This is a genomic window from Sorangium sp. So ce119, from assembly GCF_051524405.1.
GTDB lineage: Bacteria > Myxococcota_A > Polyangia > Polyangiales > Polyangiaceae > Sorangium > Sorangium cellulosum_G.
In genome coordinates this window covers 10,019,893-10,077,563 of record NZ_CP150310.1, presented here as the reverse complement: position 1 = coordinate 10,077,563, position 57,671 = coordinate 10,019,893, and the positions used below count along the sequence as shown (strand labels likewise).

The following is a 57,671-nucleotide window of genomic DNA, read 5'->3' as shown; positions in this document are numbered from 1 at the left end:
CGTAGCGGCCGAGGAGCTGCTCGCCGATCATCACCTCGTCGCGGCCGAAGACCGGCGACCGCCCGGCGACGAAGGCGACGTCGCGGCGGGCGAGCAGCGCCGCGTCGGTGACGCCGCGGAGCTGCACGTTGCCGCGGCCGCCGGCCGTGCGCGCCATCGTGGCCACGAGGACGACCTCGTTGGACACGAGCGGCGCGTCGGCGCCGCGGAGCAGGCCCGGCTCGGTGGCGACGACGTTGGCGTCGGCCTCATCCATCGAGCTGCTGAACTCGTTGTCCGCGCTCTTGCGGATCACGATCACCGCGTCCTCCCGCCCGGCGCTCTTCATGGCCGTCTGGATGCCGTCGGCGAGCATCAGCGTTGCCGCTACCACGAACGCGACGAACCCGACGCCCAGGGCCGCAGCGGCGGTCGTGCCCCTCCGGACGACCAGGCTCCGTAGACTGTATCGAACAGGAATCATCGTTCGTCTCCTTCAGGCTCGGTCAGATCACGCGCCGCAGCGCTTCGGTGACGCGCAGCCGCGAGACGGCGAGCGCAGGGAGGGCCGCGGCAGCGCAGGCGACGAGCATCGACGCGAACAGCGCCGTGAACGCGACCCGCGGCTCGATGGAGAAGTAGGGGAGGATGCCGTCGATGTTCTTCTCGATCCAGCCCCCGAGCCCCCGCTGCACGACAGGATAGGCCAGCCCGACGCCGAGGCCGCCGCCGAGGCCGCCCACGAGCACCGCCTCGCCGAGGACGAGCAGCGCGAGGCGGCCCGGCATGAAGCCGATGGCCCGGAGCGCGCCGTACTCCGACGTCCGCTCCCGCACCGCCATCGCGATCGTGTTGCCGACGAGCAGCGCCATGATCACGAGCAGGCCGAGGCACGCTGCGTTCATGGCGCGCATCATCGCGTCCATCCCCTCGCCGAACGACGCCTGGAACGCCGACTCGTCCTGCGTGAAGGTGTGATCCCCGTGGCTCTGGAAGTGGGTGTCGATCTCGTCGACCACCTCGCTCGTGCGCTCCGGATCGCGGGCCTGGGAGATGGTCCAGCCCACCTTGTCCTTGTGCCACGCGTCCGCGGACTCATTGAGATAGTCCCAGCGGAGATAGAAGTTCGACCGGTTCACCGATCTGCCGGTGGTGCGATAGACGCCGACGATCTCGAAGTCCCACGAGGGGCGCTCCGGATAGAAGCCGGTCTCCAGGTGCACGCGCTGGCCGACGGTCCAGCCCATCTTCGCCGCCAGGACGTCGCCGACGATCGCGGCCGACCGCTTCTCCTCCCAGGCGGCGAGCGCCTCGGGCGGCAGCTTGATCTCCGGGTAGAGCGGGAAGAAGCTCGCTCCGTCGATCGCGAACGTCGCGAAGAAGTCGTTCTCGTGCATCGGGTCGCGGCCGCCGAACCAGTTCACGTATGTCGCGCTGCGCACGCCAGGGAGCTCGCGCAGCTCGTCGACGTAGCGTCGCGGCAGGAGTAGCGCGAAGGAGGTGTTGTGGTGCGTGACCAGGTGGTCCTTGCTGCTGTGCGCCGCCACGCTCGACCACGAGGTCTGGACCGTCTGCAGGAGCACGAACGTGAGCGCCGCGAGCGCCGTCGCCGCGATGGTGAGGACCACCCGCGCGCGGTTGCGACCGACGTTGCGCCACGCGAGCCGCGTGAGGCTCATTGGAGGGCTCCTTTCTGCAGGGTTCGGATGGCGTGCGCCCGGTTCGCCGCGAGCGGGTCGTGCGTCACCATCACGATCGTCTTCTTCAGCTCCTCGTTGAGCGCCTGGAGCAGGTCGAGGATCTCGTCCGCGCTCTTGCGATCGAGATCGCCCGTCGGCTCGTCCGCGACCAGGATGGCCGGGTCGTTCACGATCGCCCGGGCGATGGCGACGCGTTGCTCCTGGCCGCCGGAGAGCTGCCGCGGCAGGTGACGGGCTCGCTCGGCGAGCCCCACGACCCGGAGCGCCGTCTCGGCGCGCTGGCGCCGCTCGCGCGCGGGCACGTCGGTGAGCACGAGCGGCAGCTCGACGTTCTCCACCGCCGTGAGGACCGGGATCAGGTTGTAGGCCTGGAAGACGAAGCCGATCGTGCTGGCGCGGAACCGGGTGAGCTCCGACTCCCGCATCTGGTCGAGCCGGTGCGAGGCCACGGTCACGCTGCCGCTCGTGGGCTTGTCCAGCCCCGCGATCAGGTTGAGCAGCGTCGATTTCCCGGAGCCCGAAGGGCCCATGATCGCGATGTACGCCCCGCTGGGAACGTCGAGATCGAGCTTCTCGAGGATCGTGACGTCCCCCTGACCGCGCTTGTAACGCTTCTCCACGCCTCGCAGCGCGATCGATCGGCTGGTCGTGACGGCCGCGGCCTCGATCTCGCGCGCCACGGCGCGCCCTGCCCATGTCTCGCTGTGCATCATTGTCCACCTCGTTCCACCCGATCTCCGTCCTCCAGAGAGGGCGGCGGGCTCTTGATCACGTGCGCGCCTGCCTCGGGTCCCGCGGCGAGCTCGACCGAGCTACCACGCGAAGGCCCTTTGACGACCGGGACCTGGCGCGCGCGGTCCCCTTCCACCACGAACACGACATCTCGCTCGCCGCGGCGGACCACCGCCTCGGCGGGCACCGACTTCGATGGAGGCGCGGCGGCGACCTCCTTGCCCTGTCCAGCGCAGGTGACGCGCCCGGCCATGTCCGCGAGCAGGTCAGCCGGCGCGTCCTCCAGCTTCACCTTCACCGTCCCGGTCGCCTTGGACCGGTTCATCCTGGACGCGACCTCGGCGACGACGCCGCGGTGGTGCCGCCGCGGATACACGTCCAGCGTGACCGTGCACGCCGCGCCCGGGGTCACGAGCCCGACGCGCGCCTCGGGCACGTCCGCCTCGAAGCGCAGCGAGTCGAGGTCGACGATCTCCGCGATGGGCGCGTCCGGGCTCGCCATGTCGCCGGGCTGCGCCGGCTTGCCGACCACCACGCCGCGCATCGGCGCGAGGAGGCGCGCGTCGCGGACCCGTAGACGGCCGAGCGCGACCGCCTCCGCGACGACATCGCGCTCGGCGGCCAGCGCGGCGACCTCCTGCTCGAGCGTCTTCTTGTGGGCGAGGTCGTCCTCGTGCGGCGCCGCCGGCAGGGCGCCGCGGAGGACGAGCTGCTCGTTGCGCGCGAGGCGCTGCTCCACCTCGCCGAGCGCCGCGCGCGCCGCGCCGACGCGCGCGCTCGCGGCGCGGAGCTTCGACGCCTCGAGCGACAGCTCCCGCCTCGGCTCCTCCTCGTCGAGCACGAAGAGCACCTGTCCCGGCTCGACGCGGGCGCCTTCCTGGATGTGCGTCTGCAGGATCTTCGCCGCTCGCTTGGGCGCGATCCGCGAGACCACCTGCGGCACGAGGTAGCCGGTCGCGGTCAGCTCGGCGCCCTGGCTGCCGGCCGGCGACTCCGACAGGACGCGCGCGACCTCCACGGTCGCGCGGGGCGCGGCGCGCGCGGCCACGCGCGGCAGCGCCCACGCCGCCCCCGCGACGGCCGCGGCGGCGGCCGCGCCGACGAGGAGCGTCGTGGGGAAGCGCCGCCGCGCGCTCGTCGCGCTGGGCGACGCGCGCGAGATCACGAGCGAGCGCAGGTCTGTCGAAAGATCATTGGGTGTCGTCATCTGTCAAACCCCATGTGCGCCCACGCGGGGCATCGCTAGACGCGGCGGCTCACGCGCGCCGAGGTGAGGAGCCCGAATGGCTCCCAGCCATATCGTCCCTCCACCGCGAACGGCCCCTCGCCGTCCTCCAGATCAAGCTCGATGCGGAGCTCCGCGCCGAGGAGCCCGCGCGACGCGGAGCTCCCCTCGCAGACGGAGCGCACGCGGGCCTCCTGGAAGCCGACGTAGCGCCGCACGTGCCGGTCGAGGGCCTTGTAGAGCGCCTCCTTGGCGGAGAAGCGGAGCAGCACGGCGCGGGAGCGCGCCGGCGCCCCCTCGGCGTCCACGTCGGCGCGCTCCGGCGCCGTGAGCACCAGCTCCTCGATTGCAGGGCGGAACCGCTCGACCGCCTCGACGTCGATCCCGAGCGTGCCCTCATCCGCCCGCCCCACGAGGGCCACGGCGACCTGCGCGTTGTGCGCGATCGACCCGGTGAGCGGCGAGGGGAGCGTGGGGGCGCCGCGGTCGTCCGGGAGGATGTCCGCGGGCTCGACGCCGAAGGCCCTCGCCGCGACCCGCATGGCCACGCGGCCCGCGACGAACTCGCCGCGGACGCGCGCGCCGAGGCGCGCGAGGTGCGCGCGCTCCGCTGGCGAGAGGAGCGAGGAGGAGACGGCCGCCGCCTCCTCGCGCCCCGGTATCGCGACCACCGCGACGACGCCGTAGCTGCAGCTCTCCACGCGCACGGTGTCCATCGGCCCGCTCACGCCGGGACGGCCTCGACCAGGCAGGTCATCGGTTGCACGGGCGTCACGCGCTCGAGACGGAAGCCCGAGGCCGCGAGCAGCTCGGCGAACTCCTCGCGCGTGCGCTCCTTGCCGCCCGTGAGCGCGAGCATGTTGAGGTCGGTCATGCGCGCGAGATCCGGCTCTCCGCTGTCGCCGCCGAGCGCCATTTCGACGAGGAGCAGCCGGCCGCGCGGCCCCATCGCCTCCTTGCACTGCGTGAGGATGGCCACGCTGCTCTTGTCGTCCCAGTCGTGGATGATGTTGGACAGGACGTAGAGGTCGCCCCCGCGCGCCACGCGCTGGAAGAAGTCGCCGCCTTCGAGGCGGCAGCGATCGGCGACGCCGAGCTTGCGGAGCGGCTCGCCCGCCGTGGCGATCACGTGCGGCTGGTCGAAGAGGACGCCGCGCGACCCGGGGGCGCTCCGGAGGATCGAGGCGAGGAGCGTCCCCTGGCCGCCGCCGACGTCGACGATCGTCGCGTAGCGCTTGAAGTCGAACGCCTCGACGACGCCCGCATACAGGAACTCGGCGAGCCCGGTCATCGCGCGATCGAAGCGCCGGGCGACGTCGGGCTTGCGGCCGACGTACTCGAACAGCGAGGAGCCGAAGACGAGGTCGAACGCGGTCCTGTCCGCCCGGAGCGCGTCCGGCAGGCCGCCGTACGCGTCGCGGAACTCCTCACCCCAGAGCAGGGTCCAGTCGGCGAGCCCGCCCTTCGCCCCGGCGCGCAGGCAGCTCCCGAGCGAGGTGAGCTCGAACGTGTCCCCGGCGTGCTCGGCGAGCAGGCCGAGCTTCACGAGCACCCGCAGCACGCGCCGCAGGGGATCCTCCGGGATCGCGCTCGACCGCGAGAGCTCCGCGATCGGCTTTTGCCCCTCGGCGAGCCGCTCGATCAGCTCGAACTTGACGGCGATGTAGATGGCGCGCGAAGCCCACTCGGCAGCGATGATCTTCAAGAGGTCGAATTCACGAGGGATCATGGCAGGACTCCTTGGGTTGTCTCTCTGTCCAGAACTCACGCCTTTCCGAGGACGAGCGCGACCGCGCGGCCCGCGTCGTCGCGCCCGTGCACGAGCGCGTGCCGGATCGGCATCGGGAGCGGGCGCTCGACGACGTGGGCTCCTACCGGCGGCGCGCGGAGCCCACGCGCCGCCGCGGGCGTCGGCGCCGCCGCCTGTCGCTCCAGCGCGAGGCAGCCGACCGCGAAGTTCGCCGCGAACGCCGCGCCGATCGCGTCGCCGTAGAGGCGGGTAGGCGCGCTCATGCGGAGCGCCTCGTGGCCGGCGAACACCGCGCCGAGCGCCTCGTACTCGACCGCGTCGAGCTCGGGCTTGCCGGCGCCTTCGAGGATGACGAGGTCGACGTCCCGCGGCCCGCACCCGGCGGACGAGAGCGCGCCGCGGATGGCGTCTTCGAGGCGCGCTGCCCGGCCGAGGCCGCGGAGCTTCGCCCGGACCCGCGCGCCGCGCGCCCTGGCGTGCGCCTCATCCTCGAGGGCGACGAAGGCGGCGCCCTCGGCGAGCAGCGCGCGGGAGCCGCCCTCGTCGAACGCGGCGTGCTCGGTGCCCTCCGAGCACGCCCCGGCCGCGCGGTGCGCGTTGAGGACGAGCGCGCTGAGCGGCGCCTCCGCGCCGCCGGCGAGGATCACGGGCTCGCGGCCCGACTCGACCACGCGCGCGGCGTGGTGGAGGGCGAGGCCGGAGCTCAAGCGATCTGCGGAGAGCGTCTTGCTGTAGCCGCTGAGCCGGTGAAAGATCGATATCTCCCCCTGCGCCGCGGCCGGGAACCACGCCGTCGCCACGTAGGCGTTGATGGCGTGCATCCCCTCGGTGTAGAGGCCGTACATCATCGGCTCGACGAACGTCCAGCCGCCCGTCGCGTTGCCGATCACCATCCCCACGCGGTCGCGCGCGTCGCTCTCGGCGAGGCCGGCGTCGACGAGCGCGGCGCGCGCCGCGCTCATCGCGAGCAGCGTGAAGCGGTCGATCTTCTTCGCGTTGCGCTTCGAGATCCCGGGCTCGAGCTCCCCGTCGTCGACCTGCCCCGCCCACACGGCGGGGCCGCGCTCGCCGTAGGGATAGCAAGGCGCGAACGCCGGCGTGCCCGCCGCGAGCCGCTGCCAGAGCGCCTCGACGTCGCATCCGCCCGGGAGCGCGAGGCCGAGTCCCGTAACTGCGATTCGATCCGAGTCAAACATGACCTCACCCTTCCCACTTCCGGATTACGAGGCTCGAGTGGATCCCGGAGAATCCGCTGCTCGTCTTGAGCACGCAGGTCGGCCGCGTCTCGCGCGCGACGTTGCCCACGACGTCGAGCGCGCAGCGCGGATCGCGCCGATCATGGTTGATCGTCGGCGGCACGATCCCGGTCACGAGCGACTGCACCACCGAGACGACCTCGATGGCGTTCGACGCCGACAGCGGGTGACCGATCTGCGATTTGATCGACGTGACCGGGATCCGCTCCGCGCGGGGGCCGAAGAGCCGGTGGTACGCCTGCGTCTCGGCCACGTCGTTCTGCGGCGTCGACGAGCCGTGCGCGTTGATCGCGTCGATCCGATCGGCGGACACCCCGGCGTCGGCCAGCGCGCGGACGGCCGACTCGGCGATCTGCTCGCCGGCCTCGGGGATGTCCGTCATGTGATAGCAGTTGTTGACGCTGCCGTACCCGGCGACCTCCGCGAGGATCGTGGCGCCCCGGGCGCGCGCGTGCTCCAGCGACTCCAGGACGAGGAGCGCGCACCCCTCCGCGAGGACGAAGCCGTCGCGATCGACGTCGAACGGCCGGCTCGCGCGCTCGGGCTCGGCGTTGCGGAGCGACGTCGCGCCGATCATCCCGAAGGCAGCGACGACGAGCGGCGTGATCGGGGCCTCGGTCGCCCCGGTGACCACGAGATCCGCTTCGCCGTCGCGGATCGCCTGCATCGCGTAGCCGATGGCGTCGAGCCCGCCCGTGCACCCGGTCGGGATCGTCGTGCACCCGCCGCTGAAGCCGAGCTCGGCGTGGAGCGCCGACGCGACGGTGTTGAACTGGAACGCCCGGAGCGCCCTCGCGTCGCCGGCGGCGGCCGATGGCGCGGCGGGGACCGCGCCGATCGGGTCGCGGCGCCCCTTGGATTGCCGGACGAACTCCCGCTCCATCTCGCCGATCTGCGCGATCGCCGTCGAGATGTGCACGCTCCGCGCGTCCGCTTCGGCGGCGCTCTTCGGCGCCTCGATGCCCGCCGCCCGGGTCGCCTCGCGGCCCGCCGCGAGGGCGAAGGCGAGGCTCCGGTCCACGCCGGCCGGGGCGTCGAACCCGTCGACGATCCCGGCGATGGCGCTCCGCCCTTCGGGGATCGGAAACTCGCGGATGCGCTGGACCCCCGAGGTCCCCTGCACGCAGCGCTCCCAGAAGGCGCCCACGCCGACGCCGATCGGCGTCACCGCGCCCATGCCGGTGACGACGACCCTGCTCCGCGATCTCATGTCCTTTGCTCCACGCATTGCGCGCCTCCGCCCTCCAGAAGCCCCTTCAACGTGGCGAGCTCCCCCTCCAGCTGCCGGATCACGCTCGCCCTCCGCTCCTCCGGCCACGCGTCCGGCAGGCGCACGTGGAACCGCACGCTCGTGCTCCCCTCGCCGCCGACCACGTCGACGCGCGCGCGCTCCTGCCGGTCGGGGAACCGGGTGCAGATCGAGACCTCGCGCGCGTCGCCGCTCCGATCGACCTCGGTCCAGGAGACCGCGGGGCCTACCTGGGTCGTCACCCGATAACCGCCCTCGCTCTCCCCGCCGACCTCCACGAAGAACCGCGTCCAGCGCGGCAGGTTCGGGACGTGCGCGATGAAGGCGGCCACCGCGTCCGCGGGCCTCGCGACCGAGGTCGCCCGATCAAACGGTAAGTACTGCATGGCGCCCTCGCGGCTTGAGGGAGGTCGGAGCGGGCTCGTCGTCGCGCTCGCGCGGCCGCTTGAGGGCGCCCGACTCGAGCGCCTTCTTCCAGCAATGCAGCGCGAACTCCGCGTGCTCGAGGAGCTGTACGCGGATCTTCTCGTCCTGCTCCTCGGGGCTGCCGCCGTAGATATCCTGCGACGTCGCGGGGTTCACCTTCCAGCGGTGATAGGTGACGACCTCGCAGGTGTCGGGCGACAGCGGGGTGAAGCGCCATCCGCCCGAGTGCTCGAGGAGGAAGGCCGGCGGCTGCGGCTGGAAGAACTCGATCGAATCGCCGCCGTCGCACCGCCGGATCGAGCGCACGTTGATCGTGCCCGTCTTCGACTGGACCGTCATCGTGAACTCCTGATAACGGCCGTCGTCGTATTTGATATCGACCGCGAGCACGTGCGGCAGGTGCTGCGTCCAGCCCGCGAGCTCGAAGAGCGCGCGGTACGCGTCCGCCGCCCGTGCGCCGAGGACCGCCTTCGCTTCGCACGAGCCCCGGCGATCCGCGGTCGGCGCCGCGGCGCCGACCGGCTTCAGGGATTCGATGAGATCGAGCGCCTCCTTGACGGTCGTGGTCTTCCGGAGCGCGCGCTCCGGGATCTTGACCCCGAACCGGCTGTTGAGATTCCTCCTGAGATCGACGATCTCCTGCGAGTCCATCCCGAGGTCGGCGCCGAGCCGGGTGTCGGCGTCCACGCCGTCCACGTCGATGTCCATGGTCCGCAGTGCTTCGATGAATTCGCTGATCATGGGGTCCTCCAATAAAGAGAGATCGACAGAGCGAGCCATCTTCGGTTCATGTCCCAACGGCGAGCGCGGCGCGCGACATCGCCTCTTCGATCAGCCGCAGCGCGCGCTCCATCGCGAGGGGCGAGCGCGTCGACGCGACCGTCCCGGCTGCGACTGACCTCTTCACGAGTTTCTCGAGCACGTTGCCGGGGCCGATCTCGATCCAGAGCGGCGCGCCGAGCTCGCGCTCGATCGCGCGCACGCTCTGGATCCAGAGCACCGGCTCGGTGAGCTGCCGGACGAGCTGCTCTGGCCCGTAGGCGCCCCTCTCGTAGATGCGCGCGTCGACGTTGGCGGCGAGGGCGCACGAGAGCGGCGCCACGCCCACGGCGTCGAGCAGCGCCCGCATCGGCGCGGCGACCGGCTCCATGAGCGACGAGTGGAACGCGCCGCTCACGGAGAGCCATACGACCGAGCCGAGCGCTCGCGCCTCGATGCCGGCGGCGACCGAGCGCAGCGCGGCCGTGTGGCCGCTGAGCACGAGCTGCGTCGGCGCGTTGTAGTTCGCGACCTCCACCACGGCCCCCGGGCCCCGGTTGCTCGTGCAGAGGTCCTCCACCTCCTCCACCGCGCTCCCGAGGTAGGCGAGCATGGTGGAGTCGTCCCCGCTCGCCTCCGCCATGTGCTGCCCGCGGGCGCGGACCAGGCGGAGCGCGTCGTCGAAGCGGAGCCCCCCCGCCGCGACCAGCGCCGAGTATTCACCGAGGCTGTGCCCCGCGACGGCGTCGGGGCGCAGGCCGGTCCGCGCCTGGAGCGCGCGGAGGACCCCGACGCTGATCGTGAGGATCGCCGGCTGCGTGAGCTCCGTCCTCCGCAGCCGCTCGTCGCCGTCCGTGCAGCACAGCGCGAGGACGTCGAGGCCGAGGACGTCGGACGCCTCGAGCATCGCGTCATGGACCTCGCGGTAACGCGCGAGCTCCGCGCCCATCCCCTGGCTCTGGCTGCCCTGGCCGGGGAAGAGAAGAACGGTGGGTGCTTGCAACATACTCCTGCTCGCTGCGTGAAGAGGGCTTGTTGTCGGTGCGATTACCCGGCTGCGGCCTCGACCTCGCCGAGCCACTTCTTGCGGTCGTTGGCGACGATCTGGACCATCGGCGTGTTCATCGACCAGTTGCGCTCGCGCAGCGCCGCGCGGTCGTTCCAGTACGCCGGATTGACGAACTCGAGCAGGATGTTGGCGCGCCACTCGCGCCCGAGCTCGGTGAGCTGCATCCGGTCGGGGAGGAGGTCGACGAGGCCCTTCCGCTCGAGCTTGCGCGCGAGATCGCCCCAGTCGTCGAGGAAGCTCGTGCCGAAGGTCTGCTTGTAATGCGCGAAGTCGATGTGGAAGAACTCGAAGGCGAAGATCACGTAGCGCTCGCGCCGGCCGCGATCGTCCATCTTGACCGACACCGTCGAGAACCGGTGCCGTCCCCGATCCACGTCGGCCACGTAGCCGTCGACGTCCTTGTCCGTGCCCACGCGGTAGCCGTTGATGTAGCTGTAGGCGCCAGGGCCGATGGCGAGCGCGTCCTTGTCCGCCTCGCGCCACGACCAGAGCATGTACTGGCTCTCGAACCCGGGCTTCGCGAAGTGATCGAACATGTACTCGCGGTAGCCGAGGCGCTCGGCGAACCGCGTCGCCTCCCGGCGCATCTGGATCACCTCCGGCGACTCGGGGTCGCGGACGGGCGGGATCTTGCCCTGCTTGATGAGCAGGTCCTGGGCCGTCCCCTCGTGGATCCGGTAAAGGTAGATCGTGAAGTGCGTGACGCCGAGGTCCTGCACGCGCTCCAGGTCGCTCTGCCACTCCGCGAGGGTGTGGAGCGGCATGTTGTACATGAGATCGAGCGACACGTCCTTCAGCCCGCGCTCGTGGAGGGCCGTGATGACGCGCGCGCTCTCCTCGGCTGCGTGGGGGGAGCCCACGATCTTGAGGACCTCGGGGTGGAACGACTGCACGCCGAGGCTCACCCGGTTGATCGCCGAGCTCGCGACGTAATCGAGCTTGGGCTCGTCGAAGTCCCGCGCGTTGCCCTCGAGGGTGAACCCGTACCCCTCCGCGAGCGGGAAGCTCTTCTGGATCGCGTTCACGAGGCGCTCCAGGTTCTTCGTCGTGAGGATCGAGCCGGTCCCTCCGCCGATGTACACGGCGCGGCAGCGGCCCTCCTTCCAGCGCGGGTAGCTGCCCCACCGCTCGATGTCGCGGATGAGGGCGTTCAGGTAGCGGTTCTCCTCCCCTTTCGGGTCCTCCGGAGAGAGCGTGTTGATGAAGTACGGGCAGGCCTTGCAGCGTACCCGGCAGAACGGGACCGACACGTAGACTACGTAGTCGCCCGCGGTCTGATCGAGCGCGAGCCGATCGGAGAAGTCGTGTCCTTCGCGGTTGGTCCACATCGCGGGCGGGTAGAGGATGAACGGGAGGCGGCACCTCTCCGCATAGGGCTGAGTCTGAGAGAGCATGGTCGGGCACTCCTCGCCGGTCGTTGGTCTCGGCCGGCACGAGCGGTCCCGCTTTCACCGCGCCTCGGCGCGGCGCGCCGTCGGCGAGAGGAGGCGATCCCGCAGGTTATGGGTCGGCGGTTCGCGACGACACGTCATGTCGTCGCGCGCGCGTGAGCTCCGTCGAGCCGTGGTCCCCGTCCCGCGCTCCGTCCCCCCTGGTCCGGCGCTTGAGCTCGGCGGCCCGCACGTCCGATCAACGATCGACGTATCTCACCATTCCGCTAATTCTCGGCGTGGACATCCTGCTCTTGTGAATGGGCGAGCTGGGATCTTCTGTGTTTCGGCCGGCGATCCGTTCGACGAGGAACACCAGCGCCGTCGGTTTCCGTGGAGGTGGTCGCGCTCCGTGGAGGCGGCTCCAGGGCCGGCGGCGCTCGACGCGCTGGTCTGGGGGGAGCTCAGGGGACGAGCGCGACGACGCGGCTCCAGCCGGCGCCAGCGCGCTTGATCTTGATGGGGAAGCAGGCCACGCGGAACCCGTGGGGGCGGGGGATCCGGTCGAGGTAGGCGAGCCGCTCGATCTGGCAATACTCTCGCTTGCGGCCGTAGAAGTGCGCGGGCCACAGCGCGTCCTGCCTGCCGGTCCGCTCGTACTCGGCGAGCATCTCGCCAAAGGGCGGATCGAAGCCGAAGCTGTCCACGCCGATCACCTTGATCCCCGCCTCGACGAGGAAGGCGGTCGCGTCCTCGGTCACGCCGCGGAAGTTCGTGAAATACTCCGCGGTCGGCCAGAGCCGGTCGGCGCCCGTGCGGATGAGCACGATATCGAGCGGCTTGAGCCGGTACTCGATGCGGTCGAGCTGCTCGAGCAGCTCGCCGCGCGTCACCGGCCCGTCGCGGACGTCGCCGGGGCAGTCGAGGACGACGCCGTCCTGGAAGAACCACTCGAGCGGCAGCTCCTCGATCGACCTCGCCGGCGCGCCTTCGCACGTCGGTCCGTAGTGCGAGGGCGCATCGACGTGCGTCCCCGAGTGGGACGTGAGGCGCACGTACTCGAGCGACAGGCCCATGCCGTCCGGAAAATGCCGGCGATCGATGCCAGCGGGCTTGCCGAGGATGTCCGCCCCTTCCTCGTGGCTCACATAGCCGATCTCCGTGGGCACGGGCTCGGCGCGCGTGGGCTCGAGGATCACGCTGAGGTCGATGAACCGCATCGCGCCCTCGCGACCTCGAAGTAAGCCTCCGCGTCGCGCGGCACGTCGTCGCTGACCGCGAGCAGCTTGAGGAAATAGACCAGGGTGAGCTTCTCGAGCACCACGTCGTTGAACGACCGGCCGAGGCGGTCGATCGCCTTGCTCGTCCAGTGGGCGCCGACGGTCGGGTCCTCGATGGCGAGCCAGTCCGCCGACCCCGAGGGGCATGGGCCCTCCGCCTCCACGGCGTCGTGCTCGCCCCCGAGCAGGACCAGCCGGGAGGGGATGTCGAACGTGGTCGCCCACCGCTCGACGAGGCGCCGGTGCCGCCGCAGGTTCTCGAAGTAGCGGTCGACGAAGGGACGCCTCTTCTCACCGGCGTTGCGGAACGCGACGTAGGCGTACGAGGGGAAGATCCCGAACCCGAAGACCGGATCGGTCGACCACTTGTGCGCCTGGAGGGGGAAAGACACCTTGACGTACCCGCGGTAGGGCGGCGCGCCCGGGGCGAAGCGGCGATCGCGGTTGATGCGCATCACCGTGGTGTTCACCTTGTAGGACACGTCGAGCGACGGGTTCAGCGCGAGCAGCCAGGGGCGCAGGTCGGCGATGAACTTCTTCAGCGGCTCGACAACCTCCTCATGGTAGCGCTCCCGGTTCTCGTGGAACCAGCGGGTGTTGTTGTTCGCCTCGAGGTCGCGCAAAAAAGCCATCATCGTGGACGGGAACGCGCGCGCTCGGGGGCGCTTCGGCGGCGAGATCGCCAGTTGAATCGTCATGTCGTCCTCTCAGAGTGTGGCGTAGAGATCGCGCGCGGCGCGGGAGACGCGCTCCACGCCGCTCGCGGCGGGGGGCGCCCAGCGCGCGCCGGCGCCGGCGAACAGGCCGAGGAAGAACGCGGGCACGATCCACGGCATATGCGGGTCGGCGAAGGCGCGCGCGGCGCCCTCGCCCTCGGGCCCGTCGAGCCACCGGAACGCGGCGGCGCGCTTCTGGGAGAGCAGCGCCGCGGCGCCGCGCTCGTAGGCCTCGCCGAGGAGCCCGCCGCCCGCCGAGAGCACGTCTGCGGCGAGCTCCCCCATCCCGAGCGCGGTGGAGAGCCCCGGGCAGAAGAAGGGGTCGATGAACGCCGCCGCGTCGCCGGCGAGCAAGAACCCCGGCCCGGCGAGCCGCTCGCACTCGATCGACTCGTTGAGCGCAGGGATCACGGGCAAGCAGGGTCGGGACGCGGCGATCGCGTCCTTCAGCGCTGGCCACCGCGCGACGGCCGCCTCGAAGACGCGGGCTGGCGCTCGGCCTGCCCGCTCTGCGGCCGCCTCGCCCACGACGGCGATCACGCTCGTGCGCGACCGCATCGGCGCGACGAGCAGGTAGCCGTCCTCGAACCCCGCCACGGACATGCCCGCCGGGTGGACGAGCTGCTCCAGGTGGCCGCCCGTGAAGTGCGAGAAGACGGCCACCCGGTCGTCGAGCTTCCGGGTCCGGACGGGCAGCGAGAGCGCCTTGCGGAGCACGCCCGTCTTGCCGCTCGCGTCGATGACGGCGCTCGCGCGATGCTCCGCTGTCGTCCCTCCGGCCGCATACCGCACGATCGCGGTCGCGTCCGCCTCGAAGGTGACCGACTCGACCGTCGCGCCGCGGCGGATCTCCGCGCCCGCCGCGGCCGCCCTGTCGAGCAGGAGCGCGTCGAAGGTGGTCCGATCCAGGGTGAGCCCGTCGCCCCCCGCCGCCGCCTCGACCGTCAGATCGATGCGGAATACGGCGGGCGCGCCGAGGCGCCGGTACGAGATCGACGGGGGCGCGCCCAGCGAGCGCCGGATGACGTCCTCGATGCCGAGGCGCTGAACGAGCTCCGGGCGCAGGCCGAGGTACGTCTCCGGCAAGTGCGGCGCCGGCTCGCTGCTGCGCTCGAGCACGACGACGCGGCGCCCGGCCTGGGCGAGGAGGATGGCGGCCGCGGCGCCGGCAGCACCTCCGCCGATCACGACGATATCTTCCAGCGAGCGCATCACGATCCTCCTTCCTTGCTGGCGCGCCGGCCCGAGGGAGCCGCGGGCCGGCGCTCGGCGCCGACCGACGCGAGGATCGCCTCGAGCCGGGCGCGGAACGCCGCCCGGAACCGCGCGCGCCGCTCGACGAACATGGCGTCGTCCTCCGCGGCGAGGCGCCTCAGCTCGTACTCGCGCTCGATGCGCACGTGCGACCTGTCGGCGGAGAACGGGGTCACCGCCCACAGCCCGCGGTGGAACGTCATCGCGGGCGGCGCGACCGGGTTGAAGAACTCGACGTCGTTGCCGCGGAGGAACCGCACGACCCGGATGTGCTCGAGCTCCCCGTCGCGATCGACGACCATGCTCACCTCCTGGTGCGCGTCGTCCTCGTAGTGCACGTCGAAGGCGACGATGGCCGGCCAGCTCTCGCGCAACCTCTCCAGCGACCAGAACGTCTGGACGGTGGACGCCGCTGGTAGGGGGACTATCCCCTCGACGATGAGCGTGGTCACGGGGCCGCCTCCAGGTGCGCCTTGAAGTGGTTGAGGTTCGTGCGAAGGTACGTGCCGAGCCGGGACTTGAACCCCTCGATGGCCTCGGGCGTCGACTCGAGCAGGTCGAACCACCGCTCGGCCTTGACCTCGGTCACGCTCCCTTTCTGCGCGAACGTCCAGACGCCGACCATGCGCCGGAACGAGGGGGGCGGCTTGGGCTGGACGAGCTCGATGCGCTCGCTCGGGGTGCAGAACCGGATCCCCCGGACCGTCTCCGGCCCGGCGGGCCGGCTGACGGTCATGAGGAACTCCTGGTGCTTGCCGTCGTCGTAGACGATCTCGACGCCGAGAACGTCGGGCAGCACCCTCTTCCACGTCGTGAGATCCGCGAACGCGCGATATACCGATTCGACGTCGCGCTTGATGGCGACCGACTCCGTCAGCATGACACTGCCTCCTTGGAGCGGGCGCGCGTGCTCGCGAGGCCGCTCCGTCATCGCTGATCGGCGCGGCCGAGGCGAGGTAGACCCTCAGGTCTCGGACGTTTCGATCAGCAGTTTCATCGCGTGACTGAACTGGTCGAGATCCGACCCGAGCGGAGCGAAGAAGCTCTCGTCCGCGTTCTCGACCAGCTTGATGGCGCGCTTGAGGAGCGCCTCGCTCTCGGACGCCAGCACCATGCACTTCGCGCGCGCGTCGTGCTTGTGCGGCTTGCGTAGGACAAGCCCTCTGCTCTCGAGGACCCGCAACACCTGAGAGGTCGTCATGACGTCGATCTTGGTGTGCCGCGCAAGATCGACCTGGGTAACATCACTCTGCGTGCGATTCAGCCAGGCGATCCCGGCCAGCAACACGAATTGCACGTGAGTCAGGTCAACCGCTTCCAGCTCCTTTCGGATCCGGCGGTGCCAGGCGTTCGATAGCTGCCACAACAAGAATCCAGCACTTTCCTTTGGGGTTGTGAACCGCGATGCTTTGAGGGGCATCGCCTGTGCAGTCTTGGTGGCCTTCACAGGGACCCCCCGGCGTGCCTCGGGCGACAGGACATCGCCGCTGCCGCTCGTAAGGAGAACGATCGAGCCAGCGGGTTTTTCACGTCGTGCCGTGGGGCGCGCGCCGCAGGCGCGGCCGCGGGACAGCCGTCCGAGCGCGGGCACACCTCGGCCATGCGCCCCGGTGCTACGGGGCAGCTAGCCAGATTTTGCATGGAACCTTTTTGTAAGCGTGCGTATCATATGTCAAGGCAACGCGGCGTTCATCTGGCTGAAATACCGCTGTTCCGCCCGCTCACGGAGGGAGCCGACGAGGCGAACGGTGCGGGGTCCGCGCCGAGCCGCGCACATGCGCCGTACGTTGACGGCACGCCGTCCGAGGCCCGGACGCGCAGCGGAGGGGGACGATCTCCGACGCGCTGCGCCGACCATCGCCGCTGGCTCACCGTGCGTGGGACGCGCCGCTCGGTTGAAGGGGCGGAGCTTCCGGAGGGTCCGAGTTGACTCCGGTGAAGGAGATTCGATGGGATCGCCTCGCGCTCGCCGGCGTCGTCGCGTGGGACGCGCCGGGCCGAGCGCCGGGATGCCGCGTTCACGAGGCGCCGTGATCTCGCTTCAGGTCAGCTCGACTGCCGGGCGTATCGCGGACGTCATCGGCGTTTCCGGGACCTCCCGCAGCTTGCCGCGCCTGCCCGGCGTCTTGTCAAAGAGCAGTATCCGCAGCTTCTTCTTCGCGCGGAACACCCGGGTGCCGACGGTCGCGGGAGGGATGTTCAGGCGGCCGGCGATCTCCATCTGGGAGAGCCCTACTTCGAACTTCAGCATCATGACCTCGCGCAGGGGCCTCTCGAGCTGCTCGATGCCGTCGCGCAGCGTCTCGACCGGGAGGGAGCACCACTCCGGCTGCTCTTCGGGATCGGGGCTCGGGAGCGACGACAAGGCCTCTTCGGTGAGGTCGGTCCGGCAGCGGTGCTCATAGGCGCGGCGGCGGTCGAAGAACAGATTCCGCATGGTGGCATGAAGCCACGCGCAAGCGTCAGGCTCGGAGAGGTCGCTCGGCAGGCGTCGCATCGCCCTTTCCAGCGTGTCCTGGACGAGATCGGCCGCATCGGTCTCGTTGCCCGTGAGCCGCAACGCCCGTCGGTAGAGCACCGCCCTGTGGCAGCGCACGAGCGCGTCGAAGCTGGCGCTCATGGTCGAGCAAGTCGTCCGAGTTACAAGGGCTCCCCGCGCATCTCCATCATCGTGTGCAAGACGTTCTGTGAGCATGTAACGACCTCCCCTGGTCTCGTCGGCAATGCCGCGGCCGGAGATACACGTCGGCCGGGCGAACATGGCGACGTTCGCCAGACCCGGGGCCGTGCGGCGCGCCAAAGGCGCCTACCGTGCCTCTCTCTCCCTCGCGTGGCCTGCGGCGATCGCCCGCGGCGTTGCGCGCGGGCGATCATAAGTGATGCTTACAATAAGAGGTTTTACTAGTCAACCGGCTGCCGAGCATTTTCGTGCCGGGCCACGAGGCGCCGGAAACGTCGGTCTCTCGCTCCGCCTCCGGCTCTGCGCCGCGGGCGCGGGCCGCTCCCGGAGAGCCTCCGGCGCCCCGGGGGAGGGCGCCCCGCGCCGACCCAGGGGAGAACCCCGGCCACCCCCCGGTTCTACCGGGGGCGCCTCACCCCTTCCGGACCCGCGCCAGCGCCTCGTCCGTCGAGAGCAGCACCTGCTCCCACTCGTCCAGCGCGTTCGGCCAGTGCGGCGAGAACCGCAGCACGCCGTCCGGGATCGCGCACGCGATCCCGAGCGCGGTGAGCTCGCGGTGGAGCTCCACCACCGAGGCGCCGCCCGGCGGCCTCACCCCGAGCGCGCACCCCCGCAAGGCCGGATCCTCCGCGCGGAGGCTCTCCCAGCCGCGCTCCCGGAGCGCCTCCTCGAGCGGATCAAGAAAGCGATTCGCGTGCTCGTGGATCCGCTCGACCCCGATCTGCAGGATGAGATCCACCGCCGCCTCGAGCCCGGCGTAGCCCCCCGCGTTGAGGTTGCCCCCCTCCACGAAGTCGGCCCGCTGCCGGATCGGCCGGTCGTACCGGAGGTGCCCCGGGCCCTGCAGCAGGAAGCTCACGCCGTCCTCGTGGCTCAGCCAGCCCGCGACCGCGGGCCGCAGCGCCGGCAGGCGCTCGCGGCGGATGTACAGGAAGCCCGTGCCCTCCAGGCCCATCAGCCACTTGTGGCCGCCGCACGCCAGGTAGTCGATCCCCGCCGCCTCGACGTCCACCGGCGTCGCGCCGACCGCCTGGACGCCATCGACGCAGAGCTCCGCCCCGTGCGCGCGGCAGAGCGCGCCGATCGCGGCGAGCGGCATCCGGAGGCCCGTCTGGAACTGCACCGCGCTCACCGCGACGAGCCGCGCGCCGCGCCGGAGCTCGTCCTCGAGCCGCGCGAGGCCCGCGCCGCTGCCGTCCGCGAAGCCGCCGAGCGGCAGGAACACGACCTCCAGGTCGAACATCGCGGCCGCGCGCTGCCACGGGGTCACGTTGGCGGGGAACTCCCCTTCGAACAGGATCACCCGGTCGCGCGGACGCCAGGGGTAGCAGAGGGCGATGTCGCTCAGCCCCCGCGTCGTGCTCTGCACCAGCGCGATGTCGTCGGCCGGCGCCGCGGCCCCGACCAGCCGGCCGAGCTTCTCGCGCAGCCGCGCGCGCTGCGCGAACCACGCCGGGAACGCGGCCGCCCCCCGCGCGGCGTAGTCGTCGAGCAGCGCGATCATCGCGAGGCGCACCGGCCGCGACGGGGGCGAGATGCCCGCGTGGTTCACGTAGACGAGCGGCGCGAGGTGCGGGAACAGGCCGCGGTCGCCGAGCTTCGCGGCGAAGGTACGGTCCTTATCGGGTTCGGCGGTGTGTCGCATCGGCTGGCTTCCCACGGCGCTCGCCGCGGACCTTGGCGAGGTAGCGCGGCGGCGCCCCCTTGCCGGCCGCAGGCGGCACGAGGCAGTGCGGCTTCGTGCCGATGAGATCACCGCGGCCCGCCTTGATCAAGGCCTCCCGCGCCTCGTCGTGGTGCGCCGGATCCCAGTAGAGCAAGAGCGCCTTCTGGAGCTTCTTCTCCCGCAGATCCTTCGCCGTGTAGACCGGCTCGCGCGTGAGCGGGTCGATCCCCGTGTGGTACATGCACGCGGCCATCGACATCGGCGTCGGGATGAAATCCTGCACCTGGCGCGGCCGCATGCCGTTCTTCTTCAGGTACACGGCGAGGTCGACCATGTCCCGGAGCGTCGAGCCCGGGTGCCCCGAGATGAAGTAGGGCACGAGGAACTGGTTCTTGCCGGCCTCCTCGCTCGCGCACCGGAACTGCTCGGCGAAGCGCTCGTAGCTCTCGATGCCCGGCTTCTTCATCTTGTCGAGCACGTCCTTCTTGCTGTGCTCGGGGGCGACCGAGAGCTGGCCGCCCGTGTGGTGCGCGGCCAGCTCCTCGATGAACTCGGGCGACCGCTCGGCGAGGTCGTAGCGCACGCCGGAGGCGATGAAGACCTTCTTGATCCCCTCCTCCTCGCGCACCGCCTTCATCAGCTTGAGCAGCGGGCCGTGGTCGGTGTTCAGGTTCTCGCAGACCTCCGGGAAGACGCACGAGAGCCGCCGGCACGCGTTCTCGATCGCCTCTTCCTTGCACCGCATCTGGTACATGTTCGCCGTCGGCCCGCCGAGGTCGCTGAGCACGCCGCGGAAGCCGTCCATGCGCCGGAGCGCCCGCACCTCGCGCAGGATGCTCTCGGCCGAGCGCGACTGGATGACCCGGCCCTCGTGCTCGGTGATCGAGCAGAACGTGCAGCCGCCGAAGCAGCCGCGCATCGTGACGACCGAGTGCTTCACCGTCTCGTAGGCGGGGATCGGCGCGTCGTACGACCAGTGCGGCACCCGGGTGAACGGCAGGTCGTAGAGCGCGTCCATCTGGGACGTCTCCAGCGGGAACGCGGGCGGGTTGAAGTAGACCGCCTCGGCGCCGTGCGCCTGGAGGAGCGGGCGCGCGTTGCCGGGGTTCGTCTCGAACTGGAAGGCGCGCGACATCTCGGCGAAGGCGCGCCTGTCCGCGGCGACCTCCTCGTAGCTCGGGAGGATCACCGGCTTGCCGTCGGCGACGTAGCGCGAGCCCTCGATCTGCTCCCACTCGCCCTTGCGCAGGGGGAAGGCCGTCCCGCGGACGTCGCGGATCGAGCGGACGGGCTCGCCGCGGCGGAGGCGGTCGGCGACCTCCCAGACGGCCTTCTCGCCCATGCCGAAGAGGAGCAGGTCGGCCTTGGCGTCGAGCAGGACCGAGCGGCGGACCTGGTCGGACCAGTAGTCGTAGTGGGCGATGCGCCGGAGCGACGCCTCGATGCCGCCGAGGATGATGGGGACGCCGGGGAACGCCTGCCGGCAGAGGTTGGCGTAGACGATCGAGGCCCGGTTGGGGCGGAGGCCCACCTGCCCGCCCGGCGAGTACTGGTCCTCGCTGCGGACCTTCTTCTGCGCGGTGAGCTTGTTGAGCATCGAGTCGAGGTTGCCGGCGGTGACCCCGACCATGAGCCGGGGCACCCCCATCCGCAGCAGGTCGCTCGTGTCCTGGTAGCGGGGCTGGGAGATGATTCCGACACGGAACCCGCGCCCCTCGAGGAAGCGGCCGATGATGGCGGCGCCGAAGGCGGGGTGGTCGACGTAGGCGTCGCCGTTGACGAGCAGGATGTCGAGCGCGTCCCACCCCCGCGCGCGCATCTCCTCCCGGGTCGTCGGCAGGAACGCGGTGAGGTCGCGGGCGGCGGCGCCGGCGCTGCGGCGGAGCTGGAGGAGGGGCACGGCGCCGTCACCCTACGGGCCGGGGGGGCGGTCGGCAAGGGGGCGGCCCGGGCGGGCACGGGCGGCGCCCGCGGGCGCGAGCGCGCGGTGGCGGGCGGGGCGGGGGCCCGCAGGCGCCGTCGAGCTCGGTGAGGCCGGCGGCGAGCGCCGGAAAGAGCGCGGCCGAGGCCGGCGGGGGGCGGGCGGACCGGGGGGCATCCCACGCATTTCGCGGCGGAAACGCTCAAGTTACCCGACACCCGACGACCTGGTCACGGCTTCTGGTGACCGAGTATCGAATTCAGGACGCGACATGAGGGCTGGCGAGGCGCGGGCGTGTCGCGCGCCGGTCACAAAAAAACTGCGGCAAAAACCGGGGTTTCTGGCGAGAGGAGGCGGGTTCCCAAATGACTCGGAATGACGGCTCGTAAAAATTATATGTGGAATCTCGATCAGATAACGCCGTCCGCGAGAAACAACACAGCTTCGCTGTGGTGCACGAGGTGGGCGCTCCCTTCCTCCGGAGGATGCTCCGCGGGTACGGCGTCGCGCCGCACGATCGCGAGGACGTGCTGCACGACATCCTCCTCGTCGCCTACCGCCGCCTGGAGAGCTTCAACGCGAGCCGCCTGCTCCGCGCCGCGCTGGGGGTGCGCGACGACGACGAGGAGGACGCCGCCGACGAGTTCGTGCCGCTGAGCAGGGTGCTCCCCTACCTCGCCGGCCTGCGGGCGCGTCGGGCGTGGGACCCGCTGTACCGGTGGCTCTTCGGGATCGCGTGGCGGCAGCTCACGCACTACCGCGAGCGGGCCTTCCGGCGCCGCGAGATCCCGGTGGGCCTGCAAAGCAGCGCGATCTTCGCCGACGTCGACCGGCGCCCCCGCCTGGAGCAGCAGGTGGAAGCGGCGGAGCGGGCCGAGGTGATCGACGCGCTGCTCGCCGGCCTGCTCCCCGAGCGGCGCGTCATGCTGGTGATGCACGACATGCTCGACATCCCGGTCGTGGAGATCGCCCGCGAGCTGGAGATCAACGAGAACACGGCCCAGAACCGGCTCAGGCTGGGCCGGGAGGACTTCCGGGCGGCGGTGAAGCGGCTCGGCGCGGAGCAACGCAGCGCGCTGCGCCCCGGCGACAGGCCGTTCGCCGCGGAGGCGACGACGCGGCGCCGGCCGGCGCCCCGGCGGCGAGGGCCGGAGGGATGAGGGGCGTGACGCCGGGCGGCGATCGCCGGAGTCGCTGCGCGCGTCCTGCTCGATCGGCCCACGCTGGCGCCGCCCCTGGACTGGCCTCACGGGAGGCGCTCCGGGGGAGCGACACGGCGACTTCTGGCGTCGTGGCGGAGCCGGAGACGCCGCCGTGATCGGCCCGGGTCAAGGCTGGATCGGCGGTATCTGGCTGATCTCCGCGGGGGCGTGCGGCTCGACCCCGATGAGCGGGCGCCTCTCCTCGGGGATCATCCAGAGGATCTGCTCGACCATCACCCGCGGGTTCGAGAGGCAGGGGCAGCCAGCCCACTGCTCCTGGGCGACGTTGCCGTACAGGACCACGCCGACGTGCGACGAGCGGTCGGCGTCGACGTCCGGGTCGGGGTCGACGAAGCCGAACCGCTGTCGCACGAGCTCGAGATCGGCCGGGCTCCCCGTCAGGAAGAGCCAACCAGGCCCGACGTCGTGGGCCTCGGCGTACGCGCGCAGCGCCTCGGGCGTGTCCTCCACCGGCTTGAGCGTGAACGAGTACATGAACACGTCCCGTCCGACGGCGTCGCCGAGCTCACGCTGGACCTTGCGCAGGTTGGCCGTGGTGCCAGGGCAGGTGCCCTCGCACCGCGTGTACATGAAGTTGATGACGACCGCCTTGTCCTTCAGGAGGTCGTCGTAGAGGCGGACCTCTCTGCCTTCATGGGTGCGCAGCGGCACGTTCGGGAAGTAGCTTGCGCCGAACCCCCTCGCGGCGGGCGCGAAGCGGGCGGTGGTCCGCGGCTTCGACAGGACCCCCTCGCTCGCCAGGACGTACGTCGCGGGGGCGATCGCGCAGAGCGCATAAAGCCCCCACCGCAAGAGCCGAGTCGACATGAGCATGGTGGTGCCCTCTTTCTCTCTCCGTCAGGGGGGGACGACGTCCCAGCGGAGCATCATGGCGTGGTCTTCGTGAACCGTGTTGTGGCAGTGCATCGGGTAGCGCCCGACGAAATCGCGAAAGCGCATGAAGAGCTGCACCTCGCTCCCGTTGGCGCGGCCGATCTCGATGACGTCCTTGCGCCCGGCGAGCCGCGCGGGCGGCCGCTCGCCGTCGATGCTGAGGACCCGGAACTCTTCGAGGTGGATGTGCACCGGGTGCGACCAGCCGCCCGAGTCGTTGCGCAGGATCCAGATCTCGGCCGTGTTCCGGCGCGGGCTCGCCCTGATCACGTTGACGTCGAAGAACTGGTCGTTGATGGCCCACGCGCCGCGCCTGCGATCGAACTCCCACACGCGCACCGCGGCCGCCTCGGCGACGTTGATCGCGGGCAGCGGCCGCAGCGCCGCGGGCACGCGGCTCGGGTCCGGAGCGTCTCGATCGACGTCGAAGCGCAGGACGGCGTTGCCCCGCCCGGCACGCAAGATGTCCCCCGTCGGCCCGCGGCCGTCGTCCTGCTCCAGGCGGTTCTCGAGGATGATCCTGTCGCCGATGTTCGTGTCGCTGAAGTCGACGATCACGTCCACGCGCTCGGCCACCGCGACGCGCACGCTCCTCGACGTGACAGGGCTGGGCAGCAGGTTGCCGTCGCTCGAGATGATCGTGAAGGGGAGCCTGTTGCTCAGGAAGAACTCGTAGAAGCGCGATGGACCAGCGTTGAGGATGCGAAAGCGGTACTTGCGCCGCGCCACCTTGAAGAACGGCTGAATCCTGCCGTTGACGACGAACTTGTCGCCGAGGATGCCATCGAGGTTGAACAGATCGAAGAAGAGCTGGCCGTCCTCGTCGAAGACACGGTCCGTGATCATGAGCGGCACGTCGAACTCGCCGCTCGGCAGGCGCAGCGCCCGCGGGTTCCTGTCCTGCTCATCGCCCGAGTCGAGCTCGTCGAAGACGAGATAGAAGCCGGCGAGGCCGCGGTAGACGTTCTGTGACGTGAAGTCGACCCGGTGATCGTGGTACCAGAGCGTGCCGAGCGCCTCGCGCGGGTCGCCGAGCGGCGCGAACTCGGGGGTGTCGAAGCCGGCAAATGCGTTGACGTAGTGGTGATCCTTGAACAGGCCCGTCGGGTAGAAGTCGGTCGGGAAGCCGTCGCTCTCGGTCGCCGTGTGCATGTTGTGCAGGTGGGTCGTGAGCTCGGGCCGGCCGAACCCTCGGTGGGCGGCGACCGTCGGCAGCCGGTTGCGGAAACGCACGATGATCGGCTCGCCGTAGCGCGCCATGATCGTCCTTCCCGGCACCGTTCCGCCCCAGCCCCAGGCCGTGCTCGCCGGCAGCTCGGGGTGGAAGCGGTGCTGGAGCTCCCTGGCTTCCAGCTCGTAGGTCCTCCGGGGCCGGAACCGGCTCCAGAACTGGTGAGCCGCCCGCGGCGCTTCGCCCGCCACCCGGAGCTCTCCCGGCGCAGGCGTCAAGGAGACCGGCTGCGCCACGGGCGGGATGAGCAGCGGCTGCACGAACGGCTCGGTGGGCGGGCTACTCGACGCGCTCAGGGCGGCGCGCGCGCTCAGCCCGCTCTTGGTGACCAGAAAGCCGCTCCCCGCGATCAGCCCCATCTTGATGAGGTCGCGCCGTGTGAGGCCGGTCTGGATGATCTCCTGTCGATTGTTCCGGGAAATGACGGCGAGCTTGCTCGGTCTGTACTTGAGCAGATGCACTGCGTACCTCCTGCGGCGACGACGACGTCCCCGCCGCCGGTTCAGGGCGCTCCGGGGACCGATCTCAGGAAGGTGTCGAGCGACGCTGGCCGTTCGGCAGCACGGCTGTTGGCCCGGACGGTCCATGTGCGCGCCAGGCGCTCCACGATGAGGGAGGTCCAGGGAGCGCCTCATCGTGGGGCGACCGCGCGGAGCGAGGCGAGTCGATCGCCTCGCTCCGTGCCCGCGAGTCTACGTCGGGAAAACGGTTAGTAAACGCCGAAAAGTCGATTTCCTGTTGTGCCGCTCCGGCCGAACTGGCGCCGGCCTCGCCGCGCCGTCCACGCGGGGATCCGTCGGATCAATCGTTCGCGCGGCTGTGTGGCGTGTGCACACGCGATCGCGTGCGCGTCGCTCCTCGCGAAGTCCAAGGCATCCTTCGTCTGCGTCTCCGCCGCGAGCGGCGTATTTCGTCGGACTCTCCTGTACACCACGTGCCACACGAGCGTGCGTGTGAACGCACGAGCGCGAGTTCAACGCAAACTCCCCGTGCGGCACTCAGCTTGCCAGCAGCCTCTCCCCGGCTCGCACAGGACACCACGAGCAGAGGTGCACGCGCGGCGCACCGCGAAGAGCGCCCTGCGCGGCACGCCGCGGGCTACATGGAGGAGACATCGATGTCAAAGATCGCCAGCCACACAGGGTCTGGCCGCGGGCGCGCCGCCTCGACGCGCCCAGCGTCACGCAGGCGGCGCGCCGCCGTTCGCGGTGCACGTGCGGAGAAGCGACGGCTCACGGTGCTCGTGCTCGCCGCGGTCGTCTCGATCGCCGGCAGCCTCGCTGTCGCGCGGACGGCCAGAGCCCAGGCTCCGGTCGGAGCGGGGTTCAACCTCGACGCCGGCGACCTGCGGTTCATCTTCCGGCAGATCGAGATCGCCCAGGCGCACGCGGCCGGGGGAGAGCTGCTGGGGCCCGGGCCAAACCAGGTCAACGAGCCGCGGCTGCCGTTCGGCCTGCGGACGGTCGACGGGTCGTTCAACCATCTCCTGCCCGATCAGACGAGCTTCGGCGCCGCGGATCAGCGCTTCCCGCGCATGACGACGCCGAGCTTCCGCGCCGCGGAGGCCGGGACGTCGTACGCCCAGAGGACGGGACAGGTCGTCGACGCTGGGCCGCGCGTGATCAGCAACCTCATCGTCGATCAGACGGACGGCAACCCGGCCGCGCGCGCGGCCGCCGGTCCGGACGCCGAGCCCGACCCGTCCGGCACGCTGTTCATTCCCAACGTGGCGCCCGACGCCGGCCTGTCCGCGCCGTTCAACACGATCTTCCCCTTCTTCGGCCAGTTCTTCGATCACGGCCTCGACCTGCTGGCGAAGGGCTCCGAGACGGTCTTCGTGCCGCTACAGCCGGACGACCCGCTGTTCGTACCGGGCAGCCCGACCAACTTCATGATCCTGAACCGAGGCACGAACGATCCCGGTCCAGACGGCATCCTGGGCGACGACCCCGCGACCCCAGGCGTGGACGAGGGGGCCGACGACCTGCAGGAAGGGCGAAACAAGACGACGCCGTTCGTCGATCAGAACCAGACCTATACCTCGCACCCGTCTCACCAGGTGTTCCTGCGCGAGTACGAGATGATCGATGGCAGACCGGTGGCGACCGGCAGGATGCTCGACGGCGCCGGCGGCCACATCGGCAACTGGGGCGAGGTCAAGCAGCAGGCCGCCGCGATGCTGGGGATCGGGCTCGTCGACACGGACGCGCTCGACGTGCCGCTGCTGGCGACCGACCCTTACGGCCGCTTCCTGCGCGGCCCGAACGGCTTCCCGCTGCTCGTCATGGCGGACGGCGTGACGATGGTGGAGGGCGATCCGTCGGCTCCCCTCTCCACCGCGGGCTCGAGCAAGACCGGCCACCAGTTCCTCGATGACATCGCGCGCGCGGCCGATCCGACGAGCCCCGGGTACGACGCCGCGCTCCTCGACGCGCACTTCGTGACCGGCGACGGCCGCGGCAACGAGAACATCGCGCTGACCGCCGTACATACCGTGTTCCACTCGGAGCACAACCGGCTCCGCGACGAGATCGATCGGCTGATCAACGGCCCTGGCAGCCTGCTCACCCCGGCGGAGATCACGGCGTGGAACGCCACGGACCCGGCGTCCGGCTGGGACTACCGCGAGCGGCTGTTCCAGGCGGCGCGGTTCGTCACCGAGATGGAGTACCAGCACCTCGTCTTCGAGGAGTTCGCGCGCAAGGTGCAGCCGCTGATCAACGTGTTCATCGTGGACGGCATCAACTTCCAGAGCGACATCAACCCGGCCATCGTGGCCGAGTTCGCGCACGCGGTGTATCGCTTCGGTCACTCGATGCTGACCGAGACGGTGTCCCGCACCGTCATCAACCCCGACGGGACGGCGACGGGCCACGACATCCCGCTCCTCGACGCGTTCCTCAACCCCCTGGCGTTCACGAACGTCGGCGGCCAGGTGCTGACCGCCCGCGAGGCGGCCGGGATGATCTTCCAGGGCGGGACGCGTCAGATCGCGAACGAGATCGACGAGTTCAAGACAGAGGCCCTGCGCAATCGCCTCCTCGGGCTCCCGCTCGATCTGGCAGCGATCAACCTGGCGCGCGGCCGGAGCGAGGGCATCCCGCCGCTGAACGAGGTGCGCCGCCAGCTCTACGAGGCCAGCGCCAACTCGAGCCTGCTCCCCTACGAGAGCTGGAAGGACTTCGAGCTCGGGCTCAGGCACCGGGAGTCGGTGATCAACTTCATCGCCGCGTACGGCGAGCACCCGACGCTCGCCGCGGCGACCACGCTGGCCGACAAGCGCGCCGCGGCGGAGGCCCTCACCGCCGATGCGGGCTTCATGTTCGGCGACGCCGGGGAGACCGGCGTCGAGAACATCGACCTCTGGGTCGGCGGCCTCGCCGAGAAGCAGGCCCCCTTCGGCGGCCTGCTGGGCTCCACGTTCAATTTCGTGTTCGAGACGCAGCTGGAGAACCTGCAGAACTCCGACCGGTTCTACTACCTGGAGCGCCTCGACGGGCTGAACCTCCTCGTGCAGCTCGAGGGCAACTCGTTCGCGGAGCTGATCTCGCGCAACACGACGGCGGCGGGCATGCCGGCCGACGTCTTCGCGCGGCCGGACTTCGTGCTCAACGTGCCGCGCATCGCCGGGCCGGGCGGCTCGATCGAGGACGACCCGTCGACGCCGGACGACGAGTCGGCGATGCCGGATCTCCTCCGGATGCCCGACGGGACGTTCCGATATACCGGGACGGCTCACGTCCTCTGGAACGGCGGGGACGACACGGATGACAGCATTCGATCCAGCGAAGGTGACGACACCCTCCGCGGCGACGGCGGCGACGACCGGCTGGAAGGCGGCGACGGCAACGATCAGTGCATCGGCGGCCTCGGCGACGACATCATCACGGACACGTTCGGGGACGATGTCCTCAAGGGCGGAGACGGCGACGACGCCATCAGCTCGGGACCGGGCTTCGACCTGAACCAGGGCGGGCGCGGGAAGGACTATATCGTCGCCGGATCCGACGGCACGGAGACCTTCGGTGGCCCCGGCGACGACTTCATCTTCGCCGGTGACGCGGAAGATACGGTGTTCGGTGACGACGGCGACGACTGGATCGAGGGTGGCCCGCAGCTCGACCTGCTGCAGGGCGACGCGGGCAACCAGTTCCAGGACGATCCCAACGGGGGGCACGATATCATCATCGGCGGCCTCGGAGACGACGACTACGACTCCGAGGGCGGCGACGACATCATGGTCAACGACTCGATGGGGACCGAGCGAAGCGAAGGCATGCTCGGCTTCGACTGGTGCACGTACCGCGGAGACCCGCTGCCGGTGGACGCCGACATGGCGATCCCCGTGTTCGCGGGGCCGACCCTCGACGAGCTCCGTGACCGGTTCGACCGCGTCGAGGGCCTGTCGGGATGGAGCAACGACGACATCCTGCGCGGCGACAGCCGCGTCGCGGCCGACATGGTCCAGCACGAGCTGACCGAGGAGGGGAGCGCGCGGATCGCCGGGCTGCGCACCCTGCTCGGCGGCGCGACCACCTTCACGGGCGGCAACATCCTCCTTGGCGGCGCGGGCAGCGACCTCCTCGAAGGCCGCGGCGGCGACGACATCCTCGATGGTGACGCGTGGCTGAACGTGCAGATCGAAGGGCCGGACGTCGAGAACGGCGGCACGAAGCGGGTCGACAGCATGCTCGCGTTCCGGGCAGACGTGTTCGCGGGCAGGGTCAACCCGGGTGACCTTCATATCCGCCGCACCATCGAGCTGGCGGACGCCAGCGCGGAGGACGTGGACACGGCGGTGTTCTCGGGCCCTCAATCCGAATACGTCATCTCCACGAACCCGGACGGCAGCTTGACGGTGAGCCACCAGGACGGCGCGGGCGTCGACGGCACGGACACCGTGCGGAACATCGAGCTGCTCGCGTTCGCGGACGGGACCCTCTCGACCGAGAGCACCAGGCTGGTACCGGTTCCCAGCGTCGTCGGTCAGACGCAGGAGGAGGCGGCGGCGGCGATCGAGAGCGGAAGGCTGCTGGTGGGCGACGTGACGTTCGAGAGCAGCGACACGGTCGCGGCGGGCAGCGTCGTCCGCCAGACGCCGGCCCCGGGCGAGACCGCGGCGCCGGGCACCCCGGTGGATCTGGTCGTCTCGCGCGGCGCCGCCGGGCCGGTGCTCGCCGGGACGTTCGTGGGGAGCACCCTCTGGGGTGGCGCCGTGACCAGCCCGTCCATCACGCCCGGCGCGGACACGCTGCTCGTCGCGTACGTGGCGGCGGGGGGCCGGAGGGGTGCGGGCACGGCCATCACCGGCGTCACGAACACGGGCGCACCCCTGACCTGGACGAAGGCAGCCCGATGGGGCGGCCGGCTCGGGACGGCGGAGGTCTGGTGGGCCCACACGACGTCCGCCCACGCCCGGATGACGGTCACGGCGACCCTGAGCGGGCCGCAGCCCGCCTCGCTGGTCGTCATGGCGTTCACCAACGCGGACCCGTCGCTGGTCGAGGAGATCCTCGCCGGCGGCGCGCGCGGCGCGCCGCCCCGCCTCTGGTGACGCCCGCTGCCTCGGGGAGGGTGGGCTCGAGCGGGCGCGATTCCCGTCGACGCGACGGGCGCCCTCACCCCTATTCGTACTGCACCGACTCCGCCGCGTTGCTCCGCCCCGCGCTCCGCGCCGGATAGAACGACGCCCCGAGCGCCACCGCCGTCGCCCCCAGCGCCGTGAGCACCCCGTACTCGGGCGGGATGCTGAACTCGACCTCGAAGGTCGACACCGTGCGCAGCGCCCCGAGCGCCGCGGACCCCAGCGGCACGCCGAGCAGCACGGCCAGCACGCCGCCCAGCGCGCCCACCAGCGCGCCCTCCATCAGGACCATCCGCCGGACCTGCCCCGCCGTCATCCCGAGCACCCGCTGCAGCGCGAGCTCCCGCCGCCGCGCGTGCAGCGCCAGCACCATCTGGTTCGCCACGCCGATCGCCGCGAGCACCGTCGTGAAGCCGAGGATCATGTCGAAGATCACGAAATCGCGCCCGGTCGCCTTCCGCCGGATCGCCTCGATCTCGACCCCCGTCTGCATCCGGACGTCCCGCGCCTGCGGCACGCCGGCGAGCAGCTCGCCCCACGGCGGCGTCTCGGATCCGCCCCGCGCCGCCGCGGCGCCCGTCTCCGGATCGGCGACCGCCACCGTGTGGCCGATCGCGGTCGCGTAGGGCGAGATGACAGGGAAGTCCGCCGCCTCGATGACCGCATAGGTCCGCAGGTTGCGGTAAGCCCCGGGCGCGTGCACGTAGCCGAGATCGTCGGTCACGCCGACGACCTCGAAGCGGCGCACGCCGGCGCGCCCGCCCACCTCGAGCTGATCGCCGGGGCCCACGTCGTAGCGGCGGGCCATCATCGTGGAGACGATCGCCTTGCCGGGGCCGAAGCGGCGGCTCAGCGCGATCGACTCGGGCCGGCCCGTGGCCTCGGCGAGCGCGCGGAGCTCGTCGGCCGGGGCGGCATAGACGACGTTCGGCCACGGCGTGCGGCCCGAGAAGCGCGCGGCGACAAGGCGCGGCGGCAGGGCCGGCAGCATGCGCTGGGCGTGGCCGAGCGGCTCGTCCGGGTAGAAGAACGTGTAGGGCGCGAGCGCGCGGCCGGCCCACGCCGAGACCTCCTGCTTGAGCGCCGCGGTGGCGATGTGCAGCGCGAGCAGCAGGGCGAAGACCATCATCACGCCGCCGACGCTCCAGGCGAGCTCGTGCCCGCTGTGCTGCACGCGGCGCTGGAGCAGGAGGCGCTCGGCCGCCCAGCGGCGCGGCGCGAGGCGCACGGCGACCGCGCCGAGGCGGGCGACGAGGTCGGGGACGAAGACGATCGCCGCGAGGAACGCCGCGCAGACGAGCCCCGCCTCGAGGACGAAGAAGGCGAACAGCGGGACCGACTCCTGGAAGAAGGGGCGGAGCAGGCCGTAGACGAGCACCATGAACGGCAGCGCGAGCAGCGTGACGCCCCGCATGCGGCGCCGCTGCTCGGCCCCGCCCTCGAGGAAGCGCGGGCGCAGGGCGCGGGCGATGTCGACGCGGAGCGCCTCGCGCACCGGGCGGAGCACGCCGAGCAGCGCGGTGAGGGCGCCGGTCCCGCAGACGAGCAGCATCGCGCTCCACGGCAGGCGGATGGCGTGGAGCGGGATGCGCGCGCGGCCGGTGGTCGTGATGCCCGCCTTCGCGGCCAGGTACGCGAGCGGGATCGACGCGAGCAGGCCGAGCGCCGCGCCGCCCACGCCGAGCACGAGCGCCTCGAGGACGAAGACCGCCGCGACCTGCGGGGGCAGCGCGCCGGCGCTGCGCAGGAGCGCGATCTCGCGGCGGCGGCGCTCGACGGCGACGTTGAAGGTGAAGAAGACGATGAGCGCGCCGACGAGGAACGCGGAGAGCGAGCCGAGGCGGATCGCGGACCGCATGATCTCGTAGTCCTCGTGCGTCTCCTCCTGGGCGTCGGCCTCGGAGGTGGGCTGGCCGTCAGGGCGGAGGCCGCGCAGGGTGACGGTCTGCTCGGTGAAGACGGGGAGATCGGGGTTGGTGACGAAGCTCTTCGCCTCGACGGCGCGGGTGCCGACGTCGAGGATGAGGACGACGTTGACCGTGGCCGCGCCGAGGGCGACGCCGAGCAGGGCGGCCATCGCGCCGAAGCGGTCGGCGCGCAGGTTGCGCAGGGCGAGCATCCGGACGAGCGGCTGGAAGAGGGCGCGGAGGAGGAGCATTCAGATCCCGAGCTCCTTCAGGCGGTCGTGGACGGCGGCGGACGTGACCGCGGGGCCCGCGAGGGCGGCGTCGTGCAGGAGGAGGCCGTCGCGCATGAAGACGACGCGGTGCGCGCGGGCGGCGTCCTCGGCGTTGTGCGTGACGAGGAGCATCGCGCTGCCGGCCTCCTGCAGGGCGTCGGCGAGCAGCGCCATGATGCGGCGGCCGGTCGCGACGTTGACGTTGCCGGTCGGCTCGTCGGCGAGCACGAGCGCGGGGCGGCGGACGAGGGCGCGGGCGATGGAGATGAGCTGCATCTCGCCGCCGGACATCTGCGAGGGCAGGTGCTCGGCGCGGGCGCGCATGCCGACCCGATCGAGCATGCGGGAGGCGGCGTCGTGGTCCGGCGCGGCGCCGTCGATGAGGTACGGCAGCACGATGTTCTCGTAGCCGGTGAGCGTCGGGACGAGGTTGAAGAACTGGTAGATGATGCCGATGCGGCGGCGGCGCAGGAGCGTGCGGCCGTGCTCGTCGAGGGCGGCCATGTCCTCGCCGAGGACGCGCACCTCGCCGCGGTCGGGGGACTCGAGGCCCGCGACGCATGAGAGCAGCGTGCTCTTGCCGACGCCGGAGGGGCCCATGATCGCGCACATCTCGCCGGCGTGGATGTCGAGGTCGACGCCGCGGAGCACCTCGATCGGCGTGGCGCCGAGCGCGTGCGCCTTGTGGAGGTTGCGGACGCGGAGGACGGGCTCGTCGGAGGTCGCGGGGGCGACGCGCACCCCGCCAGCAGGGGAGACCATCCGGCTACTCTAATCTCACCTTCTGGCGCCGCGTAAGCTCCGGCGGTCGGGAGCAATGTCCCGCGGTCCCGTCGCCGTGCGAGCGCCTACGCCTCGATCTCGAGCGCGCCCGCGAGCGCCGGTCCTCGGCTCACGGGAGCCAGGAACGCGCGCACGTGCTCCATGACCATCTTGATCTTGGGGATCTCCGAGAGCATCTCCGGGACGCTGAGCCGCACCGGCCGCTCCTGCCCGACGATGTCGGGGAGGACGGGGACGAGCACGTCCGGGCCCACGCCTGGATCGGGCAGGAGCGCGTCGGGGATCAGGCCGATTCCCAGGCCGGAGAGGCAACAGTGGCGGATGAAGTGGATGTCCGTCGCGATGAGGGACGGCTCGACCGTGAAGGACGCGCCCCGCCACGTCCGCCAGATGCGCGCGTCCTCGCCGGGGGCCTGCCACGCGAACAGCTCGTGGTGCTTCAGGTCGTCGATCGACGTGGGGGTGCCGCGCCATTCCAGGTACGCGCGGCCGGCGACCAGCCACTCGCGGGCGCGCAGGACGACGTGCGATAGCCAGTGCCCCCGCGGCGCGTCCTCGCCGAAGTGGACGGCGATGTCGATGTCCGTCAGGGCCTCGCCCAGCGGGTCATTGCTGAAGCGGCAATGAAAGTGGAGCCTGGGATACGCTCGGCGCACGGCGGCGAAGAGCGGCGTGAGCACGTGCGGCGGCAAGCCCACGGGCAGGACGACCCGCAGCGTGCCCGAGGGCGCGTCGCCGATCTCGCGGATCGAGGCCAGCAGCGCGGCGGCCTCCTGCATCATGCCGCGCCCCCTGCCGGCGAGCACCTGCCCGGCCTCGGTCGGCAGGACGCCGTGCCGCACGCTCTCGAGCAGCGGGACGCCGGCGCGCGCCTCCAGCGCCGCGACCTGGCGCCGGAGCGTCGTGCGCGACGTGCCGAGCGCGCGCGCGGCGCCCAGGTACGAGCCGGCCTCGACGACAGCGAGGAAGGCGCGCAGCTCTTCGAGGTCCATACACCCTGCCACTGTCCGCATTCTAGCCAGGGGTGTCCGTCTTCGGCCATCGCGCTCAGGCGCGGCTCGATAGCGTGGTTCCTGGAGGAGAAAAGCCGATGGCACGAGACGCTTCGCCTGCGCTGACGCGCGCAGGATCGCTCGGTATGCTGGTCCTGTTGACGGCGGTGATCGCGGGGTGCGGGGGAGGGGAAGAGGCCGGCGCGACGCCGGAGACGACGACGACGATGTACGAGGATCCCCCCGAGCTGCAGCCGGGAGAGGACGGGGCGTTCGAGCTGCGCTTCGGCCCGAGCGCGGTCGAGATCGGCGGGCGGCGGTTCTGCCTCCGCGCCTACAACGGCATGACGAGCGGGCCCACGATCCGCGTCCCGAAGGGCGAGGATCGCAGGGTCCACGTGAACCTCCACAACGACTTCACGCGGAGCGACTTCCGCGAGATCGCGAGCATGATGGGGCACGGGGCGAGGTCGTGTCACGACTTCAACCTGACGAACCTTCACGGGCACGGCCTGCACGTGCAGCCCAACTTCGCGACCGACGATCCCGCGGACCCGTGCGAGGGCGACGGCTGCGCCCCCGGCGGGCGGTACTTCGGGGATCACGTGCTCCACGCGGTGGGGCCGGGGGAGAGCGCCCGGTACCGCTGGGACCTCGACGAGGACGGGATCCATCACGAGGGGACCGACTGGTACCACCCGCACATCCACGGCTCGACGGCCATCCAGGTCATGGACGGCGCCGCCGGGGCGCTCATCATCGAGGGGGCGCTCGACGAGCTCCCCGGCATCGCCCGGGCCAGAGAGCGGGTCATGGTCATGACGCAGGTGCCCATCGATCACGAGAACACGGTGCCGTTGAGCGAGGGAGAGGACTGCACCGAGGACAACCTGTCGGTGACCGACTTCCTCGCGGTCGAGACGCTCCGGGCCACGCTGATCAACGGCAAGCTCAGGCCGCGCATCGTGACGCCGCCGGGGCAGGTGGAGCGGTGGCGCATGGTGTACGCCGGCAGCCCGGACGAGATGGGGATGAAGCTGCACGTCGCGAAGGACGCGGCGTGCTCCGACTTCGACAAGGTGCCCATCGAGACGACCCAGATCGCGCGCGATGGCGTGACGCTGCCGCAGTTCTACCGGAGCGACACGGTGTGGGTGTCACCGGGGTACCGCGCCGACGTGATGGTGAAGATGCCGGAGCAGGAGCAGACGCTCTGTCTGGTGGGGCGCCGGCCGAACGATCTCCTGGGGAGCGTCATCGCGATCGTCGACGTGAGCAGGAGCGCGGGCGAGCCGACCGAGGTGAACCTGCCCAGCGAGGCGGACGTGGCCGCGCTCGCGCCGCCGACCTCGTGGACCGGGATGGTCGACGGGCAGGAGACCGAGGTGAGCTGCGATTCGGTCAAGACCGTGCATCAGAAGGTGGTGCTGCTGGTGCCCACGCCGGGGTCACAGCCGCCCGATCTCGGCTCGGACGTGGCGCTCATGTCGTGCGATCCCGAGGCCCACCCGCACGCGATCGATCCCGACGCGCCCGTGTGCCTCTGCCCGGATCCGAACATCAGCTGTCGCAAGTTCGACGACCGGCGGCTCCGGGGCTACCGGAGCGACCGTGTCATGACGGCGGGCAACGCGGAGCGGTGGGAGATCCGCGCGTTCGACGGCCACCCGTTCCACATCCACATCAACCCTTTCCTTGTGTGCCCGAACAAATCGAACAAGGAGCCCAATTTCCCCCACTGGCGGGACACGATGTGGGTCCAGCTCGAGGACGGACCGCGTGACGTGCTCATGAACCCGCGGAAGTTCACGGGGCAGTTCGTGCTGCACTGCCACAAGCTGAACCACGAGGACGAGGGGATGATGGAGCTCGTGGAGATCTGCGATCCGGAGGATCAGGAGTGCCTGTGCCTCGGGACGGACGCGGACGGCGCGTGCATCTCCCAGGCGGGGTGCAAGCCGGACGATCTGCAGTGCCAGTTCGCGAGGGCGGCGACGGACGCGTACCCGGCGCCGCCGGCGCCGAACCCCGGGCTGTGCGGGCCGTGATCCGCCGAACGCCGCGTGATTGAAGGGGCCGCCTTCGCTCCGCGGCCTGCGGGGTGGCTTCCTCCAGGAGAGGCGCGGATCCAGAGGCTCATCAGGAGATCTTCCGCCCGTGGCGTCGCGGACGCAGCCGCCGCTACCGCCCGATCACCGCCCGATGCGCGCGCGGATGGCGGCGCGCGTCTCCGCCGAGAGCGTCTCGAGGTAGGCGTCCGAGAGCGCGCGCAACGCGTCGTCAGGCATGGCGAGCAGCACTTGCTCCGGCGGCAGCCCGGCCACCCGTTGCTCCGGCGGCAGCCCGGCCACCCGTTGCTCCGGCGGCAGCCCGGCCACCCATTGCTCCGGCGGCAGCCCCGCCACCCGCTGCTCCGGCGGCAGTCCCGCCATCCGCTGCTCGGGGGGCAGCCCCGCCACCCGCTGCTCGGGGGTGTAGGCCGCGAGCACCTGCTCGGGGGTGTAGGCCGCGAGCACCTGCTCGGGGGTGTAGGCCGCGAGCACCCGCTCGGGAGGGAGGGTTGCCAAGAGCTTCCGGACGACCTCCTCGAAGCCTTCCAAATCCTGCATCTCCATGGACATCTCCTCGGCGCCAAGCTGCTGAGCCAGCCACTGGCGGGCCTCGCGCGTCCGGGCCTCGCCGTGGCCGAACAAGCGTAGCAGATCGTCGTCCTCGGCCTCTGCCACCGGGTCGATCTCTGCGACGATGAACGCGAAGGCCGCGCCCCGGAGCTGCCAGTAGCCGTCGCCGAGGTCGTTCCACTCCATGCCGAGCGCCGCCGCATCCGCGTCGAGCGACCTCGTGCGCGACGGAACGAGCAGCACCCCGCACAGGTCGCTCCGCTGCTCGAGCCGCTCCGGCGTGTCCGCGAAATACAGGAGCAGATAGCTGTACAGCCGGTCGAGGTTACGGCGGCGGTAGGGCCGGCCGATGCTCTTGAACTCGACGATCGCCTCGCTGGGCAACAGGTCCCACAGTCGCCTGAGCGTGCCGGCTGGCTCGCTCGACTCGGCGCGCTTGCGCAGGAACAGGTAGTCGGCCCGGAGCGGCTCGGCGGACAGCGGCACCTCGCTGCGCACCTCGAACCGCCGCGAGCCGCGCTGGCTCAGCAGCGCCACCAGCAGCACGTGCCACGCCGTCCTCGTCGAGCCCATCGGGCGCCTCTCTAGTGTCGTGGAGGGACCCGGTACAAGAATTCGTAGGCTGGCGCTCTCCGGAGGATCGCGAGGATCCTCCCCGCTCAGAAACCGACCTTGAGGTGCCCGCCCACGGTCGTGAGCAGCAGCGTATACTCCCCGTTGCCGAGGTCGTAGTCGGACGCGGTCACCGTCCGCGGCAAGATGCCCTGCACGCGGACGTCGGCCGAGAGCGACACGCGATCGCTCACCGTGTAGACGCCGCCGACATCGCCTATCAGCCGGTGGTTGTCCGGAGAGGCCACGTCGATCGTGCTGTCCGGCGAGGCGGGCGACTGATACCCGACCGACGCTGTCGCGAGCAGCGCCTCGCTCAGCTTGTACTTGGCGCCGGCCTCCACCCACACGGTATCATTCCACTTGCGCGGCAGCGTCACGGCCACGCGGTCGGCGATCCCGAGCTTCGGCTGGGCGAGATCCGGTGAGGAGGCCTCGACGACGAACGCCTCGATGTCCGAATAGAGCACGTACGACAGGAGGCCATCGATGCTGAGCTTGTCGTTCACCCGGTAGCCGACGCCCGCGGTGAGGCGCTTCGGGAGCGTGAACGAGAGCTCCGCGTCGCCCTCCACCAGGGGCTTGTACCGCAGGCCCTGCTCGGCCAGGTCCTGCGTGAAGAACGGGTGGTTCATGTCGATGGCGAACTTGCCCTTGTACCGCATCGCGGCGCTGTGCTGGTACGTGAGGCCGAAGCGGAGATCCTTGTTCGGGTTGAAGGCGAGCCCGACGTGGAACGAGGCGCCGTGCGATATCGCCTGCTTGAGCGAGATGGGGCGCGCCAGGACGTCGAGCTCGCGCAGCTCGGACGGCGTGGTCGGGCCGAAGTCGTTGTCCTGCTTGAGGTAGGCGAGGCCGTCGCGGAACTCCTTCATGCTGGCGAAGTCCTGCACCTTCGAGAGCTCGGCGATGCCGCCGACGTACGAGATGCCGGCGCCGAGCGAGAGCTGCTCGGTCAGCTTGAGCCCGGCGGCCAGCGTGAGCGAGGTCGAGACGATGAACGCCTGCTGGAGCTGCCAGCGCTGCGGGCCGTCCGGGAAGCTGAGCGCCGCGGCGTAGGGGACGTAGAGGCCGACGCCCAGCGTGAGGCGGTTCGGGATCGTCGGGAAGGCGAAGAAGGCGTTGCCTGTCGGCGCGATCGGCGTGGTCGAGACCTCCTCGGCAGGGCCGGTCCTGGTGGCGTCGACGTTCGCTGGATCGAGCGGGAGCTTGAACTGCAGGGTGTCCGGCGTCTGGTAGGTGCCGCGCCGCTCGCGCGCGTAGGTCGCGCGGCCGACGATGAGCCCCGCGCCGAGCAGGAGTTCCGGCCGCTCGACCCCGGCGAGCTCGGCCGGGTTCCAGAACACGGCGGCGGCGTCGGCCGTCGTGGGGCCCGAGAGGCCGCTCGTCACCCACGGCGCGTCGATACCCGAGGCGCGCGCGTCGCCCGCCGTCCAGCAGACGAGGCCTGTCGCGAGCGCGAGCGCGGCGAGCTCACGTCCTCTCCGTTGACGGGCACGGGCACGGGCACGGGCACGGGCGCGGGGCCGCGGGGCGGGCAGGGCTCCTGACATGAGAAGGGTCCTCACAGGGGGTGATCCGGCTAGTTCAGCCGGGTGAGGGTGAGCGAGAGGCGATGGGCGCTCGGCTTGTCGCCGATCCTGATCTCGTAGCGGCGCCCCTCGTCGTCCTCGAAGTACAGCGCGTCTCCCGGCTCGACCTCCACCTTCTCGTGGAGCGTGTCGCCGTCGATCTCCTCGGTCGTCGACACCTTCTTCGTGAGCTCGGGGTCGGCGAAGAAGCCCGGATGCGCGTACGCGTACTCGCGCACGCGCGCGCCCTCGGCGTCCTTGCGGATGTCGTCGGGCGCGACGAAGTAGAGGTAATCCCGCTGTCCGGCGACGCCGCTCTCGATGCTCGGCTGGTACAGGTAGAAGTCCGCGTCGCCGGCGGAGTTGTCGTTGAGCTCGATCGCCATGTCCTTGAGGACCGCGGGATCGCTCGAGAGGTTCTCCTTGATGCTCGCGACGAGATCGTCGGTCTTCACGCCGACCGGGACGTCGCGGAGGGTCACCTCGATGTCGGCCTCCCCCTCGGCGAGGCCGCCGTCGTGGAGCCGCGCCTGGGCCACCTCGAGGAGGATGTCCCAGAAGTACGACGCCGGCGGCGGCTCCTCGAGGACGACACTCTCATCGACGCTGATCTCGGTCCATGCGGCGCCGTCGACGCAGACCTTCACCGGCTGGTAGTCGCTCGTGGAGGTGCCCTGGGGCCCGTAGGTAGAGCAGTGGTCCTCGAGCTGCGCTGCCCTGAGCTCGCCGGCGCGCGCCAGGATGTGCTCGAACTCCCAGAGCGGCTGTTCCCATACGGGCGAGTCGCCGCGCGGGGTGGGCTCCTTGTTCGTGCCGCCGGGCAGGTGCATCGGGCTCTCGGGGATGGCGAGGGTCAGCTCGCCGATGCTGAGGTTCCTCGACAGGTTGTCCAGCACGAGCCAGTCCGGCTCGCTGAAGTCGAAGAGGGTGTCTATCTGGCCGGGCGTGCTGTTGACGCTGGCGACGTCGGCCGCCGTCGCGTCGACGCCCTTGTACGGGAGGGCGTTGACGTCGACCTTGACCGTCATCGTGAAGTCGTCGAGGGCCGCCTTCACCCCCGAGGCCGCCTTGATGAACCCGGGGTGCTTCGCGCCGTCCGGGTCGTCCGGATCGAGCGGCGCCGGGCCGAACTGCCCGGCGAGGCCGGCGAAGTCGGTGACGACGTCGTGCAGGGTGACGGGGATGGAGTGGGGGGCGACCGGGTACACGCCGTCCGGGTGCTCGTCGCTAGGCGGCCCTCGCCGTGTCTTCGTGTTCGGGTGCGTGCTGACGAGGTTCTCCAGGACGGCTTGCGCGGTGAGCTCGACGGGGATGATCCGCTCGTTGCCTGCCGCGCCCACGAGATCGGAGAGGATCTTCGACGTCGGGATCCCGACGGCATTGCCGACGCCGAGCAGGCCCTCGAGGCTCGTGCCGCGGAGGTCGGCGTTCTCCGGCGTCATGTTCAGGAGGCCGACGAGGTTCTGCGCCGCCGGAGGGAGCGCGGCGATCTCCGCGGGGGGCATGTACATGACCTTGAGCAGCGCGTTCTCGATGAGCGTCGAGATGTCGAGATCGAGCAGCCAGATCCCCTCGAGCGTGGGCCGCGGGAGCGCCCTGAGCTCCTCGAGCGTGAGCGTCTTGGCGAAGCCCCGCGCGTCGAACCGCAGGAACTCGAGCGTGAGGGTGCGGCTCTCGTTCACGCCGAGCGCCGCCGGGGGCGGCGGCTGCTCCACCGTGACGGCGTCGACGCAGGCGGGCAGCGCAGAGGAGAGCGCGGCGGCGGCGGCCAGGGGGCCGAGCCGGGAGAGCCGGCGGCCGGCGGGGGCGGCGGGGCGGTTGCTGTCTCGCGCGTCCATGATCAGAGCCTCTTCACGTCGGCGGTGATCTCCACCGGATCGTTGGTGTCGGGCACGTGGAAGCGGACCTCGTAGACGGCGGCCTCGTCGTCCTGCATGTACAGCGTGGTCTCGCCGGGCGGCAGCCGGTATTTCTCGTGGGTCGTGTCGGCGAGGCCGTCGAGGTCCTTCTTCGAGACCTTGCTCCCCTCGTCGAGATCGGGGCTCGTGAAGAAGCCCGGGCGATCGTAGGTGTAAGGGCGCGGGGCATCCGCGCCTTGATCCGGCGGCCGGAGATCGCCCTCGGCGACGAAAACCAGGTAGGGAGCGCCGCCCGGCTCGCTGCGGCTGTAGAAGAAGTCGAGCGCGTCGTTGTTGACCCAGTACCGGCCCAGGATGATCTCGGCGATCTGCTTGGCCTGGCCCTGCAGCGTCTCGCGGAGCTCGGTGACGATCTCCTCTCCGGTGAGGCCGATGCCGACGCCCGGGAGCGCGAAGACCGGCTGGGCCTTGCCCTCCACGATGTCGGGCATGCCCTCGCCGGTCGGGTCGTGGATGGCGACCTGCGCCACATCGGTGAGCAGCTCCCAGAAGAACTGCGGATCCGGTATGCGGGGCGGCGGGTCGGGGGGGAAGGAGATGTTGCCGAGGAAGACGGACCAGCCGGGCGGATCGCCGTCCTGGCCGATGTTCACGCCGAGCCGGCACGTCGAGCCAGATTTGAAGTAACACCCCGAGAACCGGCGATCGCCGTACGTGAGGTAACCTGCGGTGGCGATGATGGACTCGAGGAGGTACGGGGGAACCGTCCAGATCGTGTCGGCGCCGACCGGGTGATCGGGAGAGTTGGTCTTGCAGTCCGGCGTGTTGCTGCCGCTGCAAGAGGGCACGACGGTGGGCAGCTCGCGCAGCGAGATCCGCATGTCCACTGTCGGTGCCTGTGCAATGCCGCTGACCTGGAGCTTCTCGGGATCGGTGAAATCGAACCGCAGCGGCGCGTCGCCCTCGCGCAGGAACATGTCGCCGCCTCCCTTCGACAGGTCGATCCCGGAGACCCTGCGCAGGCCGGACTCGGCGACGACGCGCATCGAAAAGTCGGGGAGGAGGACGTCGCTCTTCGTCGTGAAGGTGTCATTGTCAGGGACGAGCACGCCCGGATGATTCCCGGCTGGGCCGAGCTTCTCATCGAGGGGCTCGAGATCGTGCAACGCTTCGTACAGCGTGACAGGCAACCTCACGCCGTCGGGGGTCGGGATGGCCGGGTGAGAGCCGAGCAGCTGCTGCTGGAGGGCGCTGATGAGCTTGTCGATTGGCACGAGCGGCGCCGTCCGGTTCTCGCGCGTGACCGTGGGGTCTGGCTGGACCGCCAGATCGAGGTTGATGCTATCGGCGAGGATGTCCGCGAAGTCGAATGCGAAGGTGCCGGGGTTATCATTGAAGAGCGCCTTCAGCTCCGCGAGCGACGTCCCCGTCACGTTGGCATTGGCAGGTGTCATGCTGAGCAGCCGGACGAGCGCGAACTCCGGCGATGTCTGCCATGGTGCCTTGAAGCTCTGGCCGAGCGGGGTGAGCGTGCAGTCGTGGCCAGGGTTCACGTCGTCTTCTCGCCAGGAGGTCCCGCACGCGTCCTGGATCCGCTCGAGCGCGTTCCGGAGCAACCCGGTCGTGTCGACGTTGAGGACGGTGATCTGCCTGGTGCCGTCCTCGCCGAAGACCTGCATCGCCTTCTGCCTGTCGAGCTCGAGCGTGACCGCCGGCGTCTCCGCGTCGTCGATGCGCATGCGGAACCGGTTCGGCTCCTCGATGACGGGGCTTCCGCCCGCGCCGTCGTCGCCGCCGCCCCCGCCGCCGGCGGCCCCGCTGCCGCCCCCACCGCCGTCGTCGCCGCACGCGGCGAGCGTGGCGAGCGCGGCGAGGAGCAGGAGGGGAACACGGCCGCGGAGCGAGGCGCCGCGCCGGGAGGAGAGTGCGAGCGGGGAGTGCGTCATGCGAGGGCTCCTCATCGAGGGACCTTCTCGAGATCCACGGGAAGAGACGCCCGATGCTACCGAACTTCGACGCGCGGGCGCGACAAAGAGTGCGCGCCGCGACGCCGCGGAGCGCTCGATCCCGCGCCGCCGTCAAAGAAGGCCAGGACAATTGTCGGTGAAGCCAGGTGTCCTCGCGTTTTTCCGTCCGGTGCGCGAAGCGCGCTAGACGTCCTCGCGATCGCTCCGGGCGTCCGTTGCTGCCCCGGACGGCTCGTGCGGGGAGGCCGCCGGCGCGTCGACGACGGCCGCGGAAGGCGCGTGCAGGGCGGCTTCCTGGGTGTCGGCTACCGCTGCGGACGGCTCGTGCGGCGCGGCCGCAGGCGGCGGCCGGGTGGACGGCGCGGCCGCAGGCGGCGGCGCGCCCGCGAGCTCGCGCGTCCGGTCGAACAGCGCGCGCAGCAGCGAGAGGCTCGGCTTGCGCTGGCGCGCCGCGATCGCGAGCACCTCCTCGCGGACCGCGGCGTTGATGGGCGTGGCGATGTCGAGCGCCGCGCCGCGCGTGACGACCTCGCCGTTCAGGAAGTCGACGGCGGGCGGGCGGCCGCGCTCGATGGCGGCGAGCATCGACGAGCGCATGCGGCGGTAGCGCGCGCCGACCGCGAGGACCAGCGCGTGCTTCGCGAAGAGCCCGGGCGAGCCCACGGCGGAGCGCTCGGCGTCCGTGAGCGCGACCCAGTCGAGGTCGAGCGTCCCCGCCACCTTCTCGAGGCGCACGCCGGCCGCGCGCGAGACCTGGACGGTCTCGGTCATGACCTCCAGCGCGAGCCGGCGGACGAAGCGGTGCCGGAGGAGCGCGCCGAGGCGGTCGCCCCCGACGGTGCCGAGCGACGAGATGGCGCAGTTGATGGCGAGCTTCGACCAGCGCGCGCCGGCGAGGTTGTCCGTCACGGTCGTCGGGCCGATCGCCTCGAGGATGCGCGCGAGCTCGTGGAGGCGCGGGTCGCTCGCGCCGTCGAGCCGGCCGAGGACGAAGCCGCCGCTCGAGGTGCGGTCGTACACGCCGGGCTCCACCATGGAGGCGCCCCACGCGATGACCCCGCCGAAGGTGCGCTCCGGGCCCGCGATGCGGGCGATGCGCTCCTCGCAGAGGCCGTTCTGGAGGCAGATCATCGCGCCCGTCGGGGCGAGGTGCGCGACCACGCTGCGCGCCGCCTCCTCGACCTGCGGCGGCTGCGTGGCGAGCAGGACGTAGTCGAACGGCCGGGTGTCCGGGCCGAGCTCGCGCACCGCGCGGCCGCGCACCGTGCCGGGGCTCGCCTCGCCGCGCACCCGGAAGCCGACGGCGTTGATGGCGTCCGCGATGATCGGGTTCGTCGTGAACGCGGTGACGTCGTGCCCCTGCTCGACCAGGTGCGCGGCGATGATGCCGCCGATCCCGCCGCACCCGACGACCAGCAGCCGCGGGGCCGAGGCGCCGCGCGACCCGGAGGAGCTCGGGGCAGCCTCGCCCGCTGAAGAATCGATGAAGCTCATGCGAGATCCCTTACCACCGCTGCGGCGCGGGCTCGACGGGCTCGAGGGGAGCGCCAGCACGGGGCAGGGGGGTCGGACACGACGAGCGGGGAGATGGCGCTGCCGAGCGTGATGACGGGGCGCGTCGAACCGCGCCACCGCTGCCGGCGCTCGCGCTGGTGATGTCCCGCCGACCGGCGTACATACTACGCCATGTCGACGGAGCGATCAGCGCCCGGCCTGCGGCTCACGAGGCTGGACGTCCGTAACTTTCGCGGCATCGACGAGATCAGCCTCGATCTGCGCGACGCGCGGGGGACGGCGCTCGACCTCATCGTGCTCGCAGGGGCCAACGGCTCTGGCAAGACGGCGCTGATGGAAGCGATCCTCCTGCTGCTGCACCGGCCGGACCTGCTGCCGCGGGATGCCGCGCCCCTCCGAGAGCAGATCCGTTTCGGGGCCGAGGCCCTGGAGCTCCGGGGAGAGTTTCGCTTCCCGGACCGCAACGATGCCGTGGACTTCTATACCGTGCTGCGCGTCGACCACGATACACCTGCCCGGTCGGGAAACTTTCTCAGCGCTCGCGGCCTCGAGCCGCAGGAGACCCTCCCGGGCTACGGCTGGAGCGAGCATGCTCGGCTCGACGTGAACGTGGAGTACTTCTCCGCCCGGCGTGAGCCCGAGGCGCTCGGCGAGGTGGTCAGTCCGGGCGCCGCGCGCTCCGACGTCGAGGCGCACCGGCTACGCGAGCTGAAGAGGCGCTTGATCAGCGCCTACTACCGCGATCTGCGCGCCCAGGCGAGGCGCGGCAAGCCTGTCACAGAACCGCCCGCCAACGGGGGCGCGCGAGCCGCACCGGGCGATGGCCCCTTCGCCCGCTTGCAGCGCCTGTGGGAGCGCTTCAACGGTGACGGGCAGACGCTCGACGTGATCCCGGTGAGCAACGATCCCGGCTCGGGCGACGAGGTGATACTCCGGGACGACCGTCCCGTCCCCGAGGACGTGACCAGCATCGAGATGGCGCGCCGGCTCGCCTCGGTCCGCCCCGATATTCCGCGCATGGTGCCGCTGGATCGCCTGAGCTCCGGCCAGGTGGCCTTGTTCGCGTTCGCCGGCCCGCTCGTCTTCCGGGACGCGCCGACGGACGTGCTGCTGATCGATGAGCCCGAGCAGCACCTGCACGTCCAGTGGCAGCGCCTGCTGCTACCCGCCTTGCGCGAGCTCTCTCCGGCGACGCAGATCATCGTCGCGACGCACTCGGAGGCCATCTTGGACTCGGCTTTGAGCTTCGAGCGCTTCATCCTCGTCGAGGACGAGGATCCGCGGGCGCAGCTCGATGACGGCGGGGACGATGACGACATGCCCGCGGCGGTACCGCCCTCATGAAAACCACGCTGCGCGACCTGTATCGGGGTCCGCTCACCGTCTGGGTCGAGGATCCGGTCACGCACGCTGTCCTCACAGATGTGTGGAGTGATCCGCAGATCAACGTGCTCGTCGGCAATGGCAAACCGGGCGTGACGCATATGGTCACCTCGAGCCCGCGCGGGCCGCATGTCTACGGGGTGGTGGACCGTGACTTCGACGATGACAACAACTCTGGCTGGGCCTCGCCGGGCTGCCGTGTTCTCCGGCTTCCGGCGCACGAGATCGAGAACCTGCTCCTCGACTTCGACATCCTGGCTTCGCTTTCCGGCAGCGAGTCAGCCGCTCGTATCTTGAAGGTCGCTCATGATCATGCGCAGAAGATGCATTTCTGGATGGTCTGCTGCAGCGTGCTCTGGAATATGCAGCGAGACCTGGGCAAAGGCTTCCCCGAGCGTCCCAGAGACCCCACGGGGATGCAGAGCCTCGAAGAGGTGAAGCGACACCTCGATACGAGCGACTACTGGTCCGAGCACGGCGCTGCGTGGCAGCGCTGGAGCCATGGCGGCGTGCGCTCCCAGATGCTCGAGGCCGCTCGCAGCGACTTCCAGAACCACCTCGATGGCGACGAGTGGATCCGCTCGTTCTCGGGTAAGGAGATATTCCGCTTCCTCCGGTCGAAGGTCCCCGGTCTCGATCGCGCCCCGGCGCGACCTCCGCAGCCGAAATCATCCGACCGAGACCTGAACCTGGCCAAGGAGGTCGCTCGCAAGATGCGGGAGCTAGGCAGTATCCCCCCTGCGTTCGTCGAGCTTCGGCAGGTGCTGCGGAACAAGGCGGGCCTCGCCTGAGGACATTTCTGGATGGATGCCGTGGCGGCGCGTTGCGCGACCACAACGCATCGTGATCGACGGCGAGCCGGCTCGTCCGCAACCACAATGCGTTCTGGTGCGGTCCGACGGAAGTCCTCGGAACTCCACGAATTTTTCGAACCACGTGAGGTGGTTCACGGGAGTGCGTGCGCTCAGCTCTCGCCGGGTCGGCGAGGAACCCCTCGCCGTCGAGCTTCTCGAGGGTGTCACCGGGGCGCTTCAGCGCGAGGCGCAGCGCCGCGCCCCGGCGCTCCGCGGCCGCGGCGCGCGGCGAGATCGCGGCGCCACCGGCCCGGCCAGCCGGTCCTCCTTCCGCGCCGCCTCCACCCGCCGCGCCCTCAGTCGGCCGGCGCCAGCACCTCGATCGCCTTCGGCTCCATCGTCACCGTGATCGGCAGCCGTCCGAGCGGCTCGCCGTCCACGTCGAGCAGGAACGCGTCCTCGACGTCGCGGTTCAGGAGCGTGAGCTCGATGCGGTCGCACTGGAAGTGGCGGACGTCCGGGTGGCGGATGTGCGCGCCCGTGTACATGCCGGTCGACACGGCGGCGAAGCGGACGTGGGGCGCGCCGCCGAGGTCGACGACGTCGAACACGCCGTCGTCGGCCCGCGCCATCGGCGCGACCTGCATGCCGGCGCCGAAGAAGCGGCCGTTGCAGATCGCCACCGTGCGCGTCGCGAGCTCCTCCTCGCGCCGCTCGCCGCGCAGCGTCGCCACGCAGCGCACCCGGCCGACGCGGCTGCGGACGAGGCCCCGGAGCGAGGCCATCGTGTACGCCAGCGAGTTGCCGAGCGCCCTCGTCGTCTCGCTGACGATCTGATCCACGAGGCCGCTCATCCCCGCGGACAGCACGTTGACGAAGAACGCCTCGGCCTGCCGCCCGTCGTGCGTCTCGTACGAGAAGCGGCCCACGTCCATCGGACGCGCGCTGCCGCTCGCGATCGCCGCGCAGTACCGGTCGAGCCGGTGGTTCAGCTTCAGCGTCCTGCAGAGATCGCCGCCGGTGCCCGCGCCGATGATCCCGAGCCGGGTGCCCGTCGCCCCCCGGTCCCGCGCCTGCATCAGGCCGTTCACCACCTCGTTCACGCTGCCGTCGCCGCCCACCGCGACGACCGTCTCGCGCCCCCCGAGCGCCGCCTCGCGCGCCAGGTCCACCGCGTGCCGCGGACGCTCGGTGTGCACGACGTCGAACTCGCCGAGGACGCGCCGGATGGGCGTCTGCATCCCGTCGAAGAGCTTGCCCGTCTTTCCGCCGCTGGAGCGGGGATTCACGATGAGGAGGGGGCGCATGCGGGCTCCGATGCTAGATGCCGCAGGCCGCCCAGGGCGAGGTGTTTTTGTCGCGCGGCCGGCGCCGCCGCCGTCAACGCCGCCCGGCGCGCCGATCCGCGCCGCCGGCCTCGGTCACGGCTGCTTCGTGCAACCGCAGCCGCAGTCGTCGCTGAAGTAGCTCCACCCCGGCTCGCACACGAAGCGGATCCGCGCGCACGCGTCCTGGCTCTGCCCGACGTACTTCATGAGCGGCCCGTCGACGCAGCCCGGCGCGCCGCCCGTGCCCGCCGCGCCGCCGGCCCCGGTCGGATCGCCGGCGCCTCCTGCGTCCTCCTGGCCCTGCACGTCCACCGCCTCCGCGCCCTTCCCGGTGTCGATCGGCGGAGGCGCCATGGGCGCGCCGCTCTGGGAGCCCTGGCAGCCCGCGGCGAGCGAGCCGCACAGCACGAGCAGCGATGTGGACAAGGTGAGTCTGTGCGGCATGGAGGCGTCCTCGCGGTCAGGTTCAACGGAGCTCCGGGGACAGGCAGCGTCGGCTACGCCCTCCCGCCATGGAGCCCCGAGTGGTTCGAGCGGATCGGGTGGGGCAGCGCGATGTCGCCGCCCGCGCTCTTCTCGCCGCCGCCTCGCGCGGGGCGCGCGGCGCCGGCCGGGAGCGCGGCGCCCTCGACCTTCTCCTTCTCGGCCTTCGGCACATCCGCGCCGGTGTCGTCGGCGTCCTTGGCGCCGGTGCGCTTCCCGTCGGGCGAGCGGTGCTCGATGATGGCGTTGATCTCGGCCCCGAGGAGCACCGCCATCGACGAGATCCACATCCAGAGGAGGAGGATGATGACGCCGCCGAGCGCGCCGTAGCTCACCTCGTAGCTGCCGAACTTGCCGACGTAGAACGAGAATCCCAGGGACGCGATGGCCCAGATCAGGACCGCCACGATCGAGCCGGGGGTGATGAACCTGAACTTCTGCTCGACGTCGGGGAGCACGTAATAGAGCGCCGCCAGGACCCCCATCACGATGACCGCCGAGACCGGCACGCGGAGCCAGAGGATCAGCGTCCCCAGCGGGCCGAGGTGCTCGGCGACGGCCGGCGTGGCGACCGTGAGCGCCGAGGCGAGCGTCAGCAGGACGGCGCCGCCGAGGGTGACCAGGAGGGCGATCCCGCGGCGCTTGAGGAACGACCGGCTGTCCTCGACGCCGTAGGCCGAGTTGAGCGCATCCATCAGCGCGATGACGCCGCCCGAGGCGGCCCAGACCGCGCCGAGCGCGCCGACGGTCAGGAGCGCCGGGCTCTGGCCCTCGGTCAGCGCGTGGAGCCGCTCGCCGAGGATGTTCGCCACCGCCGGAGGGGCGACCCGGTAGAGCTCGCCGACCATCCGCGCCGCTTCCACCGGATCGATGACCAGGCCGGCGAGGGCGATCGCGAAGAGCAGGAAAGGGAATATCGCCAGGACACCGAAGAAGGTCAGCGCAGCAGCGACGGTGTCGACCTTGTCCTTGACCCATTCCTGCTTGATGTCGTTCAGAAAGTCCTTCCAGGGGATCTCTTTTCCGGGCAGGTGCATAGCGGACCTTCACTGCAGGGGCGCGCGCGGCGCGGGGATGTACTTCCTGGGCGGCTCAAGCCGGGGCGGCTGCCCGTCACCGGTCACCCGCAAACCAGCAACGCGGATGCCAGGCCGAGCGCGGCGGCAGCTCGACCCACACGGTGACGATCTCCCGCCTCGCAGCCCGTCCGGGCGCTGCGCGGCTCCGCCCGCGGGCGTGGCGCGAATTGCCCCACGCGGCACAAAGGCCACATCGAGGCGCGGGCGGACGCAAGCCACCTTTCCTCGGCGCGCCGCGCCCGCTCCGGCGGCTCGTTGCAGGCGCTCTCCCGCGCGTGGTCGCGACGCTCAGGCGGGCGATCGCTGCCTGGTAGCCAAGGCGGGCGCGCCCGGAACGGACGTCGCGCGCCGGCCGCCGCGCGGCGCGAGGGCGTGGGCGATTCCGCTCTGGAGGGTGCTGCGGGTGGTGATGCCGGTGAGGTCGACGCCGAGGTCGACGAGGGTCTGCGCGGTGTCGGGGCCGATGCCGGTGAGGACGAGCTGGGCGCCGAGCAGGCGCGCGGCGCGGGCGATGCGGAGCAGGGCGTCGGCGGACTCTGCGTCGACGTCCTTGACGCCGGTGACGTCGAGGATGGCGGTGTGGAACTGGTGCAGGACGATGCCGTCGAGGAGCTTCTCCATGGCCTGCTGGGCGCGGGAGCGGTCGAGGGCGCCGATGAGGGGCATGGCGACGACGCCCTCGGCGAGGGGGACGAGGGGGGTGGAGAGCTCGCGCAGGGTGGCCTGCTGTGCCTGGATGACCTGCTCCTGGAGCGCGAGCCGCTCGCGCTCTGCGTCGTAGAGGGGGGTGAGGTCGCGGGCGATGGTGGCGAGGGCCGGGGGCCGCCCGGCCTCGGCGGCGAGGGCGACCATGGAGACCTGGCAGGGGATGGTGCGGCCGTCGTGCTGGACGAGGCCGAGGGTGCCTTGCCACGAGCCCTGCTCGAAGCACTGCTGCACGACCGCGGCGAGCTGGTCGACCTCTTCTGCGCGGTAGAGGTCGAAGAGGCTCTTGCCGAGCGCGCCGTCGCCGTGCCCTGTCATGGCGCGGAAGGCCTGGTTGGCGTGGAAGAGGGCGCCTTCCCTGGAGGCGATGCACACGCCGTCGGGGGCGCTGTTCACGAGCGCCTGGAAGTCGCGCAGCTCGGCCTGGGCATACGCCAGTCGCCGCTGCGCCGTGATGTCGTGCGCGACCCAGAGCACCGTGTCGTCCGTGAACGGCTTGCAAAAGGCCTGACACCACACGTCGTCCTGGCCGAAGCGAACGGGGTACTCCAGGCTCGCGATCGTCCGCGTGGCGAGCGACTCCCGGATGGCCCCGATGCAGCGCTCGAGGTAGTCCTCGCGGACCACCGCGGCCATCGGTAGGGCCAGACACCCGCTTTCCACCCTCCCGGAGCGGCTGAGGAGCGTCGCGAACATCTCCTGGACGACCCCGTCGCGGTCGATGAGGGCGATGAACGCCCGGCTCACCGAGCAGAGCGCTTCCAGCTTCGCCTCGGCTGCTTCGAGCTCGGCCACCCGCCGGCGCAGCGCTGCGTTCTCGCGTTCGATCGCACTCGAGCCCTGTTCGTCGCTCATCGTCGCCGCACGCTATACCATCTCGATTCCACCGTCAGCCACGCCGACCCGCGCTGCGCCCCGGGCGACGCCGCGGCGGCAGCGCGCGCCGAGGGGATCGGCGCTCCCGGCGCGATTCTCCGGTCGGAGGACGCGAGACTGTGAGGCAGCATGCGCAGGCGCCAGCGCAGGTGTCCCGGGGGGCTTCGCGCCGGGAAGATAGGCAGTCCCCCACCTGCCCGCGATCCGCTACCTACCTGAGGCGAGCTAGCTCATCGCCTTGCCGATGAACTCGTGCAACGCCGGATCCACCCCGGGCCGGTTCCTCATCGACGGCTCCTCCTGGTACATCCGGTTCAACGATCTCTCGATCCCGGGGTTCTTCCCCGTGAAAGCGTCGATGAGCTCCCGCATGCGCCGCACGATCTGCTGCACCGGCTCGCTCTTCGGATCGGAGCCCTTCTGCATCTCCGCCCGCATGTCATCGTAGATCGTCTTCCACGCGTTCTCTGCCTCGCGCATCTTCTCCGGGCCGAGCGCGTCCGCGCGCTGCTTGAGCTCCGCGAGCTGCTCTGGGGTGTAGTACTTCTCGATCATGGTCATCACCTCGACGGTCTGAAGGAGCTGCTCCACAGAGACGTCCTCCCCCGCCCGCAGGACACGGGCCAGGCCCTCGAGCCGCGCGCAGAGCTTCTGCTCCAGCGCGATCTGCTCGCGCAGCCGCGACAGGTGCAGCTCGATGGTCTGGAGCGGAGAGAAACCCTCCTTGTCCAGACACCCGCTGATCTGCTCCAGGCTGAAGCCGAGCTCTCGCAACGACTTGATCTGCTGGAGCCGGGCGACGTCGCCTGCCGAGTACATCCGGTGCCCCGACGCGGTGCGATGCGACGGAGACAGCAGCCCGACCTCCTCGTAATAGTGGAGCGTGCGTACGGAGAGGCCGGTCTGCCTGGCGAGATCGCCGACTTTCAACGGTGCTGAACGCATGGTGTTTCCCCTGGTTCCAGGGCGGGGGAGGACGTCCATGCCCCGGAGGCTAGGTCCTCACGTAGCGTGAGGATCAAGGCACCGCCTCCACTTTTTTTGCTGCCCTCGCGCGCCCCGTCACTCCCCGTCGCCAGCGGCGGGCGCCGCCACGACGCTCGCGCGGAGGAGCACGCCGGCGAGCGCCGCCGCTGCCGCCGCAGCCCAGAACGGCGCGCCCACGCCGACCCGCGCGTAAAGCTGGGTGGCGACGAGCGGCACGATCACACAGGCCAGCTCCTGGAGCGCCTGATGGCCGCCCTGCGCCTGCCCCTGCGCGGCCGGCCCCGCGGCCCGCGACAGGAGGGCGGAGAAGGACGCGGCGAGCAGCCCCTCGCCGCCCGCGAACGCCACGATGGCCGCGACGAACGCCGGCGCCGAGGGGCGGCAAGCGACGACCGCCATCGTCGCGAGGGCGAGGACGACGAGGCCAAGGCCCAACCCGAGGACGCGCGCATCCCCGAGGACCCTGGCCAGGCGCTCCAGCAAGATCCCCTGTACGCACACGTCCGTGACGCCGACCGCGATGACGGCGAAGCTCACCGCGTCGGCGCCCCACCCGAGCCGGTCCTTGGCGAGCAGCGCGAACGTCGCCTGAAGGGAGACGACGGCCGCCGTGAAGAGCACGCCGACGGTCAGGAGCGGACGGAGGTGGCCGAGGCGCAGCAGCCCTGAGAGCTGCGAGAACGGGTCGAGCTTTCTCCACGACATCGCCCGGGCCCGGCGCGCGGGGTCGAGGCTCTCCTCGAGGAACAGATAGCTCCCGGCGGCGTTCAGCGCGGTGAGGAGGGCCGCCAGGAAGAACGGCGCCTTCAGGCCGAGCTGCAAGGCGACACCGCCGAGCGCGGGGCCGGCGATCAGGCCCGCCCCGAACATCGCGCCGATCCGCCCGAAATACCGGGCGCGCTGCTCGGCAGGCGTCGTGTCGCCCAGGTACGCGAACACCGTGCCCACGTTGCCCGCCGTGAGGCCGTCGATCGCGCGCCCGAGGAGCAGGAGCGGAAGCGCGTCGGCGAAGCCGAACAGCGCGTACCCGGCCGCCGAGCCCACCAGGCTGAGCAGGAGCACCGGGCGGCGCCCGACAGCGTCGCTCAGCGCCCCGAGCGCCGGCGCGGCGAGGAAGGCGCAGAGCGAATAGGACGCGCTCAGCAGGCCCACCGCCGAGGCCACATGGGCAGGCTCGCCGTCGAACCGCGCGGCCAGGAAGGGAATCACCGGGGCGACCAGCCCGGTGCCGGCCGCGCTCAGGAAGGCCGTGGCCTGGAGGAACAGGAGCGCCCCGGGGCGTACGCCTGCGCCGGGACGGCGCTGGACGGCGCTCGTCATGCGGAGAACGTGACGACCGCCGCGCCGCCTCGATTGAACAAACGCGACGCGGCGCGCGCTCGCGGGCCGATCAGGTCAAGCGCGCGCGCCGCCGGCTCGGGGGGCGCCCGGCGCGCCCTCGCCGCGCGGCCAGAGGCGCCGCACCTCGTCGGCGTACCGGCCGGGGCTCATGCCCGCGAAGGCGCGGAACTCCCGGGTGAAGTGCGCCTGATCCGCGTAGCCGAGCTCGAAGGCGAGCGCGGTGAGGCGCGCGCCCGGGTCGAGCTCGAGGCGCTCGGTGGCCCGGGAGAAGCGGATGAGCCGCGCGAGCGCCTTGGGAGACACCCCGGCGGATCGCTTGAACTGCCGCTCGAGCTGCCGGACCGACAGCCCGAGCCGCCCGGCGAGCGCGCCGACGCGCGCGCCCCCGTGGCTCGCGTGGAGCTCGATCCCCGCCGCCTCCACCGGGGCGGCGGGCCGGCGGGCCACGCGGCGCCGCGCGAGCAGCCACCCCTCGATCAGCCCGAGCGCCGCGCCGCTCTCGCCCGCCTCGAGGAGCGGGCCGACCCGCGCGGAGAGCGCGCGCAGGCCCGGGCCCACCATCGTGCCGTAGCCGCGCAGATCGGCCTCGTGCTCGAGAAACGAGGCCGCGTGCCACGGATGAAAGCGGACGCCGAGCACGCGCGACAGGCCGCGAGACACCATCCTGGCAGGCTCGTCCCGCACGCCGATCACGAAGACCGGCGGCAAGGGGCGCAGGCGGCCGTCGCGCCCCTCGATGCGCGCGTCGCCGCAGTGGAACACGAGATCGATGCTGGCCTCCGGCAGGAGCCGGTGCTCCTCCGTGCTCGCCGTGTGGCGCTCCTCGTAGAACGAGCAGCTCTGCACCGCGCCGCGCAAGAGGGGGTGGGGCGCATGCTCGCGGTAGCGGACGTGAGCTGACGTCATCGGGTCACCGCATCCGCAGCGTGTACCTCTCGACCGACCTGTACTGAGGCGGCCACTCCATCTCGAACCCCTGCTCCGCGGCGGCGTGCCGCGTCCAGTACGGGTCGTAGAGGTGCGCCCGCGCGAGCGCGCACAGGTCCGCCCTGCCGGCCGCGATGATGCTGTTCACGTCCGCGTAGCTCTGGATGTTGCCCACCGCGATCGTCGGCACCTTCGCCTCGAGCCGCACGAGCTCGGAGAGCGGCGTCTGGAACAGCCTCCCGTACTCGGGCTTGCTTACCGGGTCCGTCTGCCCCGCCGAGACATGGATGATGTCGGCGCCGTGCTCCCGGAGCATCACCGAGAGCGCCACGAGATCGTCCGTCGTGAGCCCGCCCGGCGCCCAGTCGGTCGCGGAGATGCGCACGCTCATCGGCTTCTCCTTGGGCCACGCGGCCCGCACCGCGTCGAACACCTCGAGCGGGTAGCGCATCCGGCGCTCGATCGGGCCGCCGTAGGCGTCCGTGCGCCGGTTCGTGAGCGGCGAGATGAAGCTCGAGAGCAGGTACCCGTGCGCGCAGTGCAGCTCGATCAGGTCGAACCCGGCCTCGTCCGCGCGCCTCGCCGCCTGCACGAAATCCGAGGTCACCTGGTCCATGTCCGCGCGATCCATCGCCTTCGGGACCTGGCTCTCTGCGAGGTACGGCACCGCGGACGCGCTGAGCAGCGGCCAGGCGCCGCGCTCCAGCGGCTCGTCCATCCCCTCCCACATCCGCTTCGTCGCGCCCTTGCGCCCCGCGTGCGCGAGCTGGACGCCGATCCGGGCCCGGGAGTGCGCGTGGACGAAATCGACCACGCGCCGCCAGCGCCCGGCGTGGTCGGGCCGGTAGAGCCCCGCGCAGCCGGGCGTGATGCGCGCCTCGGCGCTCACGTCGGTCATCTCGGTGATCACGAGCCCCGCCCCGCCGAGCGCCCGGCTCCCGAGGTGCACGAGGTGCCAGTCGTCGATCTGCCCGTCGTCCGCGGAGTACTGGCACATCGGCGACACAACGACGCGGTTCTCGAGCACGAGCGACCGCAGCCGGAACGGCGTGAACATCGGCGGCGGCGGGCCGCCGCGCGCGTCGACGCCGCCCGCGTCGACGACGCGCGCCCCCGACTGCTCCTCGGCCTTGCTCGCCACGTGCGCGTCGACCTCGCGCACGAACGCCGGATCGCGCGCCTTCAGCCCCTCGTGCGTCACCCGCAGGCTGCGCGTCAGCAGGCTGAACATGAACTCCACGGGGTCGAGCGCCATGTAGCGCTCGGTGTTCTCGAACCACCGGAGGCTCACCTGCGCCGCCCGCTGGAACGCGGCCACCTTGGGCTTGCGCTCCGCCTCGTAGGCGGCGAGCGCCTCGGGCACGCGCGCGTACCGCCCCAGGCTCTCGACGAGCGCCATCGCGTCCTCGAGCGCGAGCTTCGTCCCCGAGCCGATCGAGAAGTGCGCCGTGTGCGCGGCGTCCCCGAGCAGCACCACGTTGCCCGCGCTCCAGCGCTCGTTGTGCACCGTGGGGAAGCTCCGCCACACGCTCCGGTTCTTCAGCAGCCGGTGCCCCCGGAGCTTGTCGGCGAAGAGCTCCTCGAAGTACGCGATCGTCCCGTCCTCGCCCGCCTGCTCGAGGCCCGCCCGCCGGAAGGTCTCCTCCCGGCACTCGACGATGAACGTCGAGCGATCCGGCTCGTAGCGGTACGCGTGCACCCGGAAGAGCCCGTGGCGGTTCTCCGAGAAGTAGAAGGTGAACGCGTCGAACGGGAACGTCGTGCCGAGCCACACGAACCGGTTCGGCCGGACGTCGATGCGCGGCTGGAACCTGTCGGCGAAGCGCTCGCGGATCCGGCTGTTCACCCCGTCGGCCGCGACGACGAGGTCGCTCCCGGACAGGAGCTCGTCCGGGTCGAGGACCTCCTCCTCGAAGCGCAGGACGACGCCGAGCTCCCGCGCCCGCCCCTGGAGGATCTCGAGCAGCCTCCGGCGCGAGAGGCCGCTGAAGCCGTGCCCCTTCGAGACGAGGACGCGCCCGCGGAAGTGCGCGTGGAGCTCGTCCCAGTGGGCGAGGCTGCCCCGGATCGCGTCGTAGGTCGGGCGGTCGGCGCCCTCGAGGTTGTCGAGCGTCGCGTCCGAGAACACGACGCCGAAGCCGAACGTGTCGTCGGGCCGGTTCCGCTCCACCACGACGACCTCGCGCCGCGGGTCGCGCTGCTTCGCGAGCAGCGCGACGTAGAGGCCCGCCGGCCCGCCGCCCACGCATGTGATCCTCACGCCCTGCTCCCCTGCTGCCGCGCCTGCGCCCGCGCCGGAGCCTACACGAGAACGTCGAGCGCAGCGCCGCCCGCGCGGATTATAACGGCGGTATGAGCGACGAACGGAACTTCCCGGACTGGCAAGAGCTGTATCGAAGCACCCCGGCGGAGAGCATGCCCTGGTACCACGCGCGCCTGGATCCCGACCTCGAGCGGGCGCTCGAGCAGCGGCAGATCGCGCGGGGACGGGCGCTCGACCTCGGCACCGGCCCGGCCACGCAGGCGTTCGCGCTGGCCGAGCGCGGGTTCGACGTCACCGGCACCGATCTCTCCCACGTCGCCATCGAGCAGGCGGCGGCGCAGGCGGCGCAGCGGGGGCTCTCCGCGCGCTTCCTGCAGGACGACATCCTGGACAGCAAGCTCGACGCCCGGTTCGACGTCGTCTTCGACCGCGGCTGCTTCCACTGCCTCCCGCCGGCGCGCAGGGCTGATTACGTCCGCACGCTGAAGCGGCTGGTCGCGCCCGGAGGGCACCTGTTCCTCAAGTGCTTCAGCGCGCTGGAGCCGTACGACCAGGGCCCGTACCGCTTCACGCCCGAGGCGCTGCGCGAGATCTTCGGTGCGGACTTCGAGGTCCTCTCCGCCGAGGAGACCATCTACCACGGTCCCCTGGAGCCGCCCCCGCGCGCGCTGTTCGCCGTGCTGAAGCCGCGGTGAGCGGGGCGCGCCGGAGCGCCCGCGGCGTTCGCGGTATAGTCGTGCCGTGACGCACGAGGCTTCCCTTGACCAGGCGCCGGCGGGCGGGATCGTCCTCCGCTGGCTCATCGGCTTGCGCTGGGCGCTGTTCGCGGTGCTCGCGGCGACCCTCGCCCTCGACGAGGTGCTGTTCGGCTACCACGTCCGGTACGCCATCGCCGTCCCCATCCTGGCGCTGGCCGCCGGGCTCAACGTCGTCCTCGCGCGGCGGCTGAGGTCCGAGCAGGGGGCGCAGAGCGCGCTCGTCGCCGGCGTCGTGGCGCTCGACCTCGTCGCGATCGCCGGCGTCCTCGCCGCGTCGGGCGGCGCGGGCAACCCGTTCAGCGCGCTCTTCTTCGTGCACGTCGCCCTCGCCGCGGCGCTCCTGCCGGCGCGGACGACGTTCGCGCTCGCGGCGCTCGCGGCCTGCCTGTTCGCGGCGCTCTTCGCGCTCCCCTCCGGCGCGTGCTGCCCGAGCCACCCCGAGCACGGCGCCTTCTCGGCCCACCTCTACGGGATGCTCCTCGCCTTCGTGCTGAGCTCGGCGCTCGTCGCCCACGTGCTCCTCAAGGTCCGCCGCGCGCTCGACGAGAGCGCCGCCGAGAACGCGGCGCTGCGCCGGCGCGCGGAGGAGGCCTCGCGGTTCCAGGCGCTCGGCGCGCTCGCTGCCGGCACCGCCCACGAGCTCGGCACCCCGCTCGGGACGATCGCGGTGCTCGCCGAGGAGAGCCTCCACGACCCCGCGTCGAG

General features: G+C 71.2%; 46 protein-coding genes (2 of these 46 only partly in view). 7 read left to right on the top strand and 39 right to left on the bottom strand.

Going from position 1 to position 57,671, the window contains the following annotated elements; translation table 11 throughout:
* The 21 genes from WME76_RS38145 to WME76_RS38045 all read right to left on the bottom strand — a co-directional run.
* Positions 1–463 carry the beginning of an ABC transporter permease gene (locus tag WME76_RS38145; RefSeq protein WP_437957078.1) on the bottom strand. Its footprint begins 695 nt before the window's first position, so 463 of the gene's 1,158 nt are visible here — the first part of the coding sequence; the start codon lies at positions 461–463; the stop codon falls past the left edge of the window.
* A gap of 22 nt (positions 464–485) precedes the next feature.
* Positions 486–1,658: an ABC transporter permease gene (locus WME76_RS38140; protein WP_437957077.1), complete on the bottom strand. Its 1,173-nt coding sequence runs from the start codon at positions 1,656–1,658 to the stop codon at positions 486–488.
* Positions 1,655–2,392, bottom strand: a complete 738-nt coding sequence (locus tag WME76_RS38135; RefSeq protein ID WP_437957076.1) for an ABC transporter ATP-binding protein — start codon at positions 2,390–2,392, stop codon at positions 1,655–1,657. The genes WME76_RS38140 and WME76_RS38135 overlap by 4 nt, the downstream gene beginning before the upstream one ends.
* Positions 2,389–3,618 carry an efflux RND transporter periplasmic adaptor subunit gene (locus tag WME76_RS38130; RefSeq protein WP_437957075.1) on the bottom strand — a complete coding sequence of 410 codons (1,230 nt, stop codon included), beginning with the start codon at positions 3,616–3,618 and terminating at the stop codon, positions 2,389–2,391. The genes WME76_RS38135 and WME76_RS38130 overlap by 4 nt, the downstream gene beginning before the upstream one ends.
* 35 nt (positions 3,619–3,653) lie before the next feature.
* Positions 3,654–4,364, bottom strand: coding sequence for a 4'-phosphopantetheinyl transferase family protein (locus WME76_RS38125; protein WP_437957074.1), 711 nt, complete (start codon positions 4,362–4,364; stop codon positions 3,654–3,656).
* Positions 4,361–5,365, bottom strand: coding sequence for a methyltransferase (locus WME76_RS38120; RefSeq protein WP_437957073.1), 1,005 nt, complete (start codon positions 5,363–5,365; stop codon positions 4,361–4,363). Before WME76_RS38120 ends, WME76_RS38125 begins: the two co-directional genes overlap by 4 nt.
* Positions 5,366–5,400: 35 nt before the next feature.
* A complete protein-coding gene (locus WME76_RS38115) occupies positions 5,401–6,582 on the bottom strand; it encodes a beta-ketoacyl synthase N-terminal-like domain-containing protein (RefSeq protein ID WP_437957072.1) in 1,182 nt (393 codons plus the stop codon).
* Positions 6,583–6,586: 4 nt separating this feature from the next.
* Entirely contained in the window at positions 6,587–7,852 is a 1,266-nt protein-coding gene (locus WME76_RS38110) for a beta-ketoacyl-[acyl-carrier-protein] synthase family protein (protein WP_437957071.1), read from the bottom strand.
* Complete coding sequence (locus WME76_RS38105) at positions 7,849–8,277, bottom strand: hypothetical protein (RefSeq protein ID WP_437957070.1); 429 nt, start codon at positions 8,275–8,277, stop codon at positions 7,849–7,851. Before WME76_RS38105 ends, WME76_RS38110 begins: the two co-directional genes overlap by 4 nt.
* Positions 8,258–9,058, bottom strand: coding sequence for a phosphopantetheine-binding protein (locus WME76_RS38100; protein ID WP_437957069.1), 801 nt, complete (start codon positions 9,056–9,058; stop codon positions 8,258–8,260). Before WME76_RS38100 ends, WME76_RS38105 begins: the two co-directional genes overlap by 20 nt.
* A gap of 46 nt (positions 9,059–9,104) precedes the next feature.
* Entirely contained in the window at positions 9,105–10,082 is a 978-nt protein-coding gene (gene fabD / locus WME76_RS38095) for an ACP S-malonyltransferase (RefSeq protein ID WP_437957068.1), read from the bottom strand.
* Between the two features lie 41 nt (positions 10,083–10,123).
* Positions 10,124–11,539 (bottom strand): coproporphyrinogen-III oxidase family protein, encoded by a 1,416-nt coding sequence (locus WME76_RS38090; RefSeq protein WP_437957067.1) that lies wholly within the window; start codon positions 11,537–11,539, stop codon positions 10,124–10,126.
* A gap of 440 nt (positions 11,540–11,979) precedes the next feature.
* Positions 11,980–12,735, bottom strand: a complete 756-nt coding sequence (locus tag WME76_RS38085; RefSeq protein ID WP_437957066.1) for a cyclase family protein — start codon at positions 12,733–12,735, stop codon at positions 11,980–11,982.
* Positions 12,711–13,493 (bottom strand): DUF2461 family protein, encoded by a 783-nt coding sequence (locus WME76_RS38080; protein WP_437957065.1) that lies wholly within the window; start codon positions 13,491–13,493, stop codon positions 12,711–12,713. Before WME76_RS38080 ends, WME76_RS38085 begins: the two co-directional genes overlap by 25 nt.
* Before the next feature lie 9 nt (positions 13,494–13,502).
* A complete protein-coding gene (locus WME76_RS38075; RefSeq protein WP_437957064.1) occupies positions 13,503–14,723 on the bottom strand; it encodes an NAD(P)/FAD-dependent oxidoreductase in 1,221 nt (406 codons plus the stop codon).
* A complete protein-coding gene (locus WME76_RS38070; RefSeq protein ID WP_437957063.1) occupies positions 14,723–15,217 on the bottom strand; it encodes a hypothetical protein in 495 nt (164 codons plus the stop codon). Before WME76_RS38070 ends, WME76_RS38075 begins: the two co-directional genes overlap by 1 nt.
* Positions 15,214–15,645: an SRPBCC family protein gene (locus WME76_RS38065; RefSeq protein WP_437957062.1), complete on the bottom strand. Its 432-nt coding sequence runs from the start codon at positions 15,643–15,645 to the stop codon at positions 15,214–15,216. Before WME76_RS38065 ends, WME76_RS38070 begins: the two co-directional genes overlap by 4 nt.
* An 84-nt stretch (positions 15,646–15,729) precedes the next feature.
* Entirely contained in the window at positions 15,730–16,356 is a 627-nt protein-coding gene (locus WME76_RS38060) for a MarR family winged helix-turn-helix transcriptional regulator (protein WP_437957061.1), read from the bottom strand.
* A gap of 450 nt (positions 16,357–16,806) precedes the next feature.
* Positions 16,807–17,385 carry an RNA polymerase sigma factor gene (locus WME76_RS38055; RefSeq protein WP_437957060.1) on the bottom strand — a complete coding sequence of 193 codons (579 nt, stop codon included), beginning with the start codon at positions 17,383–17,385 and terminating at the stop codon, positions 16,807–16,809.
* A 472-nt stretch (positions 17,386–17,857) separates the two neighbouring features.
* Entirely contained in the window at positions 17,858–19,090 is a 1,233-nt protein-coding gene (locus tag WME76_RS38050; protein ID WP_437957059.1) for an aminotransferase class V-fold PLP-dependent enzyme, read from the bottom strand.
* Positions 19,065–21,011, bottom strand: a complete 1,947-nt coding sequence (locus tag WME76_RS38045) for a YgiQ family radical SAM protein (RefSeq protein WP_437957058.1) — start codon at positions 21,009–21,011, stop codon at positions 19,065–19,067. The genes WME76_RS38050 and WME76_RS38045 overlap by 26 nt, the downstream gene beginning before the upstream one ends.
* Positions 21,012–21,430: 419 nt before the next feature.
* Between WME76_RS38045 and WME76_RS38040 the strand changes: the two genes are divergently transcribed.
* Positions 21,431–22,192, top strand: coding sequence for an RNA polymerase sigma factor (locus WME76_RS38040; RefSeq protein WP_437957057.1), 762 nt, complete (start codon positions 21,431–21,433; stop codon positions 22,190–22,192).
* A gap of 168 nt (positions 22,193–22,360) precedes the next feature.
* Here WME76_RS38040 and WME76_RS38035 read toward each other — a convergent pair whose 3' ends face one another.
* Complete coding sequence (locus WME76_RS38035) at positions 22,361–23,068, bottom strand: SCO family protein (protein ID WP_437957056.1); 708 nt, start codon at positions 23,066–23,068, stop codon at positions 22,361–22,363.
* Positions 23,069–23,092: 24 nt separating this feature from the next.
* A complete protein-coding gene (locus tag WME76_RS38030) occupies positions 23,093–24,820 on the bottom strand; it encodes a multicopper oxidase family protein (RefSeq protein ID WP_437957055.1) in 1,728 nt (575 codons plus the stop codon).
* 776 nt (positions 24,821–25,596) lie between these two features.
* Here WME76_RS38030 and WME76_RS38025 point away from each other — a divergent pair.
* Entirely contained in the window at positions 25,597–29,913 is a 4,317-nt protein-coding gene (locus WME76_RS38025; RefSeq protein ID WP_437957054.1) for a peroxidase family protein, read from the top strand.
* A gap of 70 nt (positions 29,914–29,983) precedes the next feature.
* Here WME76_RS38025 and WME76_RS38020 read toward each other — a convergent pair whose 3' ends face one another.
* The 3 genes from WME76_RS38020 to WME76_RS38010 form a co-directional block, all read right to left on the bottom strand.
* Positions 29,984–32,101, bottom strand: a complete 2,118-nt coding sequence (locus WME76_RS38020) for an FtsX-like permease family protein (RefSeq protein ID WP_437957053.1) — start codon at positions 32,099–32,101, stop codon at positions 29,984–29,986.
* Complete coding sequence (locus WME76_RS38015) at positions 32,102–32,884, bottom strand: ABC transporter ATP-binding protein (RefSeq protein WP_437957052.1); 783 nt, start codon at positions 32,882–32,884, stop codon at positions 32,102–32,104.
* Between the two features lie 86 nt (positions 32,885–32,970).
* On the bottom strand, positions 32,971–33,897 hold the full coding sequence (locus tag WME76_RS38010) for a LysR family transcriptional regulator (protein WP_437957051.1): 927 nt from the start codon (positions 33,895–33,897) through the stop codon (positions 32,971–32,973).
* 146 nt (positions 33,898–34,043) lie between these two features.
* Here WME76_RS38010 and WME76_RS38005 point away from each other — a divergent pair, with 146 nt between their 5' ends.
* The gene (locus WME76_RS38005; RefSeq protein WP_437957050.1) at positions 34,044–35,945 is read left to right on the top strand and encodes a multicopper oxidase family protein; all 1,902 of its coding nucleotides are present in this window, start codon (positions 34,044–34,046) and stop codon (positions 35,943–35,945) included.
* A 144-nt stretch (positions 35,946–36,089) separates the two neighbouring features.
* Here WME76_RS38005 and WME76_RS38000 read toward each other — a convergent pair whose 3' ends face one another.
* The 5 genes from WME76_RS38000 to WME76_RS37980 form a co-directional block, all read right to left on the bottom strand.
* A complete protein-coding gene (locus WME76_RS38000) occupies positions 36,090–37,091 on the bottom strand; it encodes a hypothetical protein (protein ID WP_437957049.1) in 1,002 nt (333 codons plus the stop codon).
* Positions 37,092–37,177: 86 nt separating this feature from the next.
* Positions 37,178–38,521: an OmpP1/FadL family transporter gene (locus tag WME76_RS37995; protein ID WP_437957048.1), complete on the bottom strand. Its 1,344-nt coding sequence runs from the start codon at positions 38,519–38,521 to the stop codon at positions 37,178–37,180.
* A gap of 191 nt (positions 38,522–38,712) precedes the next feature.
* Positions 38,713–40,539, bottom strand: a complete 1,827-nt coding sequence (locus WME76_RS37990) for an acetyltransferase (RefSeq protein WP_437957047.1) — start codon at positions 40,537–40,539, stop codon at positions 38,713–38,715.
* A 2-nt stretch (positions 40,540–40,541) separates the two neighbouring features.
* A complete protein-coding gene (locus WME76_RS37985) occupies positions 40,542–42,506 on the bottom strand; it encodes a hypothetical protein (protein WP_437957046.1) in 1,965 nt (654 codons plus the stop codon).
* A gap of 204 nt (positions 42,507–42,710) precedes the next feature.
* Positions 42,711–44,021, bottom strand: a complete 1,311-nt coding sequence (locus tag WME76_RS37980) for a ketopantoate reductase family protein (RefSeq protein WP_437957045.1) — start codon at positions 44,019–44,021, stop codon at positions 42,711–42,713.
* Between the two features lie 192 nt (positions 44,022–44,213).
* On the opposite strand from WME76_RS37980, the gene WME76_RS37975 reads away from it, so the two are divergent.
* Both WME76_RS37975 and WME76_RS37970 read left to right on the top strand, forming a co-directional pair.
* The gene (locus WME76_RS37975; protein ID WP_437957044.1) at positions 44,214–45,386 is read left to right on the top strand and encodes an AAA family ATPase; all 1,173 of its coding nucleotides are present in this window, start codon (positions 44,214–44,216) and stop codon (positions 45,384–45,386) included.
* A complete protein-coding gene (locus tag WME76_RS37970; RefSeq protein ID WP_437957043.1) occupies positions 45,383–46,216 on the top strand; it encodes a hypothetical protein in 834 nt (277 codons plus the stop codon). Before WME76_RS37975 ends, WME76_RS37970 begins: the two co-directional genes overlap by 4 nt.
* 359 nt (positions 46,217–46,575) lie before the next feature.
* On the opposite strand, the gene WME76_RS37965 is transcribed toward WME76_RS37970, so the two are convergent.
* The 8 genes from WME76_RS37965 to WME76_RS37930 form a co-directional block, all read right to left on the bottom strand.
* Positions 46,576–47,526 (bottom strand): diacylglycerol/lipid kinase family protein, encoded by a 951-nt coding sequence (locus tag WME76_RS37965; RefSeq protein ID WP_437957042.1) that lies wholly within the window; start codon positions 47,524–47,526, stop codon positions 46,576–46,578.
* Between the two features lie 114 nt (positions 47,527–47,640).
* Positions 47,641–47,991: a hypothetical protein gene (locus WME76_RS37960; protein ID WP_437957041.1), complete on the bottom strand. Its 351-nt coding sequence runs from the start codon at positions 47,989–47,991 to the stop codon at positions 47,641–47,643.
* A gap of 53 nt (positions 47,992–48,044) precedes the next feature.
* Positions 48,045–49,067 carry a YihY/virulence factor BrkB family protein gene (locus WME76_RS37955; protein WP_437957040.1) on the bottom strand — a complete coding sequence of 341 codons (1,023 nt, stop codon included), beginning with the start codon at positions 49,065–49,067 and terminating at the stop codon, positions 48,045–48,047.
* Between the two features lie 330 nt (positions 49,068–49,397).
* Positions 49,398–50,669, bottom strand: a complete 1,272-nt coding sequence (locus WME76_RS37950; RefSeq protein WP_437957039.1) for a PAS domain-containing protein — start codon at positions 50,667–50,669, stop codon at positions 49,398–49,400.
* Between the two features lie 246 nt (positions 50,670–50,915).
* The gene (locus WME76_RS37945; RefSeq protein WP_437957038.1) at positions 50,916–51,635 is read right to left on the bottom strand and encodes a MerR family transcriptional regulator; all 720 of its coding nucleotides are present in this window, start codon (positions 51,633–51,635) and stop codon (positions 50,916–50,918) included.
* 117 nt (positions 51,636–51,752) lie between these two features.
* A complete protein-coding gene (locus tag WME76_RS37940; protein WP_437957037.1) occupies positions 51,753–52,997 on the bottom strand; it encodes an MFS transporter in 1,245 nt (414 codons plus the stop codon).
* 75 nt (positions 52,998–53,072) lie between these two features.
* Positions 53,073–53,924: a helix-turn-helix domain-containing protein gene (locus WME76_RS37935; protein ID WP_437957036.1), complete on the bottom strand. Its 852-nt coding sequence runs from the start codon at positions 53,922–53,924 to the stop codon at positions 53,073–53,075.
* Between the two features lie 4 nt (positions 53,925–53,928).
* The gene (locus tag WME76_RS37930; protein WP_437962200.1) at positions 53,929–56,190 is read right to left on the bottom strand and encodes a bifunctional salicylyl-CoA 5-hydroxylase/oxidoreductase; all 2,262 of its coding nucleotides are present in this window, start codon (positions 56,188–56,190) and stop codon (positions 53,929–53,931) included.
* A 107-nt stretch (positions 56,191–56,297) separates the two neighbouring features.
* Between WME76_RS37930 and WME76_RS37925 the strand changes: the two genes are divergently transcribed.
* Together WME76_RS37925 and WME76_RS37920 are read left to right on the top strand one after the other, a co-directional pair.
* The gene (locus tag WME76_RS37925; RefSeq protein ID WP_437957035.1) at positions 56,298–56,903 is read left to right on the top strand and encodes a class I SAM-dependent methyltransferase; all 606 of its coding nucleotides are present in this window, start codon (positions 56,298–56,300) and stop codon (positions 56,901–56,903) included.
* A 46-nt stretch (positions 56,904–56,949) separates the two neighbouring features.
* Positions 56,950–57,671, top strand: the 5' portion of a protein-coding gene (locus tag WME76_RS37920; protein WP_437957034.1) for a sensor histidine kinase. 598 nt of this gene lie beyond the right edge of the window; the window shows 722 of its 1,320 coding nt (coding positions 1–722); the start codon lies at positions 56,950–56,952; its stop codon lies beyond the right edge, outside the window.

Coding starts and splice junctions, on each gene's coding strand:
- WME76_RS38140 (WP_437957077.1), bottom strand. CDS start 1,658: ATGAGCCTCACGCGGCTCGCGTGGCGCAACGTCGGTCGCAACCGCGCG.
- WME76_RS38135 (WP_437957076.1), bottom strand. CDS start 2,392: ATGATGCACAGCGAGACATGGGCAGGGCGCGCCGTGGCGCGCGAGATC.
- WME76_RS38130 (WP_437957075.1), bottom strand. CDS start 3,618: ATGACGACACCCAATGATCTTTCGACAGACCTGCGCTCGCTCGTGATC.
- WME76_RS38120 (WP_437957073.1), bottom strand. CDS start 5,365: ATGATCCCTCGTGAATTCGACCTCTTGAAGATCATCGCTGCCGAGTGG.
- WME76_RS38115 (WP_437957072.1), bottom strand. CDS start 6,582: ATGTTTGACTCGGATCGAATCGCAGTTACGGGACTCGGCCTCGCGCTC.
- WME76_RS38110 (WP_437957071.1), bottom strand. CDS start 7,852: ATGAGATCGCGGAGCAGGGTCGTCGTCACCGGCATGGGCGCGGTGACG.
- WME76_RS38105 (WP_437957070.1), bottom strand. CDS start 8,277: ATGCAGTACTTACCGTTTGATCGGGCGACCTCGGTCGCGAGGCCCGCG.
- WME76_RS38100 (WP_437957069.1), bottom strand. CDS start 9,058: ATGATCAGCGAATTCATCGAAGCACTGCGGACCATGGACATCGACGTG.
- fabD (WP_437957068.1), bottom strand. CDS start 10,082: ATGTTGCAAGCACCCACCGTTCTTCTCTTCCCCGGCCAGGGCAGCCAG.
- WME76_RS38090 (WP_437957067.1), bottom strand. CDS start 11,539: ATGCTCTCTCAGACTCAGCCCTATGCGGAGAGGTGCCGCCTCCCGTTC.
- WME76_RS38085 (WP_437957066.1), bottom strand. CDS start 12,735: ATGCGGTTCATCGACCTCAGCGTGATCCTCGAGCCCACGCGCGCCGAG.
- WME76_RS38080 (WP_437957065.1), bottom strand. CDS start 13,493: ATGACGATTCAACTGGCGATCTCGCCGCCGAAGCGCCCCCGAGCGCGC.
- WME76_RS38075 (WP_437957064.1), bottom strand. CDS start 14,723: ATGCGCTCGCTGGAAGATATCGTCGTGATCGGCGGAGGTGCTGCCGGC.
- WME76_RS38065 (WP_437957062.1), bottom strand. CDS start 15,645: ATGCTGACGGAGTCGGTCGCCATCAAGCGCGACGTCGAATCGGTATAT.
- WME76_RS38055 (WP_437957060.1), bottom strand. CDS start 17,385: ATGAGCGCCAGCTTCGACGCGCTCGTGCGCTGCCACAGGGCGGTGCTC.
- WME76_RS38050 (WP_437957059.1), bottom strand. CDS start 19,090: ATGCGACACACCGCCGAACCCGATAAGGACCGTACCTTCGCCGCGAAG.
- WME76_RS38035 (WP_437957056.1), bottom strand. CDS start 23,068: ATGCTCATGTCGACTCGGCTCTTGCGGTGGGGGCTTTATGCGCTCTGC.
- WME76_RS38020 (WP_437957053.1), bottom strand. CDS start 32,101: ATGCTCCTCCTCCGCGCCCTCTTCCAGCCGCTCGTCCGGATGCTCGCC.
- WME76_RS38015 (WP_437957052.1), bottom strand. CDS start 32,884: ATGGTCTCCCCTGCTGGCGGGGTGCGCGTCGCCCCCGCGACCTCCGAC.
- WME76_RS38010 (WP_437957051.1), bottom strand. CDS start 33,897: ATGGACCTCGAAGAGCTGCGCGCCTTCCTCGCTGTCGTCGAGGCCGGC.
- WME76_RS38005 (WP_437957050.1), top strand. CDS start 34,044: ATGCTGGTCCTGTTGACGGCGGTGATCGCGGGGTGCGGGGGAGGGGAA.
- WME76_RS38000 (WP_437957049.1), bottom strand. CDS start 37,091: ATGGGCTCGACGAGGACGGCGTGGCACGTGCTGCTGGTGGCGCTGCTG.
- WME76_RS37990 (WP_437957047.1), bottom strand. CDS start 40,539: ATGGACGCGCGAGACAGCAACCGCCCCGCCGCCCCCGCCGGCCGCCGG.
- WME76_RS37985 (WP_437957046.1), bottom strand. CDS start 42,506: ATGACGCACTCCCCGCTCGCACTCTCCTCCCGGCGCGGCGCCTCGCTC.
- WME76_RS37980 (WP_437957045.1), bottom strand. CDS start 44,021: ATGAGCTTCATCGATTCTTCAGCGGGCGAGGCTGCCCCGAGCTCCTCC.
- WME76_RS37975 (WP_437957044.1), top strand. CDS start 44,214: ATGTCGACGGAGCGATCAGCGCCCGGCCTGCGGCTCACGAGGCTGGAC.
- WME76_RS37970 (WP_437957043.1), top strand. CDS start 45,383: ATGAAAACCACGCTGCGCGACCTGTATCGGGGTCCGCTCACCGTCTGG.
- WME76_RS37965 (WP_437957042.1), bottom strand. CDS start 47,526: ATGCGCCCCCTCCTCATCGTGAATCCCCGCTCCAGCGGCGGAAAGACG.
- WME76_RS37960 (WP_437957041.1), bottom strand. CDS start 47,991: ATGCCGCACAGACTCACCTTGTCCACATCGCTGCTCGTGCTGTGCGGC.
- WME76_RS37955 (WP_437957040.1), bottom strand. CDS start 49,067: ATGCACCTGCCCGGAAAAGAGATCCCCTGGAAGGACTTTCTGAACGAC.
- WME76_RS37950 (WP_437957039.1), bottom strand. CDS start 50,669: ATGAGCGACGAACAGGGCTCGAGTGCGATCGAACGCGAGAACGCAGCG.
- WME76_RS37945 (WP_437957038.1), bottom strand. CDS start 51,635: ATGCGTTCAGCACCGTTGAAAGTCGGCGATCTCGCCAGGCAGACCGGC.
- WME76_RS37940 (WP_437957037.1), bottom strand. CDS start 52,997: ATGACGAGCGCCGTCCAGCGCCGTCCCGGCGCAGGCGTACGCCCCGGG.
- WME76_RS37935 (WP_437957036.1), bottom strand. CDS start 53,924: ATGACGTCAGCTCACGTCCGCTACCGCGAGCATGCGCCCCACCCCCTC.
- WME76_RS37925 (WP_437957035.1), top strand. CDS start 56,298: ATGAGCGACGAACGGAACTTCCCGGACTGGCAAGAGCTGTATCGAAGC.